The following is a 57,671-nucleotide window of genomic DNA, read 5'->3' as shown; positions in this document are numbered from 1 at the left end:
TTAAACCAAGAAAAACGCCCTTGTAAGACGATAGCTTACAAGGGCGATGAGTATTGTCGGGAAGAACTAGGCTACAGAATGGTGATCATCAAGAAGACTTTGTAAGCCATACAAGGTTATCAATGTCTTAAGACGTTCTCCCACACCAGAAAAACGCAATGTTTTGCCACTTTGTTGTTGCTGTTCTTTCAAATGGACAAACAAGGCGACTCCGGTAGAGTCCACATGAACAAGCTGAGACACATTGATATCATCGACTTCTGCCAATGCACTGCTTTTTTGTTGCCAAAGCGGGAGCAGGCTGTCGCGATCCAGTGTACCTTTCAGAAACAATGTGCTGCCCGATTTTTCCCAGCTTACTGTTTCGTTATCAGCGACTTTGCTATCAACTCGTCCTTTTTCCATATCACTTTTTCTTTTCCAGGGTAATCGGTGCCTTTGCACTGATAGCCAATTGTTCAGTCAAGCCAGTAACACCTTTCTGACGCAGAATATCTGCCCATTCATTTTGCTTGGTTGTGATCATGCTTATGCCTTCAGCAATCATGTCATAAGCCTGCCAATGGCCTGTCTTGGTGTTTTTACGCCATTGGAAATCCAGACGAACCGGTGGCTGCCCATTGGGGTCAGTAATGGTAACGCGGATGACAACCATGGTTTTGTTATCCAGTGGCTGTTCTGGTGCAATTTGGTAGTTTTGACCATGGTACATTGCCAAAGCCTGACCATATGCCTGCTCCAGATAGGTTTCAAACGCCTTGAAATAAGCGTCACGCTGCTCTGGTGTCGCATCTTTGTAATAAGGCCCCAAAACCAACGCGCCTGCATATTTTACCTGCACAAAAGGCAACAACTCTTCGCGCACAATCTGGCGCAGGACTTCTGGATTTGCCTGTATCTGGGGTTGTTCATTCTTCAAGCGGGTAAAGGTTTTTTCCGCTGCATCTTTCATCAATGCATAAGGGTTGGTTTGATCCGCAGCGCTGGCCAATGGTGCAACCACCAGTAATGCAACCATGAGTAATCGTTTAAACATAAGTGTTATTTCTCCTAAATAGTGAATGACCGGCTAATGTGCTTGCCCAGGTGCAGAAGTGGGTTTATCCTGATTTTCACTGCCACCCTTATCCTTATACAAGAACTGACCAATCAAATCTTCAAGTACCAAGGCAGAATTCGTTCTTTCGAAGCTATCGCCATCTTTCATCGTAGAAATACCCAATTCCTCACCGCTAGGTCCAATTTCCAGTGCAAGATATTGCTCACCCAACAGCCCCGAAGTCCGGATGGAGAGTACACTGCTATTTGGAATGTCGTCGTATTGCGTAAAAATATCCAGTTCCACTTTCGGTGTGTAATTTGCTTTTTTATCCAGCCAGATTTTCCCCACCCGGCCAATCACGACTCCACCGACTTTCACGGGTGAGCGCACTTTCAAGCTACCGATATTGCTAAATGAGGCATACAGGCGGTAAGTTGGCTGATTGCCGAAAGAGCGAATATCCGCCACTTTCAGGCATAAGAAAATGATTGCCGCCAACGCAATCAAAACAAAGGCCCCTACCCAAATTTCATTCTTCTTGCTTTGCATCGACTTAGTTCCCAAACATCAGTGCTGTCAGCACAAAATCCAAACCCAATACCGCCAACGACGCATGGACTACCGTGCGCGTCGTCGCCCTGCTTATCCCTTCCGATGTTGGGATAGCATCATAGCCGTTAAACAGTGCAATCCACGTCACTGTGAAGGCAAACACAACGCTCTTCAGAAAACAGTTGAGCAGATCTTTTTGCCAGTCCACCGCAGATTGCATGGATGACCAGAAAAAGCCGCCATCAATGCCTTTCCAATCGACACCCACCATTGCACCGCCAATAATCCCAACAGCGACAAAGATCAGTGACAGCAACGGCATACTAATAAATCCGGCCCAGAAACGAGGAGCAATAACGCGACGCAAGGGATCAACCGCCATCATTTCCAGACTGGAAATTTGCTCTGTCGCTTTCATCAAACCGATTTCTGCCGTCAGGGCTGAGCCCGCACGCCCGGCAAACAACAGCGCCGTTACCACTGGCCCCAGCTCACGCAACAATGATAATGCCACCATCATGCCGAGGCTGCCCTCTGCACTAAATGTGGTCAAAACCAGATAGCCCTGCAACGCAAGGACCATACCAATAAACAGCCCGGAAACCACGATGATCAGAAGTGACTGAACACCGACACTATAAAGCTGCTGACGCAGCAGTCCCCATTGTTTGGCTGGTTCTGGCTTACCAATGATCGCATTGAACAGCATGAAACCAGCACGACCGAATGAAGCCGTGACTTCAATCATTCGCCTGCCCATTGCTGCCAATGCCCGTGTTAACATCAACATTCCATTATCCTAATAACTCTGTTTTGTAATCCCCAGCAGGGAACCGGAAAGGAACAGGCCCATCAGCAATACCATCAAGAAACTGCCGTACCCGTTGGTCCTGATTCATTTTCAATTGCTCTGGTGTCCCTTCAGCGATGACTTTGCGTTCAGCTACAATATAAGCATAATCAGCAATACTCAAAACTTCAGGCACGTCGTGGGAAACCACAACACAGGTAACACCAAGCGCATGATTTAGTTCATCGATCAACTTCACCAGAACGCCCATTGTGATGGGGTCCTGACCAACAAATGGCTCATCAAACATGATTAAGTCCGGATCAAGAGCAATAGCCCTCGCCAAGGCTGCCCGCCTTGCCATCCCCCCAGAGAGTTCCGATGGCATGAGATATGCCGCGCCACGCAATCCCACCGCTTCCAGCTTCATCATGACTGTCGTGTGAATCAACGCTTCTGGCAACTGAGTATGTTCACGCAACGGAAAGGCCACATTGTCAAAAACATTCAAATCGGTAAACAACGCACCAGACTGAAATAACATGCTCATTTTCTTGCGGGCAGCATAAAGATTATGACGGGACAATGCCGGAATATTATCGCCATCAAACCAGATCTCACCGCGCTCAGGACGGATTTGCCCGCCAATCAAACGCAGGAGCGTTGTTTTTCCTATGCCAGAAGGCCCCATAATGGCAGTTATTTTTCCTCTCGGAACAGTCAAATTGATATCAGAAAAAATTGGGCGCTGTCCTCGGGTAAAATGCATTCCGCATATCTCAATGAGATTTGCTGTTTGTTGACTCATTATTGATAGCCCCTAACCGTTAATAGAACTGTCTTCACTAAGATATTTATAAAATTACATAAACAATAGTGCATACTACAAAAAAAACGCCTCATTTTCGCCAGTAAAATTATGACAAATTTTACTTTTTATCTCTCGGCCGTCAGAATGTATAAGTCTAACTGAATAAAACATTTCATGTTTAAAAATCAACCATCATTAGCATTAAGCTCGGAATAAATTTCATTTAAGGCACACGCTATGTTTCTGACTATTGTATTGCTCATTACCGGGTTGATTTTACTGGTGTATGCTTCCGACCGATTAGTTTATGGTGCTGCGGTTTTTGCCCGCTCCCTGAAAATTCCCTCATTTATCATCGGGCTGGTCATTATGGGAATAGGCACTTCCCTGCCGGAATTAATGGTATCTGTCACCGCAACCCTGGATGGATTACCGGATATGGCTGTGGGCAATGCAATTGGCTCCAACATTACCAACCTATTATTAATTACGGGAGCGGCGGCGTTTATCAGGCCACTCACCGTAAGATCAGATATCTTGCGCCGGGAAGTCCCCTTGATGCTGCTTATAACCTCCCTGGCAGGATATTTGCTGTCGGACAACAACCTGAGCCGCCTCGACGGAATTTTGCTATCCTTTTCCGCGCTCTTGTTTATTGTCTTGATCCTAAAAATGGCCACCTTGTCTCAGCGCGATGGCGTTGATATTTATACTCAGGAACAAACCTCAGAACTCCCTGTCGAAGGGAATAGAGGCATCGCACTTCTCTGGGTCGTCCTGGGGTTGATTATTTTGCCCATCTCCACCCGGATGGTCATTGATAACGCCGCCGTCATTGCACGAATTTATGGGATCAGCGAATTAGTCATTGGGCTGACAATCCTGGCTGTGGGAACCAGCCTGCCGGAACTCGCCACCGCCATTGCCGCCGCCATAAAAGGTGAGAATGATATGGCAATGGGTAATATCATTGGCTCAAATGTGTTTAATGCCACTCTCGTACTGGGTGTTCCGGCTATTCTTTCCCCGAGCACCATTTCATCAGATGCTTTTTCCCGTGATTTTTGGGTCATGATGGCGGCAAGTTTGCTCTTCACCGTCTTCTGTCTGGGGAAAAAACACCGATTGAACCGATTGAACGGTATCCTATTGCTAGGCTGTTTTATCGCTTATTTTGTCGTACTTTTTGTTTCTAATTATTACGGTACTGGATTACGGTATTGAATCATTACCGATTGAGAGGGAAAAAAGTGAAAGTAGAAATGCCTAAAATCGATTTTCAGCAAGCAGGCAAGACAGTATTGCATATCGAACTAGAAGGACTGACCAGTCTGGAGCAGTATATCAATGACGATTTCAGCCGGGCCTGTGAACTCATGTTTGGCTGTGAGGGAAGAGTCATTGTAATGGGAATGGGAAAATCCGGTCATATCGGGCGAAAGATTGCCGCGACATTTGCCAGCACCGGCACTCCCTCTTTCTTTGTTCATCCGGGTGAGGCCAGCCATGGCGACCTCGGGATGGTGACATCGAAAGATATCGTGCTGGCAATTTCTAACTCCGGTGAATCGAATGAAATTCTGGCCTTGATTCCCATCCTCAAGCGCCAGAAAGTGCCGTTAATCTGCATGACAAACAATTTCCGCAGTAGTATGGGGCAAGCCGCAGATATCCATTTATGCATTCAAACCCCACAAGAAGCCTGTCCATTGGGACTTGCCCCCACCACCAGCACAACCGCGACTCTCGTGATGGGTGATGCCTTGGCAATTGCACTTTTGCAGGCAAGGGGATTTACTGCCGAAGATTTCGCGCTCTCTCATCCCGGCGGAACACTTGGGCGCAAGCTTCTCTTGTTGGTCAGTGATTTAATGAACACCGGAGATGACATCCCCTGCGTTCCCCTTACGGCAACACTGCGTGAGGCTTTGTTGGAAATCACCCGCAAAAAGCTGGGCATGACGGTGATCTGCGGCGATGACATGCAAATTGATGGGATTTTTACCGATGGTGATTTGCGCCGTGTATTCGACATGGGTATTGATTTAAACAATGCCAAAATCTCTGATGTCATGACCACCGGCGGCATTCGCATCAAAGCCAATACCTTGGCTGTTGAGGCTTTAAATTTAATGCAATCACGGCATATAACCTCGCTGCTGGTGACAGAAGACAACAAATTACTCGGTGTATTGCATATGCACGACCTTTTGCAGGCAGGAGTTGTGTAAGATAAATTTGAGATAAAGGGTATAGGATATACTCACTATTTCGAATGTTTCCGAATTGCGGCGCAACAACCAAGCAGTGAATGCCCCAAAATATGGATTGTTATGTCATCGGGGTAAATTGGCGCCGCTGACAAAACTGCAATTTACACGTTGCAGGCTATAAAGTTTAAGAGAATACCTAATGAATCAAAACGAGCACTTAGATACCTGTTATGGTCCGGTTAATAAAAAAGTCATCGAAAAAGCCAGTAAAATCCGCCTGCTGATTTGTGATGTTGATGGTGTGATGTCTGATGGCCTGATCTATATGGGCAATGAAGGTGAAGAATTGAAAGCATTCAACGTTCGGGATGGTTACGGCATCCGCTGCTTAATCACCTCCGGCATTGAAGTCGCTATCATTACCGGCAGAAAAGCAAAACTGCTGGAAAACCGAGCGGAAACATTAGGCATTACACATCTTTACCAAGGCCAGAGCGATAAGATTTTGGCGTATCAGGAACTGTTGGATAAACTAGCGCTAAAACCAGAGCAAGTCGCCTATATTGGTGATGATCTTATTGACTGGCCTGTGATGGCAAATGTGGGATTATCTGTTGCAGTTGCTGATGCCCACCCACTGCTGTTACCAAAAGCAGACTACATAACTCGGATTGCCGGCGGCCGTGGCGCAGTCAGAGAACTTTGTGATTTGGTGCTCTTCGCTCAAAATAAGCTGGAAGATGCCAAAGGGTTATCCATATAAATTAAAATGAAAAAAGCATGAGCAAACTTCAATCCTGGCTGATAGCAATACTGACATTGATCGTACTCGCGTTAGCCGGCTGGAATTTATCGAATACCAATGACGACGATTCATCCGATATCGTAGAGGATGGGCATCCGACTTACCAAACACAAGAAGCCATCAGCTTTATTTACGATCCGGAGGGTAAACTGGCTTACGAACTGGTGGCGGATGATGTCAAAAATTATGCAGAAACGAAACTCACTTGGTTTACGAACCCTGTATTAACAACGTTTGCTCCTGACAACGTTTCTGAAACTCCACCAGCGACATGGAAAATACGTGCTGATAAAGCCAAACTTACCAATGACAGAATGCTTTATCTCTACGGTAACGTTCGGGTGGACAGCCAAATCAAAACGTCACAATTGCAACGCATCATGACAAATGATGCAACCGTCAACCTTGTGACACAAGATGTCTCAGCCGATGATAAAGTCACAATCAGTGGCATCGGTCTAAAATCTGTTGGCATGAAAATGCGTGGCAATCTGCGAGAAAAAACTGCTGAATTGATTGAAAAGGTGACCACTCAATATGAGATTTCACATGAACAACCTAATCCGTAATACCGTTATTGCCAGTACCTTATTTGCAGCCAGCCTGCCCGTACTGGCCTTGAAAGATGATACCCAAAAACCCATTACCATCGATTCAGCAAGACAGTCTTTGGATTTAACGGGAAACATTGCCACATTTACGGATAATGTTATCGTAAAACAAGGCTCAATCGATATTCGTGCCAATAAAGTTGTGGTAACCCGCCCTGACGGGGATGCCAACAAGACGATTGTTGAAGCCTACGGCAACCCTGCTACGTTTTACCAATTGCAGGATGACGGCAAACCCATCAAAGGGCATGCATCAAAAATGCGCTACGAGATGAATAAAGAGCTGATTACACTGGCCGGCAACGCCTATCTTGAACAACTGGACAGCAACATCAAGGGCGATAAAATCACCTATCTGGTCCCAACACAGCAAATGGAAGCCTTTAGTGATAAAGGTAAGCGAGTGACGACGGTGCTGTTACCTGCCCAGCTACAGGAAAAAAACTCAAACACCAAAAACACTGGGACTCACAAAGCTGATGTTCATAAATAAAAATGTTCATAAATAAAGATGTTCATAAATAAAGAGTAAATAGCGATTTATGGCAATACTAAACGCAAAAAATCTGGCAAAAGCCTATAAAGGCCGTGAAGTCGTTAAAGACGTCAGCCTGAAAGTGGAATCAGGAGAAATTGTTGGCTTGCTTGGCCCTAATGGGGCCGGTAAAACAACGACTTTCTATATGGTAGTCGGTATTGTTCCGCGTGATACAGGCACAATCAGCATTGATAAAGATGACATCAGCCTTCTGCCCCTGCATGAACGGGCCCGCCGTGGAATAGGTTACCTGCCGCAGGAGCCGTCCATTTTCCGTCGCCTGAGCGTATTAGACAACTTGATGGCTGTCCTTGAGATCCGCAAAGATCTCAATAACGAACAACGGAAAATACGTGCAGAAGAATTAATGGAAGAGTTTCACATCTCTCACTTGCGAGACAGCCTTGGGCAGTCACTGTCTGGTGGTGAGCGTCGCCGCGTGGAAATTGCCCGTGCTCTGGCGGCCAATCCCAAGTTCATCCTGTTGGATGAACCTTTTGCTGGTGTGGACCCGATTTCAGTACTGGATATCAAAAAAATCATTCAGCACCTGAGAGACTATGGTCTGGGGGTTTTGATTACAGACCACAATGTCCGCGAAACACTGGATGTCTGTGAACGTGCCTATATCGTCAGTCAAGGCAACCTGATTGCCCACGGAACCCCGGACGAAATACTGAACAACGAGCAGGTTAAACGCGTCTACCTGGGTGAAGGCTTCCGCCTTTAATACTCATCTTGCTGTCAGGCGCAATTCAAGGGATCATTCCGGCCGGAGAATCTCGGCTCGGTTAAGGAAAAAGCGGTAACACTATGAAGCAAAGCTTGCAACTCAGGATCAGTCAGCAACTAACGATGACCCCCCAGCTCCAACAGGCTATCCGTTTGTTGCAACTTTCTACACTTGAGCTTCAGCAGGAAATTCAACAAGCATTGGAAACCAATCCATTGCTTGAGCAAGATGACTTGCACCAAGAAGTGGATAGTCCGGATAACGCTCGTACTGAAACTGAGGCAATGGATACCCGCGAAGCACTTGAACAGGAAAATATGCCTGAAGAGCTGCCATTGGACACCAGCTGGGATGAAATCTATACCGCCGGGGGAGCATCAGGAAGCGGTGGTGACTATACTTCGGACGATTTTCCGGTTTATCAGGGAGAAACAACGCAGACCCTGCAAGATTATTTGATGTGGCAAGCCGAACTGACACCGTTTACCGAAACCGATGCGGCCATTGCCACGTCCATCATTGATGCCATTGATGATACCGGTTACCTGACGGTTTCGGCTGAAGATATCCTTGCCGGCATGGGTGATGATGAGTTAACGCTGGAAGAAATCGAAGCAGTCCTCAAGCGCATACAACATTTTGATCCCATTGGTGTGGCTGCTCGTGATTTACGGGAATGCCTGCTTATTCAGCTTTCAATGTTGCCTCCGGAAACGCCTCACCTGAAAGATGCCCGGCTTGTGGTAAACAAATACCTTGAACTCTTGGGCAACCGAGATTTTCGCAATTTATTGCGCCAGAGCAAATTAAAAGAAAGTGCGCTCAAAGAAGCCATTGATATCATCCAATCACTGGAACCCAAGCCGGGTTTGGTGGTCAATACTGATGAATCCGAGTATGTTATCCCCGATGTATTGGCGCAGAAAATCAATGAAAGCTGGCAAGTTCGGCTAAATACCGATAGCATCCCCCGTCTGCGCATCAACCAGCACTATGCTGAGTTGGGGCAACAGGCTCATAATGAGAGTGACAGCCAGTTCATTCGCAATAACCTGCAAGAGGCCAAATGGCTGATAAAAAGCCTCGAAAGCCGTAATGAAACACTATTGAAAGTCGCCAACTGCATTGTTGAGCAGCAGCAAGACTTTTTTGAGTATGGTGAGGAGTACATGAAACCACTTGTGCTGGCTGATATTGCCTATCAGGTTGATATGCATGAATCCACCATATCTCGTGTAACAACGCAGAAATATCTGTATAGCCCACGAGGAATTTTTGAGCTTAAATATTTTTTCTCCAGTCACGTCAACACCGACAGCGGAGGCGAAGCGTCTTCAACGGCAATACGTGCTTTGGTGAAAAAACTGGTCGCGGCAGAAAACCCGGCCAAGCCTTTGAGTGACAGTAAATTGACCAGCATATTAGCTGAACAAGGCATTCAAGTGGCACGCCGGACTGTCGCAAAATATAGAGAGTCGTTATCCATCCCGCCTTCAAACCAACGTAAAAAATTGGTTTGAACAACACAGAGAAGGAAAACACTATGCAACTCAATGTTACAGGCCACAATATTGAAATCACAGATGCACTGCGCAACATTGTGAATACAAAATGCGGCAAACTGGATCAATATTTCGATAAAATCAATCTCATTCAGGTCATCCTCCGGGTGGAAAAAGTACAACAAATTGCTGAAGCCACAGTGCATGTCAATGGGGGTGAGTTGCATGCAACCGCAGAACATGAAGACATGTACGCTGCAATTGATGCACTTGCAGATAAGTTAGCGCGTCAATTGACCAAACACAAAAGTAAATTGAGACAACATTAACAGTTTTCAGGCAACGGGGCCGTCATAGAATTACTACTGTTCTATCTGGCTGGCAACAGTGCATCAATACCGGATGCCTCGATCAGGCATCTGGTATAACAAGGCCCTAAGTGAATAAAGAAATGAACAACGAAACAGATTTACCACTAAGCTCAGTGCTTTCACCCGAATGTACACGCAACAACGTGCCCTGCTCGAGTAAAAAGCGCGCCTTAGAGATTATCAGTGAGCTGGCATCAAAACAGCTTGGAGTGCCGGAAAATATCGTATTCGAGGCGATTCTTTCCCGCGAAAAAGTGGGCACAACCGGTATTGGCAATGGGATTGCCATCCCTCATGGCAAACTGACCCAAGAATGCTCAAATAATGCCGTTGGTGTATTTTTGCATTTGGAACAACCGATTACTTTTGATGCAATTGATAATCAACCTGTTGACTTAATGTTCGCTTTATTGGTGCCGTCAGACCAGTGTCAAACCCATTTACACTCACTATCATTGATTGCAAAGCGCCTTGCAGATAAGAACCTCTGTCGTCGCCTTCGTTCCGCACAAAGTGACGAAGAGTTATATAGAATTATTACTGAATAATAGCGATTATAAGAAAACATTTAGGGGAGTCGCCTCATGGTGCTGATGATAGTCAGCGGTCGTTCAGGCTCGGGAAAATCCGTTGCCCTTCGTGCGCTGGAAGATATGGGTTTTTATTGTGTGGATAACTTGCCTGTCGTATTGCTGCCAGAACTGGCAAATACCCTGGCTGAGCGCGATATTTCGGCGGCGGTCAGCATTGACGTCAGAAACATGCCCGAGTCGCCAGAAATTTTTGAAGAAGCCTTGACCCAATTACCTGATAATTTTTCACCACAGCTTTTATTTCTTGATGCGGATCGCAATACCCTGATCCGCCGCTACAGTGATACCCGTCGCTTGCACCCGCTCTCCAGCAAAAATCTGTCACTGGAAAGTGCCATTGACCAGGAAAGCGACCTGCTGGAGCCTCTGCGTTCACGTGCTGACTTAATCATTGACACATCAGAAATGTCCGTCCATGAACTGGCAGAAATGCTCAGAACGCGTTTACTGGGCAAACGGGAACGCGAGTTGACAATGGTATTTGAATCTTTTGGCTTTAAACATGGCATCCCGATTGATGCAGACTATGTTTTCGATGTACGTTTCCTGCCAAACCCGCACTGGGACCCAAAACTGCGCCCAATGACAGGCTTGGATCGCCCGGTTGCTGCATTTTTGGATCGCCATACAGAAGTGCATAACTTCATTTACCAGACCCGCAGTTACCTCGAACTTTGGTTGCCCATGCTGGAAACCAATAACCGGAGTTATCTGACAGTGGCTATCGGCTGTACAGGGGGTAAACACCGTTCCGTCTATGTTGCAGAACAATTAGCCGATTATTTCCGTTCCCGTGGCAAAAACGTACAATCACGTCACCGCACACTGGAAAAACGCAAGTAATATCATTAACGCAGGCCATAATCATGACAGTCAGACAGAGACTTGAGATTAAAAACCGGCTCGGAATGCATGCCCGGCCTGCGATGAGACTGTACGACCTTGTACAACAGTTTCAGTCGCAGGTCATTCTGCGCAACAGCAGCAACATTCAAGCAGAAGCCAGCAGCGTGATCGCCATGTTGATGCTGGATTCTGAGCAGGGCAGCTATATTGATGTCGAAGCAACCGGCCCTGATGAACAGCAAGCGCTGGCAGCAATCGTTGCCCTCTTTAATTCGGGTTTTGACGAAGATTAGCCCAGCGCCATTAACAACATAGCCTCAAATAAATCACCAAATTCCCTTGGGTTACGAATAATGATACTAAAAAAATCATTTTTACAACCAATTTGAATATCAAATATATTGAATATCCCTGCCTTTCTTGATATATCTCACTTCATTCAGCCACTTATTTTATTTATACCCATTTCATTTCAAGATACTAATCCATAAAGCTGAGCAATCGATATTACTCAATGTAACATAATGAGATTTCCATATATTTTCATACTTACTAAATAAATAATCAGAACCAAACATTTACCCATATTGGTTTATAATTCCCCCTTCATGTGTTAACCAGAGGGAACTTCGCTCATCAATAAACCATTATCAGTAAACCACAGTAAAAACAGTTCAAAACAATCAATATCCCCACCTCATTCACATGAAAATATTAATATTTAACTATAGACAGCAATAAATATATGAAAGAAAAATTAATACCCATAAAAAAAGAAGAAGAAATAAAAATGGAATGTGATTTCGATAATAATGTAAAAGAACTCATCAATTTCCATCTTAATTGTGCTGAAAAAGACTGGCAACAAGTCCGACATAACTTTAATGAAGAAAACATATTAACAAATCAAATTAATGAACATATCCATCAGACGAAAAATCAGATCAACAAGGATATGGCTTCTGAACCCAGAAACTCTCCACCTTTCCCAGAAGGCAAGAGTGAGGACAACAGCATTGAATCAATATCAAAAAAAGAATTGATAAAAACATTCATCCCCGGTTATCCATTATTAGAAAATGATAAACCTGAATTTGGTGAATTTGTTGTATTTATGATGGACATGAGAGATTCTAGCGCTAGCTTTGAACAATACTCCACTTCCCCAATGATAGAATGCGGATTACAAAAAGTTTTCTATGAAATATCGTCATTAATTCCAGCCGTGACATATACGGCGGCACTGGAAGGCGGCAAAGCCACTGAATTACTGGGTGATGGGGTGTTAATCTTATTTCATATTAAACCTGGCAATCTCATTAATGTCATCAATAAAGCCCATATGGCTGCCGAAAAATGCATTAATAATACTATGAAGCATGTTAATGATATTTTATGGCAACGATATCATTTCCCACCTTTAAAAATAGGCATAGGCCTTTCTTATGGCTCTGCCATTATCAAGGTCATGAACGTGAACGGGCATCACCCTAAAGTCATAGGCCAATGTGTTTGGGAAGCAGCAAAATTAAGTAATGGAGAAAATACAATCGGATTATCAAAGAAAATTCAGGACATATTAAATTCAACGAATACCATTTAATATTTTTTAAAATAGGAAATTATATGTCTAACACAAGAATAATGCATCTGAACTGTCATATAGTCGGAGTCGGTCAGCATCCTGCCGGTTGGCGAACCCAAAAAGATACCAAGGCATTTATCAACCCACTTTTTTATCAAGAAATAGCCAAATTAGCCGAAGCGGGTAAATTTGATGCATTATTCTTTTCCGATTCACTCGCCTTGCATGGTCATGTGCACAGCCCTTCACAAATGCTGGACCCGCTGATTGTATCGTCATCACTTCTGCCAGTAACAAAATATCTTGGGTTTATTTGTACCGCCTCAACCACCTTCAGCGATCCATTTATTTTAGCGAGACAATTTTTAACATTAGATCATCTCAGTCATGGCCGAATGGGCTGGAACGCTGTTACGACATACAATCCGGCCGCATCAAAAAACTTTGGGAAAACACCGTTGCCCAGCGCGTCAGAACGCTACACACGGGCAGAAGAATTCGTTCAGGTTGCCATCAAGTTATGGAAAAGCTGGGAGAAAGATGCGCTGGTTGCAAATGCAAAAAGTGGTGTATTTGCCAATCCGGCCAAGGTAAACAACATTAACCACCATGGGCAATACTATGCCGTAAAAGGGCCATTGACACTTCCCCGCAGCCCTCAGGGAATGCCGCTTTTGGTCCAGTCTGGTTCATCAGAGGCCGGGCAGGAAATGGCAACAAAATATGCTGATGTCGTTTTTACTTCACAAACATCTTTTGAGCGGGCAAAGCATTTTTATCAACAATTGAAAGCAAAAGTGAAAGCCAAAAAGCGCAGCGAAAATTCACTGAAAATCTTGCCGGGTTTATTCCCGATTATCGGCTCAACACTTGCTGAAGCACAAGCACGAAAAGCAAAGATGGATGAACTCAGAGATGTCAATGAAGATATTATCATGTTGTCCCGACAGTTAGGGCTGGAACCTGACGACCTGAAACTACACCAACCGTTGCCTTATCATCTCATTGAAAAATCCTCCAATGATATTGTTTCCAAAGGGTTTTCATCGGAAATAATCAAGTTGGCCCGAGCCAGAAACTTCACCGTTCATCAGCTTATTCTGCAAAATATGGGCATGCATCGAATGGTGCTGGGAACCCCTGAAATGATTGCCGATGATATGGAAAAATGGTTTTCGGAAAATGCTGCTGACGGATTTAACCTGAATTTTGATGCGTTTCCTGATGCGCTTCAAGTGATGGTCGATCACGTTATTCCCTTATTGCAAAAAAGAAACCTCTTTCGGTCTGACTATACAGAACAAACCATCCGAGCGCGCTTCGGCGTCGCTTGTGACTAATTTTTATAGCAAAGACATCAATACCACTCCGTTCTGATTGCGAAGTAAATTTGCGAGATGAATTAATGTACACGTCAACAATTTTGTAACACCTTAAAAGATAGAGGATAAAACTAACAAAAGATAAAAAAACATTTATATATTCCTTTTGTGAATACCTCAAGATCCGTCAAAATAATTAACCTAACTCATTAACATAGCTAATAATATTGACTATTTATAAATAGTGCAAAATAAACAACAAATATTATCATTCAATAAGTTAACTTAATGAAATAAATAATCTAAAAAATTATTATTAAGCTTGGCTTACACAAATAATATTTCACGCACCTATTCTCAACCGGAGATTTACTTCATGCGTTTTAATAAAACTACACTGGCAATTCTTCTTGGGCTTAGCCTGTGCCAAAGCGCTGTTCAAGCTGCACCGATACTTTCTTTAGACAATACCCAAGCAAAACGCGTTGCCGCCCATAACAATGCCTGGGTTGAAATCAACACCACCACTTTCGAAAACAACATTCACACATTGCAGAAAAAACTGAATAAAGACACACAAAATGTGTGCAGTGTTGAAAGGTGACGCTTATGGTCATGGTATCGGCTTGTTGATGCCATCCATCATAAAAACAGGCGTGCCATGTGTAGGGATCACCAGTAATGAAGAAGCGCGTATTGTGCGTGAAAGCGGCTTCAAAGGTCAGCTTATCCGTATCCGTACCGCTGACGTAAGCGAAATTGAAAGCACACTGGGCTATGACATGGAAGAGATAGTCGGTGATCTGGAACAAGCTCAGGCTGTTGATGCACTGGCTAAAAAACACGGCAAGCAACTGCATGTTCATCTGGTGCTGAACTCCGGTCTTATGAGCCGCAATGGTCTGGAAATGAAGACTGAACAAGGTAAGCAAGACGCACTGAAAATCATCCGGTTGCCTAACCTGAAACTGGTTGGCATGATGAGTCACCACGCTCTTACCGATCTGGATGCCATTCGTTCAAGTATCAAAAAATTCGAAGAACAAACTTCTTGGCTTATCAAAACGGCCAAGCTGAACAGAAAAGACATCACATTACATGCCTCAAGTTCTTTTGCATCCATGACCATCCCGGAAGCACAGTTCGATATGGTACGCATCGGCAGTGCGCTTTACGGTGCCCTGAGCGACAGCCACCCGGAATACAAATCATTGATTGAACTGAAAACCCGTGTTGCTTCAGTGAAAACATATCCTCAAGGCAATGGTGTCAGCTACGACAACACTTACTTCCTCAAGCGGGATTCTAAGCTTGCCAACCTGCCAGTAGGCTTCTCTGACGGTTTAACTTCCAGCCTGTCAAACAAGGCTTATGTTCTGATCAACGGCCACCATGCCCCCATCATCGGCCGCATTTCCATGAACACCGCCATGGTCGATGTCACTGATTTGCCTGAAGTCAAAGCCGGCGATGAAGTTGTCCTTTTCGGTAAACAAGGAAATAACGAAATCACTCAATCTGATATTCAGAAATGGAGTGGTATGCACATTGTTGAATTATCTTCCATTTGGGGAGAAACCAACCCCAAAATCACGGTGAGATAATCCCTTATCAACAGTACCATAGCCGATGAATTTCAAGTTGCATTAAGGCGGCAAGAAAGTGAACCTCCGGAGCAGAAACACCGTATGTTTATAAAGACGGTGACCGGAGGAACAGGCACCGCCGACAAAGAGGCAACCTGAGAAGCAACGGCCATAAACGCATACATAAACGCATATAAATGATATCGGCTTATTCTTATATGTGCTTATCAGGCTTTTCACATTAAAAACACAAAACAGTTCGTGATCATGATCTCTTTATTTTCACGCCAGAACAGCCTAATATCATTTTAATGACTTTGAAAATAACACCCCCCCTCCTTGTGATGTGGGGTGTTATTTTGTATTGAGCTTAATTTGGAGCGTGGTATGACGAAACCTAAAATCATTATTAATGAACTGGACGCTGAACGTTTAGATTCACTGTTGGAACAACCTGCATTTGCAAATACCGATATTGCAGATGCGTTAAACGAAGAACTGGATCGTGCAGAAATACTGCCGCCTGTCGAGATACCGGCTGATGTTGTCACAATGAATAGTGAGATTCGATTTATTGATCTTGGCAATAACGAAGAGCGTATTCGCACACTGGTTTATCCCTCATCCCTGAAAGACAGCACCAAACAGCTTTCCGTTATGGCTCCCTTGGGTGCTGCGCTTCTCGGGTTGAGAATCAATGATGAAATTACCTGTGAATTGCCAAATGGTGAAAAAGCCCGGGTGAAAGTATTAGAGATACTTTACCAACCAGAAGCTGCGGGTGAATATCATCGTTAACTCCCAGCCAGCTCAGTGACACCGAACTGGCTGCTGATGAGTATCCCTATTGACCGGCGATACTCATTTCCGGCAACAAGACAGAGCCACACTGAATATTGCTGCGAGTTTCAATATCGTCACCGATAGTGACCATATTCGCCCACATATCTTTCAAATTACCCGCGATGGTGATCTCACTGACCGGATACTGAATCTCGCCATTTTCGACCCAAAAACCAGAAGCACCACGGGAATAATCCCCCGTAATTGCGCTGACACCTTGCCCCATCAATTCAGTGACAATCAGCCCCGTTCCCATTTCACGCAACAAACCGGAGAAATCCAGCCCTTGCCCCTTGATGCGCCAATTATGGATGCCACCGGCATGACCGGTATTCACCAGACCCAATTTACGGGCAGAGTAAGAGGTGAGCAACCAGGTTTGCAAAACGCCATCTTTGACAATATCACGTTGCATTGTCCGAACACCTTCGCTATCAAAAGGTGTTGAAGCCAGCCCACGCAGCAAATGAGGCTGCTCTTCAATCGTCAGCCATGAAGGCAGGATTTGTTTGCCCAGACTATCCAACAAGAAAGAGGACTTACGGTAGATACTGCTACCACTGATCGCACCGACCAAATGCCCAAACAGCCCGGTTGCCACTTCCGCAGAAAAAATAACGGGGGCTTTCATCGTAGGCAATTTACGCGCACCCAAACGAGACAGCGTACGGCGGGCACATTCCTGTCCAACCCATTCAGGGGATTTCAGATCATCAAAATGACGACTTATGGTATAGGCATAATCGCGCTCCATCTTGCCATCTTGCTCGGCAATCACACAGCTCGATATGGAATGGCGACTTGAATTGTAGCCTTGCAGCATACCGTGACTATTGCCGAATACCCGAATACCATAATGGCTACTGAAACTGCCCCCTTCGGTATTGGTGATACGTTCATCTGCCTGCAATGACGCTTGTTCTGCACGGGCAGCCAACTCAATGGCCGTATCCGCATCCAGATCGGCGGGATGGAAAAGATCCAATTCCGGCGCATCAAATGCAAGCAACTCTTTATCAGCAGGGCCAGCGCAGGGGTCCGCAGAGGTATATTGGGCGATATCAATGGCCGCCTGAACCGTACGGGCAATCGCCTCAGGGCTTAAATCCGTAGAAGATGCACTGCCTTTACGTTGCTGGTGATAAACAGTAATACCCAATGCACCATCACTGTTAAACTCGACATTTTCGACTTCGCTGAAACGAGTGCTGACATTGATTCCGGTCGTTTTGTTGACCGCGACTTCTGCGGCATCACAGCCGGATTTTGCCAGTTCCAAAGCATAGGCGACTGCATCTTCCAACTGTTTACGCTGTTCCGCGATTTGTTGATTAGTGACTATCATTAATTAACCATAATCCAATGAATTAGAAAGATAATTTATCAGGGAAAATGCCTCAATGCAGTTCAGGGCATGAATGCCGAGTGGTAATCAGGCAATTTTCCCAGTTACAATACGCAATATTAGGATGTTAACACCCACCGGACGATAGGTCATGTTCCAAAACACACCTTATCCAGCCTTTTTAGAAGGAAAACAATTATGGCAAAGCAGCCTGAAGATTGGCTCGACAATTATCCTGCTGAAGAGGAAGAAGAAGAGATAATCTGGGTCAGTAAAAGTGAAATCAAGCGGGATGCTGAAATACTGAAGAAATTGGGTCAGGAGTTGGTCGAACTCAGCAAAAACCAACTGGAGCGGATACCGCTGGATGAAGATTTGCTGGCGGCCATTGTACTGGCACAAAAAATCAAACGTGAAGGTCGTCGTCGCCAACTGCAATTAATCGGAAAATTACTGCGTGCCCGTGATCCTGAACCTATCACTATTGCACTCGATAAACTGAAGAATCGCCATAACCAGCAAGTCGTTATTTTGCACAAACTGGAAGAGCTGCGCGATAAACTGCTCGAAACGGATGATGCCTTCGAAGAAGTTATTGCACTGTATCCGCATACAGACCGTCAACAACTTCGCACACTGGTTCGCAACGCGAAAAAAGAGAAGGCGGCTAACAAGCCACCGAAATCTTACCGTCAGATTTTTCAATATCTGAAAGAACTGTCTGAGACTGCGTGATAGAAAGCGTAACAAACCGCCCTTTTCAGGGTGGTTTGTTAAATCACCACACGCTCTTATGGATACAGTTTTATCAATCGGGCTTTAGGGGAACCGACATCTCATGCCTGTATTGAACGTATTATTACTAACAAACCCTTCATAGCAGTGACCCCTGCTATGAACAATGATTCTTTTATTATTATCTGCAATACTGATAATGTCTGCATTTATAATATCAGCTTCATTTTTACAAATAAAAACACCAGCAACATCATTATCTTTATCGAGCCAACGAAGATTAAATTCTTTTTTCAATCTATTAAATCTAACCCCACGATTATTTATATAATCAGCTGTCATGTTAACCTCCATTAGATAATGGTTTTTATTTATTCATCATAAAATATATAAACTCTCTTCTTACATCATGAAGTTAATCTAAAACATCACGATTAGACAAAGTTAAAAATTAAGTATGTACACTATCAAAAACAAAATCATTCAAATTTATTATGTGGTATCTGACAACGTTCAGGGTTTGCTGTGTCAGAAAAAGAGCGGATTCTCAAGTTGATAAAGAATTTGTTACATCAGATTGACTAACGTTAACAACCAAGCTTTAATGTTGCCAAATTGTGAAAATCACAATGTAAATCAACTAAGTGAGTACCCTACAGCATGATGTCATTTTCACTTTGCTAATTCGCTCCATTCCAATAAGTACAAAGGATGTCTGAAATGCCATTAGTTATTATTCCGGATGATTATCAAAAAGCAACAAAACAAATTAAAGCGTTATATCAGAACAGTCATTTTGAGGTCGTTAGCCTCGGTGACCTTGGTAGTGATCCCAAAGCAGAAACGCTATTGTCCAAAGCTGATGCCCTGATACTTATCCGCGAAAGAACCCTCATTGACGAAGAATTCTTGTCTAAGACCCCTAACTTGAAACTGATCAGCCAGACAGGAAAAGTAGCTTACAATATCGATCTGGAATTATGTAAACAACGGGGGATCGCCGTCGTTGAAGGAGTGGGATCACCGATTGCGGCTGCCGAATTAGCTTGGCTGTTAATTCAAAGTTCCATACGCAAATTTACCCTTTCTGTCGAGGCCATGAAACAAGGTCAATGGCAAACTGAATTGGGCGATACTGTCGCCGGCAAAACGCTGGGCATTATCGGTTATGGCAAAATAGGCCAGCTCGTTGCCAAATACGCGCGGGCATTTGACATGAACGTACAGGTTTGGGGATCAACACGAGCACAAGAACAGGCGCGACAAGAAGGGTTAATTGTTCCAGACAGTCGCGAAGAATTTTTCCGAACATCGGATGCCATTACCGTACATCAACGGTTAGTCAAAGAAACAGCGGGCAATATTACCTTTTCCGATTTGACTCACATGAAACCGACAGCCGTATTCGTCAACACTGCGCGTTCTGGCCTGGTAGAAACCGGTGCGCTGGAAAAAGCCCTCGATTCAGGCACACCCGGCTTTGCTGCATTGGATGTTTTTGATGCCGAACCCATTTGGGACCCCAATCACCCATTATTAAAACGCAATAACGTACTTTGCAGCCCGCATATTGGTTATGTTACAAAAAGCTGTTATGACATTTATTTTGAAAGTGCATTTAAGAACGTAGAACGATATTTTTCTGGTGATGAGAGCCATGTAGTCAATAAATAACAATCATCATAAAATTATTCCCTATTTTTATTTTGTGAAATGGGGAATAAATTTTGACAAAAATAATACTCACCAAACTAAACGCAATAATATTAAATATTACTTGAGTGATATGGGGTCACCAGTCCAATTTAGTCAGAATTAAATCAGGTTTAGTAAAGTAATAGAGAGATAAACCTCTTCTTAGTTAACTAACCTGAGTTTGGGATAAAAAATGGGTGATGCTTCCAATGTGTTGCCCAACCTTGTTGTTTCTGAAATAAGCATTACAAAACCTGTGCGTGTCATGTCTATTGGGCGTTTGCTTTCTGGATGTGGCCTGTTTTGCATGGCATTTAGAAATAGTATTGAAATAATGATGTTATTTGCTGCCATTGCTTCGATTGGCGCCCCCATAGCCCAGAGCCCTCTGGCAACATTGATGCAGACCCAATTCCAAAAACAAGAGATTGAAAAGGTGTTCATTTGTTTGTTTTATGAGCAGCCGTTTATTCTTCTCGCCCTGTTTATCGTGTCGAAGTTAATTGAAATGTTTGATCTTCATACCATTATGGTAAGCTCATCTTTGTTCTATATTATCCTTGGGCCATTAGGTTTGTTTATCACACGAGAGATACATTCAATCGGTGATATTAAACCGTAATTCCCCTTCCAGCTCTTCTTCCGCTTCTTCGAACAATAATACCAATGCCGCAAAACGGGTTCTTTTTTGCGGTGTAAAGTGGCTGAATTCAATTTCAATGGGCAATGGGATATCCCCCGTTACGACATCCCACAACGCATCCAGATTGAAACCAAATGTATCGCCAAGCCCGAAGCTCTGTTTAAACTTACGGTAAAAAGATGCTAAGTCAGGAAGTTGACTAAAATCGAATTCCACTTTTTTCATATCATTACTCCAACCGGGTAAAATGGTTGTAGTGATCAACGGTCAGATAAATAAGGCCATCATTGGAATAAAGTAACCTGTCACTGCCTCTGTGCCCGCACCGGTAATTAACATCCGCTTCAAACCAATTGCGTCCCTGCTGTGCCGGCAATTTGTTTTCACGGTTAGAAAACCGGTCACCACCAATCGCTTTCCCCGGCAGAACGTCGCATAAGTTACCTTCCCGTGGGTTCCAGCCAAGACGGCGGGCCTGTTTTTTTGTGATGTAGTAATCAGGCAGTTTATGGTACTTGCGGAGATAGTCTGCCACTCGTTGATGTTCGGTCAGAACATCAATTTTCTGAGTAGACAGGCTCTCCGAAACAACGGTATTGGGTGCTGATTTCTCTGTACCAAACGGCAATAAGCCTTTGGTCAAGATGGTATATCCCGCAGCCAGAATCAATAATACCACTGCCAGAATATTTTTTTTCATCATGACCTCCAGCTATTCTTCGTATCTTCGTACTCGCGTTTAAGCGATGATCAGGCCGTTCCGCCGACAGTCAGGTTATCCAGTTTCAGAGTGGGTTGACCCACGCCAACGGGAACACTTTGACCTTCTTTACCACAGACACCAACCCCTTTGTCAAGGGCCAGATCGTTGCCAACCATCGAGATTTGCTGCATGGCTTCAATGCCAGAACCGATCAGTGTCGCGCCTTTGACGGGTTTTGTAATTTTGCCATTTTCAATTAAATAGGCTTCGGAAGTTGAAAAAACAAACTTACCTGAGGTGATATCCACCTGACCACCACCGAAATTCGGTGCATACAACCCGCGATCTACGCTGGCGATAATGTCTTCTGGTGTGGAATTGCCTGCCAACATGTAGGTGTTCGTCATACGTGGCATTGGCAAATGCGCATACGATTCACGGCGGCCGTTACCTGTCGGAGCCACACCCATCAAACGTGCATTGAGTTTATCCTGCATGTAGCCTTTCAGAATGCCATTCTCAATCAGAACATTGTATTGTCCCGGAACGCCTTCATCATCAATCGACAATGATCCACGACGCCCTTCGATTGTGCCATCATCAACCACGGTACACAGTTCAGAAGCGACTTTTTGCCCAATCTGGCCGGAGAAAACAGAAGTGCCACGACGGTTAAAATCACCTTCCAAACCGTGCCCTACCGCTTCATGCAGTAAAACACCCGGCCAGCCAGCGCCCAATACAACCGGCATTGTTCCTGCAGGTGCTGCAACCGCAGAGAGATTAATCAGTGCGACACGAACCGCTTCACGGGCAAATTGTTCTGCCAGAGTCTGACCATCTTCGGTGCGCAGGAAATATTCGTAGCCATAACGGGCACCACCACCGCTGCCGCCACGTTCACGCTTGCCATTTTCTTCCACCAGCACGCTGACAGAAAGGCGCACCAATGGACGAATATCCGCAGCCAATGTACCGTCTGTTGCCGCCACCAGCACCTGTTCATAAACACCTGACAGGCTGGCGTTCACTTCTTGTACACGGGGATCTTCTGCACGGGCAATATGATCAACCCTGTGCAATAACTCTATTTTTTCTTCCCGACTCATACTCTGCAATGGGTCAATCGCCGGATACAATGCGTTATTTGCCACTGCTCCCAACGTATGCGCAATGCCATTGCCAGCTTCCCGAACAATGCTCCGTGCGGCCTGTGCACTTTGTTGCAACGCATTCAGCGTGATTTGATCTGCGTATGCAAAACCTGTTTTTTCTCCGCTGACCGCGCGGACGCCTACACCCTGATCAATATTATAGGAACCATCTTTAATGATGCGGTCTTCCAGTACCCATGCTTCATGGTAGCTGGATTGGAAATAGAGATCGGCATAGTCCAGACGACGTTCCGCCAATTGACCCAAAACAGAAAATAAGTCTTGATGACTTAGGTTGTTAGAAGCCAGTAAATGTTCACTGACATAAGTTAAACTCATAGTAATTACTCTTTACCTTAATTTGTATTCTTTTCTATCAAAGAAGTCAGTTGTGGGCGGAAGCGGTTGTGTTTCACCACTCTGATTTGCTCACGCATGTGAGTCAGACTCTCTCGTCGGATATTGAGTTCCAATGCGCTGACAGTCAGAGGGTTCTTCTTGATAATCTCCCCCCAACCATTCACCGCCATTGAATGCCCCCATGTTCTGCGTGTACCGTGTACACCAACTTGTGCAGGAGCCAGAATAATACATTGATTTTCGATGGCACGGGCTCTTAGCAGAGGTTCCCAATGTGACCGGCCCGTTAAACGAGTAAATGCGGATGGAACAGAGATAAGCTCCGCCCCTTGTTCACGCAATGCCTGAAACAATCCGGGGAAACGCAAATCATAACAGATAGTCATCCCTAAACGGCCAACAGGTGTATCAACAACAGTAATGTGCTCCCCCCGTTGGTAAATAGTGGATTCATTGTAGGCGCCATGCTCATCGTTGATATTGACATCAAACATATGGATTTTATCGTAGCGGGCCCGGATTTTGCCTTGATCATCAAATAGCAGACTGCTACTTGTGATACGGGACGGATCTTCCTGGCTAATCATGGGCATAGAGCCAATCAGCAACCAAACGCCGTAACGCTGTGCTATTTCACTCACTGCCTGTTGCAGTGGGCCACTTCCTTGTTTTTCTGCATGTTCACGATAGGTACCGGCGTCAGCAAACAACAACGCATTTTCCGGAGTCAGTACCAGTTTTACTGAGTTCGGCAGTTGCTTAATCTGCTGTTCGATTTGCGCTAAATTATATTTAACATTCGTACCACTGCATAATTGTAAAAGTGCAACATTGACGTTTCTCATGGCCCTTTTTTCTCCTTCAGCTGACGTAAAACTTCATCAATTCTAGGCTGTTCTAGGCTACCCGTTAATCGATAGCGAATCACCGATATTTTGCTCCATAGCGGCCCCAACACTTTTGTCGCAGCAAAGACAGCTGCGCCCGCCACAGGGTTAACTGCAAAGGCTGTGGCTACCCCCACCGTTGTCGAAATTTCTGGCGTAATGACCAATTCCATATTGATTTGGCGACGAACCAAATCGACTTTGCCTGTGGCATTGATATCTGCCGCCAGCCCATCAATAAAGAAGTTATCGGTATATACAACACCCTCTTTTATGGTCGAATCTCCACGGATGGAATCAAAATTGAAATCATTGCTGAATGTGTCGCTGAAATCCAATTGTAATTTCCGTAACAACGCATCAAAGCTGATGAGCCTCAATAATTGTCCGGCCCTTCCGCCACCCAGCTTGGCTATGGCACCTTTTTTCATGTTGACGGACAACATCCCGTTCAACGTCCTGAGATCAGGCTGCCACGGAACATCCCGCCAGTTTACATTGAAGTCAAATTGAAAAGGCGCATCAATGATAGGAACAATGAATCCCAGATACGCGGCCATCTCATCGAATTTTTTCCCGGACAATTGCCCCTTGGCCTGAGTATAACTGCCTGTGCTATTTTCATACCAGCGGCCAGACAACGCGAGTGTTCCGGCACTGTTTTCTACCTGCCCGTTCAGCAGCACCAGAGAATTGTTTTCCGGCATGACAGATGCTGATACTTTGCCGATTTTTAGCCCGCCAATCCAGCATTCTGTACATTTGACATCCATTTTGGGCCAATTGCTCAGAGAAACGTGCTGGGTTTTGCCTAATGTTAACGTGTTGGCGTCAACCGATGAATCAGCAATAATGCGGGGATCGTAATTAAGGTAGTTAATTGATGCTTGCAGTGATTTATTGTTGTCAATCCATACGCTGCCGTCAATCTCTTCACCTGTGACATTCACGTCCATCCCATCGGCTTGATGCTCAAGGTGCATTTCAAGTTGATGCCAACGTTGTCCACCGAGATCCAGGGAGGGCAATGAGATTTCAAATGCCTTCGGCAACAGCAAATTGGAATCCGTTGATGCGTTTCCCTTCATCAGCCCTGCCAGCATCAATAATTTGTCACCATCAATGGCAGGCAATGTCAGCGCAAGCAATGATTTTTCTGGCAAGGCAGGGATTTCTTCACTATTTTCTTTAAAAACGATTGAGTTAAAGACATTGGTATTGAAAACACCGCGTTGCAGCTGGATGTGTTCTTTATCCAACATCCATTGGGTATTGAACACATATCGTTTCCCTATTACACCTTTCATCAGAAAACGATCCACATCGCCATCGACACGAATATTAGCCTTGTTCCATTCCCGGAAAGCGCCGCTATCCAATGCCGGCAATTGACTCTTGATATGGGATAAATCAGCGTCTACCACAACACGATATTTTACCTTGTCACTTGGGGTGTGGGGATTTTGGGGTATTGTAATATTGACTTTGCCCTGCCAATTTAATGCGCCGGACAGTTTTTGGTGAAGCCGGGCCGGCAGTTTCGGTAATGTTTGCATCGCCCAATGCGCATCTAAATCCACATCCACCAGATAATGTTCAGGTAAATCCCGAGTAGAAAACTGCAAAGACACCGGCTGCCCTTGCCAGCTGGCAGAAAGGCGATCACTTTTTAAGTTGCCATTGTTAAAGTGAAATTGGCCACTGAGATGCGTCAGCTGGCTGTCCAGTGGCTTGATGAACAAGTTTGTCTCTTTCAGTACGACATCCCCGCTTACCTTAACCTCGTCATGATTCAGCGGGATATCCAGATGCAGCTTGCCATCCACTTTGCCATCAATCTGCAAACTATCCAGAGTCCGGCCAATCGAATCTTCCAGAGGGGTGTGAGAAAAATAATCGTGGATCGTTTTCCCATTACCCGATAGCTCAGCATCAATAACCAGCTGATGTTTATTGTAATCAGGAATAACCGCTGAAACCTGCGTGGCTTTCACTTTTCCCAGCTGAGTTTTCTGCGCTTGCATCCGCAACCCGTTATTCTGAAAAATCAGGTCAATATCCAAATTAAGCAGGGCCGGCCAATCTGGTTGGTATTGAAAGGCTGCATTGCGCAGGGGGACGCTGATCTGAAATTGACCATTATTTTGTTTAAACGGAAAGTCATGGGGATTTCCCCTAAAAACAAAGGTTGCATTATCCACTTTTCCTTTAATCAAAGAGGCTGTCAGATAATCTGTCAGCGACTTTCCCATGAGGGGCTTGGGGAAATAGCGCCATGCTTCACCCACATCATCAGCCTTAATTCCTGAGAGGATCTCCAGAACTGGCGGGCCATCTGACGGCTTCTGATAATGAAAATCACCGTTAAGCCACAGAGATTGGGCCTGAACATCCAATCCCTGACTCCACACGTTTGTTCCCTTGCCATTATTTTGCCAGCTAATTTGCCCGTCACTGCTGACAATATTGAGTGGCGCCTGAAAAAAATCACCACTATCAATGACACTGTCTTTCAATGCAAACCTGAAATTTCCCTGTTGCTTGTCTCCCTCCAGCATGCCACTAAAGTGACTGACTGAAGGCTGGTTTTTCCAGCGTTGCCAGCTTACATCCTGCCATTGTATGCGAATGTCTGTATTTTCCGGGCGCTCGGGGGTGATATCAAGGGCAACGCGGTTCAGCATCCCTTTCGGCTGCATTTGCTGCCAGTTTTTGACAATATCCGGCGTCATGAAGGCCAGTACCGGCAATATGCCGTCTAAACGCTCGAGCTGAATATTCTCGGCCCGGACACGCCAGTGATCCTTACCCTGATATTCACTGGCTTGATTCATGTACAGTGCCGCAAGGTATCCCTTCGGCCACTGTTGTTCATTGGTTTTCAGGTTTTCCGGATTGGGGATATCAAACAGCCAGCCTTCTCCCTGACGACGCATTCGCAGAAATAAGTCATTAACGGTAAGCTGGTGTTTTTTATTTCCGATATGCCAGTCGGCTTCCCCTTGTTTCAGTTGCAGACGCCCGCCATCAATGCGGCCCTCCTTCAGGGTAACCCAACTCGCTAAACTGAAGCGGGCATTTTTCAGCCCCGTATTGTCCTTTAACCAATGACTCAGCCACAGCCGCATATCAATATCATCGGCCTGCAAATAAATCACGCCACTCTCTAAAATGCCGTTGAGATCGTTCAGATCCAGTTTCACCTGCACATCCCCTTCCTGACCATTAATCGAGGAGAGATTGACGCTACCTTGTGCCCAATGTCGATGATTCTGATTGACCCATGTGAATTGTGGCAATAACAACGTGGCTTTTTCACCGGAAGGTGTCAGAAATGTCAGGCGACTATCATGCAGATCAAAATGACTGAACTGTTCAAGAAATAAGGAGGAAAAACTATCTGGTTCAGAAAATTTCGTTTCCCCTTTTTCCCCAAAAAATGTTTTGTCATAATTCACCTGTAACTGATAAAAAGACAGGTCACGGAAATTCCAACGCCACTGCAAAAGTGATCGCCAGATATCCAGAGAAAGGCTGATTTTTTGCGCGCGGATATCCACTTTTTCGGCTTTCGCACTGATATCACGGATTTCCAGACTTGGCCCAAATGACTCCCAGCGACCATTGATATAACCAATATTGACGGGTATTCCTGTTAGGTCAGCAATTTTCTCTATTAATGGCTGACGATATTCATTGAGGTGCGGCAGGAAAAAACGTAATCCGCTGACAAGCAAAGCCACTATGATAATGACTATTGCGGCTGTCGCTAATAATACCTTCGGCAGTCGCTTCACATATTTCTCCTTGGTTGCCAGCGCATTTATCTGAAAAGTCGTCGGTCAGAAAAGTCGTTCGTTTACCTGAAAATCAGTTCAGTTGAAAAAAAGCCGCTTGAAAAACAGTTCCCCAGCAAAAGCAATTTTTTTACAAACTGATGTTCGGTTATATCATAACGACATCGAATTGCTCCTGACTGTAGCGTTGTTCTGTTTGTACTGTTACCTGTTTGCCCACAAAAAGCTCCAATTCCGCCAATACGTGGAATTCATCCCCTTTCAGGGCTTCACTCACTGCGGGAGAGGCATAAACCAGAAAGCGATCAGCATCAATGACACGGTGGACCCGCACAATTTCACGCAAAATTTCATAACAGACGGTTTCAACCGATTTGACCGTTCCACGTCCCTGACAGGTCGGACAATTATCACACAAAATATGTTCAATGCTTTCCCGTGTGCGCTTGCGTGTCATCTCCACCAAACCCAATTGGGAAAACCCATTGATGGTCGTTTTAACTTTGTCTTTGCTCAACGCCTGTTCCAGGGAAGCCAGTACACGGCGACGATGCTCTCCATTCACCATGTCAATAAAGTCGATGATGATGATGCCACCTAAATTGCGTAGCCTTAACTGGCGGGCAATGGCTTGTGTGGCTTCAATGTTGGTATTGAAAATGGTTTCTTCCAGATTGCGGTGACCAACGAAAGCACCCGTATTAATATCAATTGTCGTCATGGCTTCCGTTTGATCGATAATCAAATAGCCGCCTGACTTTAATTCAACTTTACGCTCCAATGAGCGCTGAATTTCATTTTCGACATCATACAAGTCAAATATCGGTTGATTTCCCTGATAATGCTCCAGCTTGGCATTCATTTCTGGAATGTATTCATCAATGAATTCTTGTAATTGTACAAATGTCTGACGGGAATCAACCCTGATGCGATCAAGGGATGAGCCGGCAAAATCACGCAAAATACGCTGGGCAAGCGCCAATTCACCGTAGATTTTCGTTTTTGTAATATTGCGTTTTTTGCGCTCAATCACTTTGCTCCACAAGCGCTTCAAAAATGCCGCATCTTGCGCAACCTCTTCTGAGCCTATTCCTTCGGCAGCAGTACGAATAATAAAGCCACCATGCTCATCGCAATAATCCGTGACAATATTTTTCAGGCGCTCGCGCTCTTCCTCTCCCTCTATTCGCTGTGAAACGCCGACATGTGACGCCCCCGGCATAAAAACCAGATAACGCGACGGTAAAGTGATATCTGTCGTCAAGCGTGCGCCCTTTGTACCGAGGGGATCTTTTACAACCTGTACAATTAAATCCTGTCCTTGATGCACAAGCTTGGAAATATCCCTGACATGGAAGTTTTTCCGTTCCTCACCGGCAATACATTCTGTATGGGGCATAATATCTGAAGCGTGCAAAAAAGCGGCCTTATCCAGGCCAATATCCACAAAAGCCGCCTGCATCCCGGGCAAGACCCGACTCACGCGCCCCTTGTAAATATTTCCGACAATACCTCTTTTAGCTTCCCGTTCAATATGGATTTCTTGCAATATACCGCCATCAATATAAGCAACTCGCGTTTCGGATGGTGTTACATTGACTAATAACTCTGCTGTCATGAATACTTTTTCCCATCAGCTAACGCTAAAAATCGTGTGATTAATTCATACGTTTCCACCAGTGGCAAGCCAACAACAGCATGGTAACTGCCATTAATTTTTTTGACAAAACAACCGCCTTTACCTTGAATGCCATAAGCACCGGCTTTATCCATTGGCTCCCCAGTTGCTATATATTCCTGTATTTCCTGTTGAGATAATTGGCGGAATATCACATCTGTAATGACAGTCTCATTCAAAATATATTGACTGTTCGATAAAGCAACAGCCGTAATGACCTGATGACACTGGCCTGATAAGGCACTGAGCATTTCTGCGGCATGATGTTGATCACGCGGTTTTTCCAGAATACGGTTATTCAATACAACAATAGTATCTGCCCCCAAAACAGGGTAATCATGCGGTGCAATTGCCACACCTGCCTGTGATTTCTCTTCAGCCAGCCGGGTAACATATTGTTGTGGAGACTCCCCTTTCTGCCATTTTTCTTCAACCTGAGAGGTCAGGATCTCAAAATTAAAGTCTAATAATCCCACCAATTCACGTCGTCTTGGCGAACCAGAAGCTAAATAAATGGTTTTCATCGTGAGTCATCCTTAAGATCTATTTCAGCAGGCCATTTTGTTTATTACGTTCCTTCACCTTAAGATTGCAGCTTTGCCAGCTACATTTCAAAAGTGAATGGACTCGCCTGCTTTTTTAACGAACTGAAAATTGACGGCGTATTTTACGCATTAGTAAAAATAGCCAGGGCCAGAGAATGCCATTGACCAAACCATTCCAGAACACTTCAGGATGGAATATCGTCTTCGGCAATAACGTATGGGCTAAAAAAACGCAGAGATTCATCAGGGTTGAAAGCCCCACCACAACCAGGGATTGCTGCCAAAGTGACATATTGCGAATAAGCTGGAATTTGAACGCGACCAGAAAACTTATCATGCTGAACGCCAATGCATGCGCCCCCAGAATACCACCATGCAATAAGTCTATGATGACTCCCAGTACAAACCCTGTACCAACGCTGACACGGTGAGGGAGAGCAAGCAACCAGTAAACCAGGCATAACATCAATAAGGTTGGCCGAAACATAAAGAATTGCTCCGGCCACGGCATGATCTGTAACACTATCGCGACCAGGAAAGATAACCAAATGACCCAACGTCTTCGGCTATGATACTGACTCATTAACGATTTCCTGTAGCTGTTGAAGATGATTTTGTCGCTGGTGATGCGTTATTGGCATTTCCTTCATTGGCGTCTCCTTCATCTGCCCCCTGTTCCGGAAATTGCGGCTTGGCTTCCGACGGATTTGGCAGTACCTGCGGCAACATCTGCATCAGGCGCTCATTGGCGGCACGATAGACTTCCGAAGGTGGTGACGGTTCAGAAGGGTTATTATCAACTCCCCATAATAGTAGCAAATATCGCAAGCGTCGCAATTCAGCTAATGGACGGGCATAAATGACGGTATGGGCACGTTGGTTATCAATCTTAACCGATGAAACCACAGCCACAGGATACCCCTCCGGGAAACGTCCGCCCAGGCCTGATGTCACCAAGACATCCCCGACACGGATATCGGTGTCGCTCGGCAACGGCTCTAACAAAAGATCATCCGTACATCCCGAACCACCTGCAATAACTCGCACGTCATTGCGCAGGACCTGAACAGGAATGGCATGAGTAGGATCACATATCAGCAATATCCGGCTGCTCAATTGACTCACCGAAATGACTTGCCCCACAACGCCACGATCACTGATGACAGGCTGGCCTTCATACACGCCATCTTTGGCACCCTTATCAATGACCACTTGGTCACGGTAAGGCTCCATTCCTCCGGAAAGTACCTGCGATACCATCATATGTTCATTGCGGCGCAAAGGTGAACCCAGCAATTCACGCAAGCGGACGTTTTCATGCTTCAATTGCCCCAGCAATAAAAGTTTGCTGTTCTGTAACAGCAATTCATTGCGCAGGGTATGGTTTTCCCGCTCAAGTTTATCGCGGCTGGATAAGGATTCAGAAATACCATCCAAAAATTGGCGCGGCCCATTTGCCAGAAAATAGAAAGGACTTACAGCCGTATCCAAATAGCTACGGACTTTATTGAAAACACCAAGGCGGCTGTCTGCCACAATCAAAATAATGGCAATAATAACAGCAAAAAAGAGTCGTAATTGCAGGGAAGGTCCTCTGCTGAAAATCGGCTTCATAAATTGCGCATTGTTGAACTACTTTGTTTCATAAATGATAAAACTCCTGCACAATCAGCAAGGAGGCTAAAATAAAATTATCCGCCTCCCAGCTCGCAGAGTTAGTTTCAGTCTTCGCTAAACAGATCGCCACCGTGCATATCGATCATTTCCAACGCTTTGCCGCCGCCACGGGCAACACAGGTGAGCGGATCTTCAGCCACAATGACAGGAATGCCAGTTTCTTCCATCAGAAGTCGATCAAGGTTGCGCAATAACGCCCCGCCACCGGTCAGTACCATACCCCGTTCAGAGATATCGGAGGCCAATTCTGGCGGGCACTGTTCCAGAGCCACCATGACTGCACTCACAATGCCGGTCAATGGTTCTTGCAGGGCTTCAAGAATTTCATTGGAATTAAGCGTAAAGCTGCGCGGCACACCTTCTGCCAGATTGCGGCCACGCACTTCAATTTCATTGACTTCATCCGTCGGATAAGCAGAACCGATTCCATGCTTGATGCGTTCTGCGGTGGCTTCCCCGATCAGAGAGCCATAGTTGCGGCGAACATAGTTGATAATGGCTTCATCAAAACGGTCACCACCGATACGGACAGAAGAAGAATAAACAACACCATTGAGAGAGATAACCGCAACTTCTGTTGTTCCCCCACCAATATCCACGACCATTGAGCCGGTTGCCTCAGAAACCGGCAGGCCCGCACCAATAGCCGCCGCCATTGGCTCTTCGATCAAAAAGACTTCGCGGGCGCCTGCGCTTTGCGCTGATTCACGAATGGCGCGGCGTTCAACCTGAGTCGCTCCAACAGGCACACAAACCAGGACCCGTGGGCTTGGGCGCATAAAGCTGTTGTCGTGAACCCGTTTAATAAAATGCTGCAACATTTTTTCCGTGACATAAAAATCAGCAATAACCCCATCCTTCATCGGACGGATGGCTGCGATATTACCCGGAGTACGTCCCAGCATCAGCTTTGCTGCATGCCCTACAGCCGCAACGCTTTTTGAAGAACCCGCCTTATCCTGGCGGATAGCAACGACAGAGGGTTCATTCAATATGATCCCTTCTCCTTTAACATAAATAAGGGTATTGGCAGTACCCAAGTCAATGGACAAATCATTGGAAAACATGCCACGAAATTTCTTTAACATAACGAAAGGATAATCCTGCAAGCTGGGGACGGAGATTGTCCGTCTACTCTACCAACCACATGAAGCAGCGACAAGGCGCATGATTAACTACTTTTACTACTTCAATAAAAGTGGCTACGTTATTCACATCAGAAATACGATATTCTACGTTACTTTTCTCTAACGGAGCAGAAAAAAACTGCATAAAAATGGGCTAATTTCACCAATAACCTCATGACAGAATACCTGAATAACCTAATGTACTAAAAAAACAACATTATAGTGCATCTTGCAATACTGCTATCCCGCTTTTAGCGCTTCTATGATGACATAGGATTATTTCAGTATGTTTAACCAATATTTACATAACCTCAGAAATTATCTTCTTCATTCGGCTACGATAGCTAAACAATACCGTGTCATAGGCTGCAAAATCACGCCATTCTTCCTTTAGCACAGCGTGACAAGAATTCCCTTAGTATAAGGTAAGAGATGCATCGGGTATAAACTGGCGTCATTTTTCGACATGCTCAATGGTCATTGACAAAGCAGGGTCATTCTGGAGAGATTGTCTAACCACTTCTCCTCATTGCTGTTCTGTCTATTGTTATCCCTTACCGTACCGTCCTGAACAAAAATAAGTAATCACCGTTTTTAGCATTCTCTATCACAATATTGTTACTTGCCCGTTTCAGCTCATCAAATTTTATCTATATTGTGTCAATGTCAAAAATAGCTGGAATACAAATTTGTGTGAATGCAAATGTTGTAACACCAAAAAATAATGGTGTCAGATAAATACTCCGGGGAGAATATTCATGAAAGCTTTATTACTTGACCAGAACGAGACATTATCCGCATCCATTCAAGATATTGAGCCATCACAGTTACCCTCTGGTGATGTGATCATTGATATTCACTGGTCAACGCTCAACTATAAAGATGCACTTGCGATTACAGGCAAAGGAAAAATCGTTCGTCAGTTTCCCATGATCCCGGGGATTGATTTTTCAGGCGTTGTTCATCACTCAGAAGACCCACGTTTTCATATCGGCCAGCATGTTTTGCTCACTGGCTGGGGGGTCGGTGAAAAGCACTGGGGCGGGCTGGCAGAACAAGCAAAAGTCTCTGGTGACTGGCTGACGCCGTTGCCACAAGGGTTAACTCTGCGCCAGGCAATGATCATCGGTACAGCCGGTTTTACGGCCATGCTGTGTGTCATGGCGCTGGAACAAGGGGGGATCACACCTGAAAGCGGAGAAATTGTCGTAACAGGTGCCAGCGGTGGTGTGGGCAGTACCGCGATGACTTTGTTATCACAATTAGGTTATTCCGTTGTTGCAATCAGCAGCAAACCCGATAATCACGATTACCTTCTTTCACTGGGCGCAAAAGCGGTTTTGCCTGTCAGCGACTTCAGCCAGACCTCGGCCCCATTAGGTAAACAGCGGTGGGCGGGTGTTATTGATACTGTGGGCGGCATGGTTTTGGCGACATTACTGACACAAGTTAACTATAACGGTGTGGTCGCGGCCTGTGGGCTGGCGAGTGACAGCCGGCTCTCCACCACCGTGATGCCTTTTATATTGCGCAATGTTCGCTTGCAGGGGGTTGACTCTGTTACCGTTGCCTCCTCAAAACGCCCTGCCATTTGGCAACGGCTGCAAAAACTCCTGCCAGATTCGTTTTATCGGCAAACCGCCAATGAAATTACATTAGAACAGGTCATCGAACACGCCAATAAATTGGTAAATAATCAAGCTATGGGCAGGACAATCGTGAAGCTTCGCTGATAAGACCAGTATTTTGCTGCTAAATGCTACGATATGTTTATAATGTCGGACTTTATCGTCAAATTTACAAATCTAGCTATCAGAAAGAGATGACAAACCATCGACATCGAGTTATCTTGAACGATTGTTGACAGATTGCCGGAGATACCCGCACAATGGCAGACAAGTTTCGCATTTTACTCTTGAATGGCCCCAACCTGAATCTGTTGGGGACGAGAGAGCCTGAGACCTACGGCAAGTTAACGCTTAATAACATCGTTGACAAACTGTCAAAAGAAGCTCACCCATTGGGCGTCGAGTTATCCCATCTGCAATCCAATGCAGAATCTGAACTGATTGAAAGAATTCATTCGGCGCGGGGCAATACCGATTTTATTTTGATTAACCCTGCGGCATACACGCATACCAGCGTGGCACTACGCGATGCACTTTTGGCGGTGGATATTCCATTTATTGAAATTCACCTCTCCAACGTGCATGCCCGTGAACCTTTCCGCCACCACTCATATCTTTCCGATATCGCGGTGGGTGTGATCTGCGGGTTAGGTGCAGATGGTTATAGTTTTGCATTACAGGCAGCGGTCAACCGCTTGTCAACATCCAACTAATTTATACAAGAGTACGGAATCACACTCATGGATATTCGTAAGATAAAAAAACTGATCGAGCTGGTTGAAGAATCTGGCATTTCTGAACTGGAAATTTCTGAAGGTGAAGAGTCAGTACGCATCAGTCGCACAACCGCTGCGCCGGCAATGCCAGTTACTCAGCAATATATCTCTGCGCCTGTTCAGCAGCCAGTACCCGCTTCAACGCCAGCAGTAACACTATCTGCGGCTGCTGACAAACCTGCGGAAATCAGCGGCCACATTGTTCGTTCTCCGATGGTCGGTACTTTCTACCGTTCACCAAGCCCGGATGCAAAAGCGTTCATCGAAATCGGCCAGCATGTTAATCAGGGCGAAACCCTGTGCATTGTTGAAGCGATGAAAATGATGAACCAGATTGAAGCTGACAAAACAGGCGTGGTGAAAGCGATTCTGGCTCAGGATGGTCAACCTGTTGAATTCGACGAGCCTTTGGTCGTCATCGAATAACGAGGCGTTTCCATGCTTGAAAAAATTGTCATTGCTAACCGCGGTGAAATAGCACTGCGTATCCTGAGAGCCTGTAAGGAACTCGGGATCAAAACGGTTGCTGTACATTCTGCGGCAGACCGTGACCTGAAACACGTCCTGCTCGCCGATGAGACTGTCTGCATCGGTCCTGCGGCGTCAGCAAAAAGTTACCTGAACATTCCAGCCATTATTTCTGCGGCGGAAATCACTTGCGCACAGGCAATCCACCCGGGTTATGGTTTCTTGTCTGAAAACGCGGATTTTGCCGAGCAGGTTGAGCGCTCCGGTTTTATCTTCATCGGCCCGAAAGCAGATACCATCCGTTTGATGGGTGATAAAGTTTCCGCTATCAGCGCGATGAAAAAAGCGGGTGTTCCTTGTGTTCCCGGCTCTGACGGCCCATTGGGTGACGACACCGAGAAAAACAAAACCATTGCAAACCGCATCGGCTATCCGGTGATCATCAAAGCCTCAGGCGGCGGCGGCGGTCGTGGTATGCGTGTTGTTCGCAGCGATAAAGATCTGGAACAATCCATCGCCTTGACCCGTGCAGAAGCCAAAGCGGCTTTCAACAACGACATGGTGTACATGGAGAAATTCCTTGAAAACCCACGTCACGTTGAAATTCAGGTTTTGGCTGATGGTCAGGGCAACGCCCTTTATCTGGCTGAACGTGACTGCTCCATGCAGCGCCGTCACCAGAAAGTGGTGGAAGAAGCACCTGCGCCGGGCATTTCCTCCGAACTGCGCCGCAATATCGGTGAACGCTGTGCCAACGCTTGTGTCGAAATTGGTTATCGTGGTGCGGGTACTTTTGAATTCCTGTACGAAAACGGTGAATTCTACTTTATTGAAATGAATACCCGTATTCAGGTTGAGCATCCGGTCACAGAGATGATCACCGGTGTTGATTTGATCAAAGAGCAACTTCGCATTGCTGCGGGTATGCCACTGTCCATCAAACAGGAAGATATCAAAATTCAGGGTCATGCGATCGAATGCCGCATTAACGCAGAAGATGCAAAAACCTTCCTGCCGAGTCCGGGCAAAATCACCCACTTCCACTCACCGGGTGGCTTTGGTGTGCGTTGGGAATCTCATATCTATGCAGGGTATACCGTACCCCCTTACTATGATTCCATGATTGGTAAGCTGATCACCTACGGCGAAACCCGTGAAGTGGCGATTGCACGTATGAAGAATGCCCTGGCTGAGTTGATTATTGATGGCATCAAAACCAATATTGACCTGCAACTGGCTATCATGAATGACGAAAACTTCCAGAAAGGCGGAACCAATATCCACTATCTGGAGAAGAAACTGGGCTTGCAGAACTAAGTCAGGTTTCTTTGATTTTTATTCAGGATTTGCTGGGTTAAATAAATCCCATCTTTTAAAGGATGGGATTTTATTCCAGACAAGCCCCCCCAAAAAAAATAAAACAGATCTTCACCGCGCCTTATTTGTTTTTCCTCAACGAATTTAATCCATCACCTTTTTTATGCCGCTCCAACTATCTTTTATCTGTCTTATTTAATTTATTCAGGCTATTTGTCATATTTGGTTAGAAAAAAGAGAAATTAAAAATCACTTTTAAAAAAATTTTTTATTAAACACATAGGGATTATTAATATCAACCACAAACAAATTGTAATATAACCTGAAAAATTATACCGACAAGAAATTTTGGTATATATAAAAACCGAGATAAATAAAATAATGATATCTTTATAATTTGCGATTAAAGTTATTATTCAGGTAATGGAATTTAATTAAAGACGTATGTAAGAAGAAATTGGCAACGATTAACACTAAAAAACACATTTTTGGCATTGTTAATTCAACAGCACTCAGTTAATCAATATAGCCTTAAACTGTCAAAATTTAATAAAGGAGTTTTAGCATGAAACTTAATGCACCTAAAAAACAGCCTGAAGGTCTGTTCAAACATACCACACCTGGCAGCATACTTTCTTCGCTTGACAACCCCCAATCTGCCCCTAAACCTGAGATCCTTGATACCGTATATTCGGTATATATGGGATATAAAGGTATCCAAAATATGAATTATGTCAATATTAATCGTAGCGGATGGATGGTGTTTGAGAGCTCCCCAGAAACGACATATGATATCATTTCCTATGAGGAGAAATATTACATCATTATTGCAAATGGCCCATACAAAAATTACTACCTGGGTTATAGTATTGAGAGTTATATAGGTGCCTATGAACCTTGGAACAATGCCAGTTACTGGACTAGTGCTCCTGTCGATAACTTTCCCTATCCAGGCATTTATGGCTTCAAAGGTAAAATAACTCCGTACAACCTGGGCGACAATAACGTTTACGCCTGTGTCAATGGATACAATGACGGCGTCAGCACCCTTAAGCCTTTCGATATCTACTGAAATAGCGGGTTGAGAATTCAACAAGTTGAAAACTCACTTCTTTCAGGCTGAAAATCTGATATTTTTCTGTTTCGGTCAGTTGTTTATAAGCCATCATGTATATTCCTTTAGCGAGGAGAATGTCTTTTATAGACACTGACCGCCTTTCTTAGGCATTTCACTGATTAATGAAAATTAAAGTATTGTATCAATACCCTGTCAAATATTGCGTTTCATATCCCATATGATTTATCTATATGGTAGTTATTGATCGTTTCAATAAATAATGGAAATACCCCGACGTTAATAAAAATGAATCAATATTATTGGCACCGGGTAAAAAGGAGATTTTAAAATTATGTTAACACACATCAATAATATCATATAAATAAAACCCGAAATGAAATAGTCATAGGAGATGTATCATATGAGATATCACTATATATTATTTAAATTAAAAGATTCATATCACGGAAGTGTTGTGCGATATGATGCTTATGAAGACGTTTGGGAAAAACAAAAAACAGTGACAGAAGTGGAGACAGAAAAGAAAAATAATCCTGCTGGTTTTTTATATAAAACTGACCAGAGCGGGCCAGAAAAGCTCTATATGGTTCTAAGAGAGTATCGATATTTTGGAGCAACTGACATCGTACTGGTTGATGTCAGTAATGGTGAATATGCAAACACCGATTTTACTTCTAGCTCAACGATTGTTCCTTTTAACCACTCGCGTAATGTCAATTTTTTATATCAAGAATCCTCTGGCACCTTGAATGCTGCTTTTCTCAGGTTTGATAATAACAACCCATTAAGATTAAACCTCGGAGGCTTAAGTGAGTTGGATGCTGATTTAAAACAATATGAAATTTCCGGATACCCATCGATGGTGCACTTTGATAATCATCTCGGTGATAATGCAAAAGTCTTCTATGTAAACGCTGATCAAAAGCTTGCAAGCTTTGATATTGATTTTCATCGTCAGAGCACAACAGGGCAGAGAATTTATAGCAAACTAACGGTCATTGGCAGTCCAAGTTCGATCTATAACGCTTGGAGAGGGGAACATATTGTATTCTACAGAAGCCAATACAATGAGCTATGTTACGCAATTTTTTCTGCACATGGCCCTTCTGCCGGACGCCTTCTGGCTGATGGAAGCCTGTATAGTCACAGAACTGAGGTATTCAGTTCTCCTACTGTTATTTATTCGGATAAAAAAGCGACCGTATATTTTGTAGGGGATGATGAAAAAATGTGGATGTATCAAATTGGCATAGCAGGAAAATTGCCCGAAATTGTGCTCTACAGAGGTAATTTTGTTATCGGGGATGTTTCGGGCGCGCCTTTTGCAATAGCCTCGGATACCCAAGTCATGTTTTGATATTAGGTACACTGGTCATTTTCAGAAGATGGCTGCACCCATCGGGAGGGATTAAATTAAACGATTCAAGACAATTGTGTACTCATCGCTATTCGCTGTAATTAATGGGGTTGTTAACGGTGAATTCCGGCATTTCCGGTCCGGTTGACAGTTGACAGCCCCATGGCAATATTACCCAATGCGCCGTAAAACCCCGTCTTTCTGGGGGCATCAATTCGCTGATGGGATACTTGCTAAGTGCTCACTTTAAGCAAATAGGGATAAAATATTCTCCTTTATCAGGGTCGTCACTGCCATTATCCCCAAGGGTATTTGTATCTAAATCAACAACCGCCCTTCTTTCCTTACTTCCCTTGGATGTTGTTTCTGAAGTCCAGATCTTGTATCCGTTATTGCCATTTTTCACAGGCCAACCATAATAAAGATACAGATCTTCAGTGCTTAAATTGTATTCAGCCAGTCCCTTTGCATCCGCAATTGTTGGTAGAACAGAATTAAATTCATTTCCATACTTACAATACTCTTTTACTGTACTCCATTTCATCCTTAACCAAGTTTCGTTATTTTTCTCGTAACCATGCTTATCCTCCAGGTGTTTCTCATCAGCAAGTTGCGGACGATGGAAAGTTTTGCCGCCTGCTGTAACCGTCTTTGGCATATGCCCCCAATAAGTCGCATTATCGTCATCAGGGCTGGTAATGACAGTAAAGATAATGGAGTGCGTATCTGATACAGCGCCCATCAAAGTATCCGCTCTCGCTCTCAAATATGTTTGAATACCTTTTCCATCCGGATCAGAAACTGTCATCACCAACTGGCCTGTGCCGTCTGTATATCCCTCATATTTCGTTGTGGCATAGTTTCCCTTGCTTGGAGCCAAGCGAGTTTTCACATCCGCATCCGGTACTGTTTTGCTTTTTCGATCCTCCCCGCTTAGTGTAATCTCCACATGTACCCAAGGTGCAGGTGTCTTATTCTTATTTAGAGTGCTAACCGTCAGTTGGGCCGTATCTGAGACGGAATTTGCTGCAAGGTTAGATTTAGCCCTGAGTTTAATCACTGACTTGCCACCGATGCCGATAGGTAATGTCTCCCCTTTCCCGTTTGCATCCAACTTGATGACCACAGATCCCGCAATATTGGATACTCGGCCTCCACCAATTTTACTAATTGTTTCATTTCCCTGATCTGCCGGCTCATCCGTTGACCGCGTTAAGATATCGTTTGTACGGGTATTTTCCCCATTTCTCGCCAGAATTGAAAACTCAAGCACTTCACCGGCATGCTCTTCTCTAATCAGATAAAGGGGGACGCCGTTGCCATCTTTCACTGTACCTTTTACCAAAGTACTATCAGCATCACCCTGCAAATCAGGTTTGTTTCCGTTATCCCCCGAATTAGCCAGTTCTTTTACCGCAGCAGCAGTTTCTCCCTTTTTACCCCAAGCGTAAAAAGAGTTGTCCGTTCCATTGCTGCCATTGCTGTCAAATTCATAGTCAACCTTCAGGGATCGCCCAACCATCAGAATTTGCTCGTTATACGGATATGATTCAGTAACGACTTGCAGTTTCAGTTTAGAGATCTTGGGGAGGATTGCCGGAGTAAACTCCACCGTGTCAGAGAGTGAACTCAGAACCTTTTCACCGACTTTGGGTGTCACTGTCAAGCTGCCTGCTTGCCCGCCTGCCATAAGGGTGGCTTTATAGGTTCCGGGAACTCCCTCCTCTTCCTGAACCGCTCCTATTTCAGGTGGATTACCGTGACCGGACAATTTACTCAAATCAAAATGAATGTATTCCTGAGCCCCCGTTATCGGCTGATTATCATTGTCTTTCAGGATCAGGCTAATTTCGGTTTTCATGTGATTGTTAGCTTCCAACTTCTTGGTGGCGACGGCGAATGTCGACTTACTTTCATTTATCCTGTCTGCCAGTGATGGTTCAAAATTTATGCTGGCGGCAATTTGGTCCAGTTTGACATCATCAACCTTCAACGTGACCTTCCATTGACCCGATTTCGAGCCGGCCTGAATCGTGGCAATATAGGTGCCTTGGTTGTTCTCATCTTCCCTGATATCCGCAATCTCGGGATCAGTGCCGCTGCCGGGGAGTTGACTGCCCTCAAAGGCAATGTGACTTGCCTTCCCTGTCATCGGCTGGTCATCCTTGTCTTTCAGCATCAGTTGAATGTGGGCCAGTTTACCTGTGCCGGCTTCCAGCGTCCGGGGGTTGATGGTCAGCGTCGACGTTTTGTCATTGACCAAATCTGCCAGCGATGACGTAAAGGTTATATGGTTGGTGATTTTGCCCAGCGTCTTGCCGTCAACCTTCAGCGTGACCTGCCAGTCACCGGTTTTTGTGCCGGCCTGAATCGTGGCAATATAGGTGCCTTGGTTGTTCTCATCTTCCCTGATATCCACAATCTCGGGATCAGTGCCGCTGCCGGGGAGTTGACTGCCCTCAAAGGCAATGTGACTTGCCTTCCCCGTCATCGGCTGGCCATCCTTATCTTTCAGCATCAGTTGAATGTGGGCCAGTTTACCTGTGCCGGCTTCCAGCGTCCGGGGGTTAATGGTCAGCGTCGACGTTTTGTCATTGACTAAATCTGCCAGCGGTGACGTAAAGGTTATATGGTTGGTGATTTTGCCCAGCGTCTTGCCGTCAACCTTCAGCGTGACCTGCCAGTCACCGGTTTTTGTGCCGGCCTGAATCGTGGCAATATAGGTGCCTTGGTTGTTCTCATCTTCCCTGATATCCACAATCTCGGGATCAGTGCCGCTGCCGGGGAGTTGACTGCCCTCAAAGGCAATGTGACTTGCCTTCCCTGTCATCGGCTGGCCATCCTTGTCTTTCAGCATCAGTTGAATGTGGGCCAGTTTACCTGTGCCGGCTTCCAGCGTCTGGGGGTTGATGGTCAGCGTCGACGTTTTGTCATTGACCGAATCTGCCAGCAGGGATGCAAAGGTTATCCGGCCGACAATTTGATTCAGCGTCTTACCGTCAATATCCAGCATTATCGTCCACTCACCGGTTTGCGTACCCGCAGTGAGAGTAGCGGTATAAGTTCCAGGATGGTTTGGATCTTCCTGTGTCTTCCCTATCGTCGGCTCACTTCCGGGGCCAGACAGGCCAGTGCCACTAAAATGAATATGCTGCTGAACACCTGTAATAGGTTTATTTTGCGCGTCTTTCAACTCCAATCGCAGGGTGGTCTGCTGTTTATGATTCTCATCAACTTCTAACTGCGTCACATCGACACTGATTTTGGAATAGGCATCACTCACTGTATCCGCTAATGTATTGCCAAAAATGACATTAATCGTTTTTATTGCCCGCCCTTCGACAGAGATAGTCACACCTAATTGGCCTTTCGTCCCGTCTCCCTTAACAGACCATTCATACTGACCACTCCCTGATGGCAACTCTTTCACTTGCCCCACCGACGGTTTTTTGCCCTGACTATATAATCCGCTGTCATTCAATTCCAATTTCAGATAATCTTCAGCGCCGGTAATGACATTGCCGTTTTTATCAAATAAAGTCAGTCCGAAAGTCACTGATTCATCTGGGTCCAATGCCCCTTCCTTCGATACCCTGAACTGCGATTTTTCTACATCGGCTATTTCCGCCAATGACGCAGAAAAATCAATCACCGCAGGAGATAACTCATGACCATCCACGGCTGCCTGTATTTCCCATTTACCGTATTTCTCGCCAGACGTCACAAGGACTTTATAAATCCCGCTGTTTTCCGGTGTTTCTTTGGGTTTTGAATCCAGCTCAGGATTTTTGCCTTGACCTTTCAACCCCTTCAGATCAGAGAACAGTTCAATGCTATCGGACGCCCCTCTGACCACATTGCCATCCTTATCGAGGAGTTTAAGCCAGAGTGCCGTTTGGGTTTTACCATCAGCCAGCATGGCGGTATGGGGAACTTCAAAACCTGAATGATCAATTGCGATTTCTGAAGAGAGTACCCGGACTTGCGTCTCTGCCCGTTCAGAGGCATTGCCCTCATTGTCATAAGCGATACCAGACAGGATATAAGTGTTGTTGCCTTTGTCATGGTATGGAGGCAAAGTCAGCCGGTAATGCGTTCCGCCACGGATGGACGGAGCGACTTTCTCCAGTTGACCGCCCCCGGCTTCCAGCGCCGCAGTATCCCAGATAATTTCTTTCAGGCCGTATTTAGAACGGATTGTGACATTCAGCGGCATAATTTCGTTGCCGCGCCCACTAATCCGGTTTTCTATCGTCAGATGTACCAGATCTTTTTTCCGGTGTTCCAGAACAATTTGATTATTACGTTCAACCAAATCATAGCGCCCGCCTTGCAGGCTGCGTTTAAAGGCCACAACTCCCGGATTAACCTGTTCCGACCATGGCGTTCCCAATTCATAGCTCAGGCCAAAATTGAACAGGGTTTCGCCGTGTCCCTGCGCACTCTGTTTACGGTCAATACCAAGTGTCACCAAAGGGATCGGCGTATAACTGGCTCCCAAGGTGAAAACAGCAGGATTTTTCTGCCGGTGCTCTTCACTCAGCAAACCAACCTCATGCCCAAAATATTGCTCATAAACCAACTTGCCCCCCAACTGCGGATACGTGGGCATATAACCTTCGGCACGCAGGTCAAACCCATTGGCCGGACGCTCATCATAATCTTGTAGCTTTTTACCCTCTTTCCAGCCACTGGCCCGGAAATAGCCATTGGCGCCAAACTTCATAAAATCACGGGCATATTCAGCCCCAATGCCAATGCGTGTATGGTCACGGGTAATATCATGGTCAAGAAAAGCGTTATAACCAAGCAGGCTGGTATCGAAGAAGTGGCGCTGCCCCAGACCAAAATTAGCAGTCGTCCGGCTATTAATGTGACGCAGACCAAACTGGGTAAAGGCCATCTGTTTTTCAATGTCATAAAGCGGCAGCAGCATATCAAACTGACTGCCTTCCAAACGCCCGCGATCATCCACATTGGCCTGCAATTTGATAGTTCCATAGCGTTGCAACCAGTTTTGCACCACTTGGTTAGCTTCACTGATCGCCATACTGTGCAGCTGGTTCTTGAAGCTATCCACAACATTGCCATTTTTCAGCAATCCGGCAGCACGGGAAACGCCACTGGCCAACCAGTGTTCAGTCGTATTTTCAGGAGATCCAGCAGACGATACCTGTTCCTGTTTTTCTGCCAACAGTTTTTCAGGAGGCGTTTTTTGGGGGGAACTCACACTATCACCCGACTGCGTGGAGGATTTGCTCAGAGAAGGGCCTTGCTGTGTAGCAGAGGGTGCTGAGGCCACCACTACCGTAGGGGTCAAAGTCGCCGCAGCCAGAATTGCAATTTGGGCAAACATGGCTCGCCCAACTCCCTGCTTAATTCGATAACACTGTTTATCTGCCCACAGTTTAATTCTTTTCCTTTCCATATCGCCCTACCTTTCTGACTGGTTTTACTCACCCAATTAATACGATAAGTAAAAAACGTATATTTATTTTCTGCGCAAAATATATTCCCGGTTACAAACAGGACACCTTGAATTGTCATCCTCCATGATTAAATCATTAGCCATACAGATGGTTAGCTGATAAAAACCGAACCGGTAGAAATAACCACACGCATTAGAAGAACATGAAAAAATAGATTTACTCATGTTATTTATCTAATTTAAAAACGTGAAAGATCAATTTTTAAAGCAGCATGAAATTGACAAAATCAGATCATGAGAGAACAATGAAAACATAAAAACAAATATTTATCAAAAAGTTACACAGAGCAGAAAAGGAAGGGAGAGGTTATTGAATTTATAGTGGGAAGAAATGAAATTAACGATATAGACACTTAATGTAATCTATTTTTATATTCAAAAATCCAATAAAAGCAGAGTAGCCTTTTCATTTAAAGAACACACTGAAATAAAATGATTTTTTTCAAATTAAATATAAATCAATTAATTCCATGTGTAGCTTTCCAATTGTTAACAATTAGAAAAAACGAATGTGAATTTCAATCAAGTATACTTGCATTTAAATTTTAATTACCCCTCTGATTTTATTAAAAATGACACGGCACATTTTCTCCTGAATAAATCTGCGCATTGCCGTACAATTCTCGCCATATTGTTTCCTATAAGTTACCCGGAGAACGGATGGACAGACGATTTGTTCAATCCCACAAAGAAGCACGCTGGGCTGTATTCCTGACGCTGGCTTATCTTGTTGGTTGGCTGCTGTGCGCCTATTTACCCAGTGATGACATTGGCTTCACTGGCCTGCCCCGCTGGTTTGAACTGGCTTGCCTGCTGCTGCCCGCCTTATTTATCATCCTCTGTTGGTTGATGGTGAAGTATATATTCAAAGATGTACCGCTGGAGGATACCGATGCAAAGTGAAGTGATTTTTCCTCTCGTAGGCTATTTGGCACTGGTTTTCCTGCTCTCCATTTATGCTTATCGCCGCCGCCAAACGGGTGAATTTCTGCATGAATATTTTCTCGGCAATCGCTCAATGGGCGGTTTTGTATTGGCAATGACGATTACCGCAACCTATATCAGTGCCAGCTCGTTTATTGGCGGGCCGGGGGCAGCATATAAGTACGGTATTGGCTGGGTTTTGTTATCCATGATCCAACTCCCCGCGATATGGCTTTCCCTTAGCGTACTGGGGAAAAAATTTGCCATCCTTGCCCGTCGCTACAATGCGGTGACACTCAATGACATGCTCTATGCCCGCTATCAGAGCCGCTTTCTGGTCTGGTTTGCCAGCCTGAGCCTGCTGGTCGCCTTTGTCGGCGCAATGACTGTCCAGTTTATTGGCGGAGCGCGTTTGCTGGAAACTGCCGCCGGCATTCCTTACGACACAGGTTTGCTGATTTTTGGTGTATCGATTGCCCTTTACACCGCGTTTGGCGGGTTCAGGGCCAGTGTCCTCAATGATGCCCTGCAAGGGCTGGTGATGCTGCTGGGAACAACGTTATTGCTGGCAGGCATTATTTACAAAGCCGGAGGGCTGTCGGCAGCCATTTCCACTTTAAGCACGATTGACCCGAATCTGGTGTCACCACATGGCGCCGATAACATCCTCACAGGGCCATTCATGGCATCTTTCTGGGTACTCGTCTGTTTTGGTGTCGTCGGGCTGCCACACACAGCGGTGCGCTGCATTTCTTATAAAGACAGCAAAGCCGTTCATCGCGGTATTATTCTTGGCACTATTGTAATGGCGATCCTGATGTTCGGGATGCATCTTGCGGGTGCACTTGGTCGCGCGATCATTCCTGATCTGACCATTCCTGATCAGGTAATCCCAACCCTGATGATCACTGTATTGCCCCCGGTTGCTGCGGGAATATTTCTGGCCGCGCCAATGGCTGCAATTATGTCCACGATTAATGCCCAACTGCTGCAATCCTCTGCGACTATCGTCAAAGATCTCTATTTGAACCTGTTTCCGCAACAGCTCAAACAAGAGAAAAAACTGTCACGCATTTCCAGCTATTCCACTTTAATTTTAGGTGCCTTACTGCTGTTGGCGGCATGGCGTCCGCCAGAAATGATTATCTGGCTGAATCTGCTGGCATTTGGCGGCCTGCAAGCCGTTTTCCTCTGGCCCCTTGTTCTGGGACTATACTGGGAAAATGCCAATGCACACGGCGCAATCAGCTCAATGCTGACAGGTGCAACAAGCTACACCCTGCTGGCAACGTTCAATCTCCATCTGCTGGGTTTTCATCCCATCGTGCCATCACTGCTGTTAAGTTTACTGGCATTCGGGTTAGGGAATATGATGGGACACAGACAACAGAGCGCTGCATCCCAGTAATCGCAGCGTGACTTTACCTTTTCAACGATTTTACCTTGACAAAAAGTGTTACCAAAAAGAGAGTTTTTATGCCTTGGATACAATTAAGATTAAACACCACGGGACAACAAGCGGAAGCATTGGGTGATGAGCTGGTAGAAAGCGGAGCGGTATCAGTTACCTTCCAGGATAGCCACGACACCCCGATCTTTGAACCGCTGCCGGGTGAAACCCGTTTATGGGGCGATACCGATGTTATCGGATTATACGACGCTGAAATGGACATGAAAGCCGTCGTCAGCCAACTGGAACAAGTTCCGCAATTGGGCAAGGGCTTTATCCACAAAATTGAACAACTGGAAGATAAAGACTGGGAGCGTGAATGGATGGATAACTTCCACCCAATGCGCTTCGGCAACCGCCTGTGGATTTGTCCCAGCTGGCGCGAAGTACCAGAACCAGACGCAGTTAACGTCATGCTTGATCCCGGCCTGGCGTTCGGAACCGGTACTCACCCAACCACATCCCTTTGCCTGCAATGGCTCGATGGCCTTGATTTAGCAGGCAAAACCATCATCGATTTTGGTTGCGGCTCAGGGATCTTGGCCATCGCGGCATTAAAATTGGGTGCGAAGCGCGCCATCGGTATTGATATCGACCCACAAGCGATTCAGGCAAGCCGGGATAACGCTGAACGTAACGGTGTATCTGACCAGCTGACACTTTACTTATCCAAAGATCAACCTAACGATCTTGAATGTGATGTCGTGATTGCCAACATACTGGCAGGCCCACTTCGTGAACTGGCCCCGATTATCGGCTCGTTACCTAAATCTGGTGGATTATTAGGCTTGTCGGGTGTTCTGGCAAGTCAGGCTGAAGGAGTCGCTCAAGCCTATGACAATGAATTCATTATTGATCCAATAGCAGAACAAGAAGAGTGGTGTCGCATCACAGGGATTAAAAAATAATCACCCCAGCTCTATTGAAAAGCGAGATTATCCACTAAAATGATGATCCAGGAGGTCAATTGGTGGTAATCCGCTCTCTTTATGATTAGAAATATTGGTAATAATAAATTTCATCAATAACGCATAACTATATGTTATTTAAAGATAATTTGTCATTTTTGAAAAAATCAACTGGAAAAAATCCGTTATAAATATCGATTCGCTCAAAGTTTGGCCTTTCATATCTTGTGAAAAATGCGTAATATACGCGCCCTTAGTCACAGTTGACCACTCTTTCTTCGCCTATGCGTATCGGACAATACCAGTTGAAAAACTGTCTTATTGCAGCCCCTATGGCTGGCATAACAGATCGCCCGTTTAGATCTTTGTGCTACCACATGGGAGCCGGAATGGCAGTTTCAGAAATGCTTTCTTCCAACCCACAAGTTTGGAGGACAGATAAATCTCGGTTGCGTATGGTTCATAGCGATGAACCCGGAGTGCGTTCTGTACAAATAGCCGGTAGTGATCCCGATGAAATGGCGGCAGCGGCGAAAATTAACGTCGACAGTGGCGCTCAGATCATCGATATCAATATGGGGTGTCCGGCCAAAAAGGTGAATCGTAAACTGGCAGGCTCTGCATTGCTGCGTTACCCGGAATTGGTTGAAAAAATCCTTTCTGCGGTAGTCAATGCAGTTGATGTGCCTGTCACTCTGAAGATCCGCACTGGATGGTCACCGGAAGAACGAAACTGTGTAGAAATTGCCCAATTGGCCGAGCGTTGTGGTATTCAGGCTCTTACCATACACGGCAGGACACGCGCCTGTCTGTTTAATGGGGAAGCCGAATACGACAATATCCGGACAGTTAAGCAGACTGTTGCCATTCCAATTATTGCCAATGGCGACATCACTGACCCGCTAAAAGCCAGAGCAGTGCTTGAATACACCGGGGCTGATGCCCTGATGATAGGCCGCGCTGCTCAGGGAAGACCCTGGATCTTTCGGGAAATCCAGCACTATCTGGAAACAGGAGAACTGCTGCCACCGATGCCCATAGGCGAAGTGCAGCGTTTAATGAGCGAGCATATACGAGAGCTGCAAGATTTTTACGGTCAAGGCAAAGGAGTTCGTATTGCACGCAAGCATGTATCTTGGTATCTCAAGGAACATGCTCCTGATGACCAGTTTCGGCGCTCATTCAACGCCATTGAGGATGCCAGCGAACAGCTGGAGGCGTTGGAAGCATACTTCGAAAATTTTTGCGTAAATAAAGAAAAGAGCTGACAGAACTATGTTCGAACAACGCGTAAATTCTGATGTACTAACCGTTGCTACTGTTAATTCACAAGATCAGGTGACTCAAAAGCCTCTGCGTGATTCAGTTAAACAAGCACTGAAGAACTATTTTGCACAACTGAATGGTCAAGACGTCAATGACCTGTATGAGCTGGTACTGGCTGAAGTAGAACAACCACTGTTGGACATGGTGATGCAGTACACCCGTGGTAACCAAACCCGCGCAGCACTGATGATGGGAATCAACCGTGGTACCCTGCGTAAAAAACTGAAAAAATACGGCATGAACTGATCCTAGTCCAGTAACATGTTGTTGAAGAAGCACTTTCTCTTTTTGAGTGAGTGCTTTTTTGTTTAGGATTACCCCACCAAAAATTCCTCAACATAAAGACACGTTGCAAAGCGTAAGTACCAGAAAGAAAAATAAAGATGTTTAAAATCGAGGCGTATTCAGAGCAATAGAGGGTTGCGAAGGATTTCGTCGAAAGTTATTGAGAAACTGAAGTGATGGCTAAATTTCTACCCATCAGAAGATTTCTTTGTAACGGTTATCATCTGACCTTTTCGTAATAACATCACCGATAGTGCCAGCCAATCACATACTGTGAACAATGAAATGAGGTGACTATTTCCCTGATGTTTTTCTGACATTAGAATGATTATTCTGATGAATTATCGCGAACTTTCCTTTCTAATAATTCTCCGGTCTAAGAATCAAAATAACAGCTAGGCCAAATTTCAGAGGGATATATTTCGAGATAGTTAGCGATAATCCATTCGCCTTTAGGCCACGGTCTGCTGAGAGTATTTGCCAGTGTAGATGAACTGAGTCCCGCTTCACGGGAGACTGCCGCTAAAGTTGTACCGCGCTTACGCAATGCAGCAATAATATCGGCTTGATGCCAGTCATTTCTAACGTTATTCATTCCTGCTACCCCTTCCATTAATTAAGCATTGATGGTGGCGATTCAGACAGGGTTTGCAATACCGGGAGCTATCGTCCGGCGAGGCCGAAGCCTCCCCCGCCTGAACCACCATAGAAAAAGCGAACGCAGGCACACTGGTAGAAACATCCTACCAGTGGATAGCTCTACAGGGTTGCAAATCCCTGACCACCGGATTTTGCCGATGGCGGGGCTACTTTAACTGATTGGTTTATCTGACTAAATAATCGAACTCGTATAAACGCTTAACTTTTTGCGTTATATCTATTAAGCATATTGGAGTGCTTAAAAACAGGGGCAGCTTAGATTGCCCCTGATATTAAAATAATCTGTGAAATTGAGATGAACTCACAGGAAGCTGTGAGTTAAAAATTATCTATATTGATTCAGTCTTAAGCTGCTCTAACTATATAGTTGAATGCTACGTTACGTGGACGTGCCGAAGTATAAGCCCACCAATCATACAAATCTGAATTCCCCTTATTCCAATATATCCATTTCTTACCTTTAATATTTGCCCATTGAGTATCTGTCATAGGATCACCAAACGCATATTTTGGTTCACCAATAGAGCTTATGTCCCCTGTATCATTGTCATCGAAACCTGAAATAATAGTTCCTTCCTGATGTGTTAATATTTCCCTACTTGGATCTGCGCCACGTCCATTATCTAGCCCACGAATAAATTCCCCTCTCAAATCAGGTAATATTCCTGATGGATAGGCAATAGCAAGTTTCGGGTATTTGAATTTATCAAACGGCTCACCATTACATATAAGCCATCCTTCTGGCGCCGTTTCTGTCGGCCAAGGAACGGGAACACCAACAGGTAATACCGATCCTTCTGCCAGTCCAAGGTTCTTAACAAATTCCTCTTTGTTAGGTATATCTGCTCCATTCTGGTCTTTTGCCAAACGAGTATCAGCATTATCATTAGCTTTGTTTGCTAAATCATTTGCCGATTTAACTGCTTTAGATGTTGCTGCATGAGTTTCACTATCACTACAAACATCATTACTGAGAGTGACAAAACCTCTATCGTCCAATGTTGCATAGGGATGATTACGACTTGCAGCGTGCTGATCAATAGCTTCTTTGATTGAATCTTTGACATATTCCGGCGTAGTAACAATAACCAAATTGCTATCTTCTGAAACAGGTGCATCAGGCTTCTTATCTTGCATAGTAATTCCCTCATTTAATCAACAATACACATTGCTAAGTAACATGAAGGCGGTGGGATACTACTCCGCCTGTGAACATCAATAAATGGTTCATCAATATTGGAGAGTACGGATTGACTAATATTTGATAGGTTGCATGTTTTGGTGGCAGGATGACATAAAATGACAAGTGAATAATTAATAAAATCTATCTAATGATTGATAAAACTTGGTGAAGTAAAGGTGAGATTCCTCACTCTTTTACACTTTGATTGCCATTCAATAAAAATCAATAAATTAGCTAAATTCCGTCAAAATTATTTAATCGTTGTTGCTGTTCCTCGTTTAAGCTAAACACAAACTCCTCATGCTCAATCTGCCATGTGCCAAAACTCATCAGGAGAGCGATTGCAGAGTCAATCTTGTTTGCTAATTTCTTCTTGTTCGGTTTGATATTGGCGTTTGCATCGGTTTCCATCACCACATTGGACATTGCCCACGCGAGCACCGGATCGCCGTTGTGACGAATGACTTTACGATTCACGAACACCTCTGCTGATTTTGCCACCGGACTAAAACGTAGATAGGTTTGTGGGAACGGTTCAACATCCAGCCCCGCGCCCTGTAATTGGGCTCTAAGATGCGTGGCGTTCCACGTATCAAAGCCGACGAGCTTGATATCAAACTGCTGGCTGTCGTTGAGGATGTCATCGCGGATACGGTCATAATCAATGCAGTCGCCTGCGGTGATGCGTATCCGGCCTGCTTGTACCCACTGGCGATAAACCGCACGATTTTTATTGGCGGGGTTCTGCAATTGTGCTTCGGGCAGGTAATGGCGGGTCAGTACTAACAGTTCATTATCCACGGGGAACGTGTAACAGAGGCTGGTGATATCGTCTGTTGAAGACAAATCCAGTCCGGCGTAACATTCCAACCCTTTAAGATCGTTTTCATCATAATCACTCTGGCAGGCTTTCCATGCGCCTTCGCCCATCCACGGCGTTTCGCCCTGACACCAGATATTAAAGCGTTTGGTTAGCATCTCTGTCCATTGCGAGGGAATGCCACGGGCTTTCTGGATGGTGTCATGTAGTGAGGCACTATCTACCGATATATCTAAATTGGGATTAGCTTTAATCCAAAGGGATTCATCATCAATCTCTTTCTCGTCGTCCAGTTCGTAAATCAGGGCGAACAGGGATTCATTTTGTTCTTCGCCGTCCAGTATCTGACAACAATAATCATAGTGCTGCTTACAGGCCGAAATAACGTTACTGCCCGCTGTGGTAATGGCAAACAGGATACCTTCGGGACGTGCCCTCATTCCCAACTCAAGGGCAGAGTAAACCGCGTTATCAGACGGAACGCCCGTAGATAAAGAACGAGTTTCGCCAGTCGGAACATAGTGGCGCAATTCATCATTACTGAGTTTTTTGTTGGTCGGCTGGTTCTTTGCCTAACTACGTTCTTCATTAGCCAATGACGCATAACGGGCAATTTCAGTATTCAGCGTATCGGACTGGCTGCGCAGTTCGTCGAATTGTTTGGCTTCATCGGCATTGAGTGAGCGCTTTTCAGTTTCAGCCTTAGTGAGAAGCGAACGTATTTGATGGGTTAAATCGGATTTTTGCTGGCGTAATTCGAGTAATTTTTTCATGGTGTCTCTACGCACAAATTTTAATTTTTTAATGGCTTAGATTTTTAACATCATGAAAATAATAAGAAAGATATTCAATTGTGCTGAGTAAGCATACAAAATATAAGTAGAGAATATTTTTTATTAAAAATATAAAGAGTGGCGATATAAATCGCCATTCTGCTAATTTTATTATTCTTTTACCTTTATGGTGTAGATCTTGTTAAATTTTCCTCCCCCTGTAAACATTGTCCCGCTAACTCCTCCTCCTACGGTTATATATATTTCACCTACTTTCGATGGCTTGCCACTTATTATCAAATGATTATAATCTTCTGATATTTCCTCTTTACCATGAAGCATAAATTTACTTTTATGAGGACTCCATTTTATTCCTGAATCAGGTGGTTCTATAATAATTGGTGTTTTGGAATATACACTACCGCCTTCTATAAGAATAGAAACATGATATTCCTTACCTACAGTGGCATCCGGCAGATAGTTTTCTTCGGGATAAACAGATACAGAAAGTGAGCTGCATGATGAAGTAAAGAGAATAAAAAGCAAGAGTATTATTTTCCTCATTTTTATTTCATTGGCTTAAAAACCAACCCTCCAAAAGTATGCTCCATAAAATAATCGTATGATGTATTACTTTTTACCCACGGTTTAACCCTCCCCCATGAAAATAATATGAGGTTAACACTATTATCGTATTCTCTTAATTTATCTTCCCAAACAACCCAATGATTTTTACCAGATGTTTCCCTCAAGGTCCCTAACATACCAGCAGAAATTAAAGAAACCACATGATAACCTTGTTCAATATAATTATTCAGTTCTTCGATATCCTTTTTATTACTATGCATTAAACTAATATTACTAAATACTTTTTCATAACCAGCTTTTTCAAACCATTCTGACAGTGGCCACCACGCAGTAATCCCTGCTACCGGAGATGCAACCTCATCGTAACTCAGTATCATATTTTCTGAGTCTCTCAAACTTGCTAATGTTATCCAATCCAACCCTGAAATTTCTTCGTCTTTTCCATCATAAAAAGAGCCCTTAGGATGTCGGCAACCCTCACCCGGTTTAATTTCCAGTTGACCAATTTTAGTTTTGCCATATTTCCATAATTCGCGGGCAGCCTGCTCATAAATATCCGGTCTGTCTATTTGCAGGCAATAAAAAAAAGCAGCAGGGCCACATAAACTTGCTCCATTTTGATCCGGATAAGTTCTTTTAGACAACCTATCCTGAATTTGTGATTCAATTTTACTTTTTTCAAACGGATCGTGTGGATGACCAATTGGATATTCTTTCGCAATAAAAGGCCGTTCAGGAATGGTGATTCTTAATTCAACGGTATTATCCCCCTTGCTGACCGGTTTTGTTTCAATTGTACTTTCAAAATAACAGGCATTTTCCCGTTTTTTCTCCGAGCAGGCTTTACCCGAAACAAATTCACCGAGGGTATACATTTTCTTAAAAGGGGTTTGCAGTACCGGAAATACATTTGAGACATGTTTGCGGTATAGCATCATTTGCATGATATAAATGACGGAAAGTGAGTCGTCTGTTTCCTGCGTGACATGCTGTTGTGTTTCATAATTACTCTGTAGTGTTTCCTGAAAAACATCAAGCAAGATATGTAAATTCCCTTTTGCATCCCGACGATAAATGGCTAAATCGTAAAGCAGGTTTTCAACCGGCACGTTGGATTCTATTTTTGTCTGAACAGTATAGGTTGGCATGGTATTAATCCTTTAAAATATGAAAATTCAGGTTATTTTTGTCATCCGTGAGATGCCATTGGGTAAAGCCCTGCTTATCAGTCGTCCCTGTTTTTATCTGACCATCCGGCAGGCAAACCCGATACTTGCATTCGGTTAAAAGATTGCCGTTATCATCCACACAACGATAACGGGCATGATGTTTAGCGGGTTTTATCGGATTTTCTTCAACCAGCGGCTTCTTAAGTGGCTTAACATTCGAGAACCCAGATAAAAGCGGTTTGCCTTCTTCACGTCCGGCTAATTGTGTAATGCTGTAGCCCGAAGTCCCTGCGGCGATGTGGTTACATGAAATGGATTTGTAATCAAGCTGTACCGTTTCATACGGTATCTGGTCATTACTGTTTATTGAGTGGGGGTAATGACAGGTAAAATCAACAAGGGTTGCACCTGTTAACTTAATTTCATAAAAGGCTTCTAACTGCCCCATCGGGTTAGTTCGGTAACATAAAAAAACAGCCTCTAACAATTCGTTACCGTCAATTGCCATCACTAACAGCGGTGAGGATTTATCAATAGGCTTAGTAAAACTGACAGGATGATGATGTGCGTTCTGGTCACGGCTCACCGAGTGATTCACACTCAGTACCTGTATTGCATTTTCCCGCCCTGCCTGATAGCGGTTTCCGATAGATTCCGGCGTGGAACATCCCGCTGAAATAAGCCCTTGCTTCTTGCCTTTTAACGACAAGTAAATGAGGTGTGACATTCTTGTCTCCTGTAACAGCACTTCCGATAAATACTCAGTGAAACAGGATATAACAGAATTATTTATCTATTCCAGTGTGAATAAAAACCCATCAATGAAATTGTGATTAATTTCTACGCTTAAATAAAATCAGATAATGACCTAATGTGAATTTCAGATAGTGCCAAAAAATAAAAACCGGACTGCGCACAGTATTTGCTTCTGATTTTATTTACCTGCCAGAAGCCCCCTTTGAAAATCTTTTTCACCCTCTAAGTTATGCACCCTCTGCACAATTCCCTGAAAGCCTTGCTACATCTGGGTTTGATGCAATTAATATGATATTCACTGACTGTATCATCTGTTCACCCATTTTTTAGATTAATGAAGAGAATGTAGAGTTGATGTATAATTAAAAAATAACTATACATCTATTATTTTCTTTTAAATACAGTTCGATATTTGAAGTGGTGTATGGAATGCAGACCTAAAGCCAAAAGTTTTATATAGGTGATTCAAAGTCTCGACATTCAGGCACTGACGGTAGCCATTCTTCGGCCTCTTCCGATAATTCAACGTTATAAGAGTAACCTTTCTTGGTTCGCACTTTCCGATACTCTTTTCGGTACTCCAGCATAATCTTGGGGATGGATTCACCAAACTTAGTCAGTGTCAGCGGACGTTCAAAGCCGTGCGCTTCCATAAAAGAAAGATAGGCATGATACAAGTACAATCTCGGTGCGCGTGGGCTAATATTTTTATTGCCCATCTTCATCCCAGTTGCATCATTGACAGACACCAGATAACCACAAAAGCGATACAACGGGCCGGAATGACTCTTTACCGTTAACGTTTCGTTAGAGTCACGTTGCGCCTGTAGCAGTTTTTTAGCCTTATTCTGGTCGGCAAATTCGTTTAATAAACGTCAGGGTTTGAACGATTTCAGCAAAATGGCTTACTGCCCTGTGAAAAAGTGGGGCCATTGATTGGCGTTAATTACCTTTGGATGGTTACCTGACAAAAAAGTCGTCTGCCAGAGCAAAAAGTTTGGAATAATATCCTGTTAGGATAGGCTATTATTCATTCTTCAACTGATGTCCTGCCTCTTTTTTAGGGCGTTGAGTCAACATCATTTTAACTTCGCTGTTTTCTTTCACTTCTGCAAGCACATCTAAAACTCATCCGGCGAGTTATCTTTTTTTATTTGCACCTCCACCTTCCCATCAAAATACCTTAAATTCCAACAGCAAAATCGTTTTTATCAACGCTAAATTATCCGCCTATATCTCACATTCTGACGTAATAGTGCTAAAAATGATCTCAAAGCGGTAATTTTCCATTAATTGATTATCAAAGAAAAAATGAATTTTGTATGATTAAAACCATCCTATTCTAGGATAATTTATATCTAGTTGTTTTAAAAAGGAAAAAACAGCACCCTATCTCCTTTGTCAAGCAATGGAAGGTGCCAATTTTCAAATTATGCGGAAATGCGAGTGAAACCAGATTTGAAGCAGATTAAAAATTTATTCAGTCGAAAAAGTGATAATAAATGATATTTTTTATTAAAAGTTATCAAATCAACGATAATAATCACTAAAAACATTTAAATCTATTTATATAAGTCAAATAAGTAAAATTTTATTAAAAAACAAAACATTTTATACCAAACTGTAAA

Annotated in this window: 52 protein-coding genes and 4 pseudogenes; 30 read left to right on the top strand and 26 right to left on the bottom strand. The window is 44.5% G+C overall.

Annotated elements, in window-relative coordinates:
• Positions 1-66: 66 nt before the first annotated feature.
• From mlaB to mlaF, 5 genes are read right to left on the bottom strand one after another with little or no spacing between them, the layout of a single operon-like run.
• Positions 67-405 (bottom strand): lipid asymmetry maintenance protein MlaB, encoded by a 339-nt coding sequence (mlaB, locus tag Xsze_RS06635; protein ID WP_038236712.1) that lies wholly within the window; start codon positions 403-405, stop codon positions 67-69.
• A 1-nt stretch (position 406) separates the two neighbouring features.
• Positions 407-1,036: a phospholipid-binding protein MlaC gene (gene mlaC / locus Xsze_RS06630; protein ID WP_038236714.1), complete on the bottom strand. Its 630-nt coding sequence runs from the start codon at positions 1,034-1,036 to the stop codon at positions 407-409.
• A gap of 33 nt (positions 1,037-1,069) precedes the next feature.
• The gene (mlaD, locus tag Xsze_RS06625; protein ID WP_038236716.1) at positions 1,070-1,591 is read right to left on the bottom strand and encodes an outer membrane lipid asymmetry maintenance protein MlaD; all 522 of its coding nucleotides are present in this window, start codon (positions 1,589-1,591) and stop codon (positions 1,070-1,072) included.
• 4 nt (positions 1,592-1,595) lie between these two features.
• On the bottom strand, positions 1,596-2,378 hold the full coding sequence (gene mlaE, locus Xsze_RS06620; protein WP_038236882.1) for a lipid asymmetry maintenance ABC transporter permease subunit MlaE: 783 nt from the start codon (positions 2,376-2,378) through the stop codon (positions 1,596-1,598).
• 10 nt (positions 2,379-2,388) lie between these two features.
• Positions 2,389-3,192: a phospholipid ABC transporter ATP-binding protein MlaF gene (mlaF, locus tag Xsze_RS06615; RefSeq protein WP_038236718.1), complete on the bottom strand. Its 804-nt coding sequence runs from the start codon at positions 3,190-3,192 to the stop codon at positions 2,389-2,391.
• A gap of 240 nt (positions 3,193-3,432) precedes the next feature.
• On the opposite strand from mlaF, the gene Xsze_RS06610 reads away from it, so the two are divergent.
• From Xsze_RS06610 to rnk, 16 genes are all read left to right on the top strand, one after another.
• Positions 3,433-4,419 carry a calcium/sodium antiporter gene (locus Xsze_RS06610; RefSeq protein WP_038236720.1) on the top strand — a complete coding sequence of 329 codons (987 nt, stop codon included), beginning with the start codon at positions 3,433-3,435 and terminating at the stop codon, positions 4,417-4,419.
• A gap of 38 nt (positions 4,420-4,457) precedes the next feature.
• Positions 4,458-5,426 carry an arabinose-5-phosphate isomerase KdsD gene (gene kdsD, locus Xsze_RS06605; protein ID WP_038236885.1) on the top strand — a complete coding sequence of 323 codons (969 nt, stop codon included), beginning with the start codon at positions 4,458-4,460 and terminating at the stop codon, positions 5,424-5,426.
• Positions 5,427-5,607: 181 nt separating this feature from the next.
• Positions 5,608-6,171, top strand: a complete 564-nt coding sequence (kdsC, locus tag Xsze_RS06600; RefSeq protein ID WP_038236723.1) for a 3-deoxy-manno-octulosonate-8-phosphatase KdsC — start codon at positions 5,608-5,610, stop codon at positions 6,169-6,171.
• A 17-nt stretch (positions 6,172-6,188) separates the two neighbouring features.
• Positions 6,189-6,782, top strand: coding sequence for an LPS export ABC transporter periplasmic protein LptC (gene lptC, locus Xsze_RS06595; protein ID WP_038236726.1), 594 nt, complete (start codon positions 6,189-6,191; stop codon positions 6,780-6,782).
• On the top strand, positions 6,763-7,317 hold the full coding sequence (gene lptA / locus Xsze_RS06590) for a lipopolysaccharide ABC transporter substrate-binding protein LptA (protein ID WP_038236731.1): 555 nt from the start codon (positions 6,763-6,765) through the stop codon (positions 7,315-7,317). Before lptC ends, lptA begins: the two co-directional genes overlap by 20 nt.
• Before the next feature lie 49 nt (positions 7,318-7,366).
• Positions 7,367-8,092 (top strand): LPS export ABC transporter ATP-binding protein, encoded by a 726-nt coding sequence (gene lptB / locus Xsze_RS06585; RefSeq protein ID WP_038236734.1) that lies wholly within the window; start codon positions 7,367-7,369, stop codon positions 8,090-8,092.
• An 83-nt stretch (positions 8,093-8,175) separates the two neighbouring features.
• Positions 8,176-9,615: an RNA polymerase factor sigma-54 gene (gene rpoN / locus Xsze_RS06580; protein WP_038236737.1), complete on the top strand. Its 1,440-nt coding sequence runs from the start codon at positions 8,176-8,178 to the stop codon at positions 9,613-9,615.
• A 23-nt stretch (positions 9,616-9,638) separates the two neighbouring features.
• Positions 9,639-9,926 (top strand): ribosome hibernation promoting factor, encoded by a 288-nt coding sequence (gene hpf / locus Xsze_RS06575; RefSeq protein WP_038236740.1) that lies wholly within the window; start codon positions 9,639-9,641, stop codon positions 9,924-9,926.
• Between the two features lie 122 nt (positions 9,927-10,048).
• Positions 10,049-10,516, top strand: coding sequence for a PTS IIA-like nitrogen regulatory protein PtsN (ptsN, locus tag Xsze_RS06570; protein WP_038236744.1), 468 nt, complete (start codon positions 10,049-10,051; stop codon positions 10,514-10,516).
• 36 nt (positions 10,517-10,552) lie between these two features.
• Positions 10,553-11,404 carry an RNase adapter RapZ gene (rapZ, locus tag Xsze_RS06565; RefSeq protein WP_038236748.1) on the top strand — a complete coding sequence of 284 codons (852 nt, stop codon included), beginning with the start codon at positions 10,553-10,555 and terminating at the stop codon, positions 11,402-11,404.
• Between the two features lie 23 nt (positions 11,405-11,427).
• Positions 11,428-11,700, top strand: a complete 273-nt coding sequence (gene npr, locus Xsze_RS06560) for a PTS phosphocarrier protein NPr (RefSeq protein WP_038236751.1) — start codon at positions 11,428-11,430, stop codon at positions 11,698-11,700.
• A gap of 452 nt (positions 11,701-12,152) precedes the next feature.
• Positions 12,153-13,010, top strand: a complete 858-nt coding sequence (locus Xsze_RS06555) for a hypothetical protein (RefSeq protein WP_051462355.1) — start codon at positions 12,153-12,155, stop codon at positions 13,008-13,010.
• A 23-nt stretch (positions 13,011-13,033) separates the two neighbouring features.
• Positions 13,034-14,332 carry an LLM class flavin-dependent oxidoreductase gene (locus tag Xsze_RS06550; protein ID WP_038236754.1) on the top strand — a complete coding sequence of 433 codons (1,299 nt, stop codon included), beginning with the start codon at positions 13,034-13,036 and terminating at the stop codon, positions 14,330-14,332.
• A 358-nt stretch (positions 14,333-14,690) separates the two neighbouring features.
• Positions 14,691-14,918, top strand: a complete 228-nt coding sequence (locus Xsze_RS22620) for a hypothetical protein (protein WP_244431774.1) — start codon at positions 14,691-14,693, stop codon at positions 14,916-14,918.
• The gene (gene alr, locus Xsze_RS06545; RefSeq protein WP_244431775.1) at positions 14,896-15,918 is read left to right on the top strand and encodes an alanine racemase; all 1,023 of its coding nucleotides are present in this window, start codon (positions 14,896-14,898) and stop codon (positions 15,916-15,918) included. Before Xsze_RS22620 ends, alr begins: the two co-directional genes overlap by 23 nt.
• A gap of 369 nt (positions 15,919-16,287) precedes the next feature.
• Positions 16,288-16,698 (top strand): nucleoside diphosphate kinase regulator, encoded by a 411-nt coding sequence (rnk, locus tag Xsze_RS06540; RefSeq protein ID WP_038236758.1) that lies wholly within the window; start codon positions 16,288-16,290, stop codon positions 16,696-16,698.
• 46 nt (positions 16,699-16,744) lie between these two features.
• On the opposite strand, the gene pmbA is transcribed toward rnk, so the two are convergent.
• Entirely contained in the window at positions 16,745-18,088 is a 1,344-nt protein-coding gene (gene pmbA / locus Xsze_RS06535; RefSeq protein ID WP_038236761.1) for a metalloprotease PmbA, read from the bottom strand.
• 198 nt (positions 18,089-18,286) lie between these two features.
• Between pmbA and yjgA the strand changes: the two genes are divergently transcribed.
• Positions 18,287-18,823, top strand: coding sequence for a ribosome biogenesis factor YjgA (gene yjgA / locus Xsze_RS06530; protein ID WP_038236764.1), 537 nt, complete (start codon positions 18,287-18,289; stop codon positions 18,821-18,823).
• Positions 18,824-18,907: 84 nt separating this feature from the next.
• Here the strand turns inward: yjgA and Xsze_RS06525 are convergent, their stop codons facing one another.
• Positions 18,908-19,165, bottom strand: a complete 258-nt coding sequence (locus tag Xsze_RS06525) for a hypothetical protein (protein ID WP_038236768.1) — start codon at positions 19,163-19,165, stop codon at positions 18,908-18,910.
• Between the two features lie 378 nt (positions 19,166-19,543).
• Between Xsze_RS06525 and Xsze_RS06520 the strand changes: the two genes are divergently transcribed.
• Together Xsze_RS06520 and Xsze_RS06515 are read left to right on the top strand one after the other, a co-directional pair.
• Entirely contained in the window at positions 19,544-20,497 is a 954-nt protein-coding gene (locus Xsze_RS06520; RefSeq protein ID WP_038236771.1) for a D-2-hydroxyacid dehydrogenase family protein, read from the top strand.
• A gap of 214 nt (positions 20,498-20,711) precedes the next feature.
• Positions 20,712-21,140, top strand: coding sequence for an MFS transporter (locus Xsze_RS06515; protein ID WP_038236774.1), 429 nt, complete (start codon positions 20,712-20,714; stop codon positions 21,138-21,140).
• On the opposite strand, the gene Xsze_RS06510 is transcribed toward Xsze_RS06515, so the two are convergent.
• The 10 genes from Xsze_RS06510 to mreB form a co-directional block, all read right to left on the bottom strand.
• Complete coding sequence (locus tag Xsze_RS06510) at positions 21,117-21,386, bottom strand: barstar family protein (protein ID WP_038236777.1); 270 nt, start codon at positions 21,384-21,386, stop codon at positions 21,117-21,119. The genes Xsze_RS06515 and Xsze_RS06510 overlap by 24 nt on opposite strands.
• A 4-nt stretch (positions 21,387-21,390) precedes the next feature.
• Entirely contained in the window at positions 21,391-21,861 is a 471-nt protein-coding gene (locus Xsze_RS06505; RefSeq protein WP_038236779.1) for a ribonuclease, read from the bottom strand.
• Positions 21,862-21,911: 50 nt separating this feature from the next.
• A complete protein-coding gene (gene tldD, locus Xsze_RS06500) occupies positions 21,912-23,357 on the bottom strand; it encodes a metalloprotease TldD (protein ID WP_038236781.1) in 1,446 nt (481 codons plus the stop codon).
• 17 nt (positions 23,358-23,374) lie between these two features.
• Positions 23,375-24,223: a deaminated glutathione amidase gene (nit1, locus tag Xsze_RS06495; protein WP_038236783.1), complete on the bottom strand. Its 849-nt coding sequence runs from the start codon at positions 24,221-24,223 to the stop codon at positions 23,375-23,377.
• Positions 24,220-28,062 (bottom strand): AsmA2 domain-containing protein YhdP, encoded by a 3,843-nt coding sequence (yhdP, locus tag Xsze_RS06490; protein WP_038236785.1) that lies wholly within the window; start codon positions 28,060-28,062, stop codon positions 24,220-24,222. The genes nit1 and yhdP overlap by 4 nt, the downstream gene beginning before the upstream one ends.
• A gap of 148 nt (positions 28,063-28,210) precedes the next feature.
• Positions 28,211-29,680 carry a ribonuclease G gene (rng, locus tag Xsze_RS06485; protein WP_038236787.1) on the bottom strand — a complete coding sequence of 490 codons (1,470 nt, stop codon included), beginning with the start codon at positions 29,678-29,680 and terminating at the stop codon, positions 28,211-28,213.
• Positions 29,677-30,264, bottom strand: a complete 588-nt coding sequence (locus tag Xsze_RS06480) for a Maf family protein (RefSeq protein ID WP_038236789.1) — start codon at positions 30,262-30,264, stop codon at positions 29,677-29,679. The genes rng and Xsze_RS06480 overlap by 4 nt, the downstream gene beginning before the upstream one ends.
• A gap of 115 nt (positions 30,265-30,379) precedes the next feature.
• On the bottom strand, positions 30,380-30,868 hold the full coding sequence (gene mreD, locus Xsze_RS06475) for a rod shape-determining protein MreD (RefSeq protein WP_038236792.1): 489 nt from the start codon (positions 30,866-30,868) through the stop codon (positions 30,380-30,382).
• Positions 30,868-31,899, bottom strand: a complete 1,032-nt coding sequence (mreC, locus tag Xsze_RS06470) for a rod shape-determining protein MreC (RefSeq protein ID WP_038236794.1) — start codon at positions 31,897-31,899, stop codon at positions 30,868-30,870. The genes mreD and mreC overlap by 1 nt, the downstream gene beginning before the upstream one ends.
• Positions 31,900-32,006: 107 nt before the next feature.
• Complete coding sequence (mreB, locus tag Xsze_RS06465; RefSeq protein WP_038236797.1) at positions 32,007-33,050, bottom strand: rod shape-determining protein MreB; 1,044 nt, start codon at positions 33,048-33,050, stop codon at positions 32,007-32,009.
• A gap of 797 nt (positions 33,051-33,847) precedes the next feature.
• Here mreB and acuI point away from each other — a divergent pair.
• From acuI to Xsze_RS06435, 6 genes are all read left to right on the top strand, one after another.
• The gene (acuI, locus tag Xsze_RS06460) at positions 33,848-34,822 is read left to right on the top strand and encodes an acrylyl-CoA reductase (NADPH) (protein WP_038236800.1); all 975 of its coding nucleotides are present in this window, start codon (positions 33,848-33,850) and stop codon (positions 34,820-34,822) included.
• A 155-nt stretch (positions 34,823-34,977) separates the two neighbouring features.
• Positions 34,978-35,430: a type II 3-dehydroquinate dehydratase gene (aroQ, locus tag Xsze_RS06455; protein WP_038236802.1), complete on the top strand. Its 453-nt coding sequence runs from the start codon at positions 34,978-34,980 to the stop codon at positions 35,428-35,430.
• A gap of 27 nt (positions 35,431-35,457) precedes the next feature.
• Positions 35,458-35,919, top strand: coding sequence for an acetyl-CoA carboxylase biotin carboxyl carrier protein (gene accB, locus Xsze_RS06450; protein ID WP_038236806.1), 462 nt, complete (start codon positions 35,458-35,460; stop codon positions 35,917-35,919).
• A gap of 12 nt (positions 35,920-35,931) precedes the next feature.
• Positions 35,932-37,278: an acetyl-CoA carboxylase biotin carboxylase subunit gene (gene accC / locus Xsze_RS06445; RefSeq protein WP_038236809.1), complete on the top strand. Its 1,347-nt coding sequence runs from the start codon at positions 35,932-35,934 to the stop codon at positions 37,276-37,278.
• Between the two features lie 565 nt (positions 37,279-37,843).
• Positions 37,844-38,350, top strand: a complete 507-nt coding sequence (locus Xsze_RS06440) for a hypothetical protein (protein WP_038236812.1) — start codon at positions 37,844-37,846, stop codon at positions 38,348-38,350.
• Between the two features lie 406 nt (positions 38,351-38,756).
• Positions 38,757-39,713, top strand: coding sequence for a hypothetical protein (locus tag Xsze_RS06435; RefSeq protein ID WP_038236816.1), 957 nt, complete (start codon positions 38,757-38,759; stop codon positions 39,711-39,713).
• A 241-nt stretch (positions 39,714-39,954) separates the two neighbouring features.
• Here the strand turns inward: Xsze_RS06435 and Xsze_RS06430 are convergent, their stop codons facing one another.
• Positions 39,955-45,141, bottom strand: coding sequence for an inverse autotransporter beta domain-containing protein (locus tag Xsze_RS06430; protein WP_099139109.1), 5,187 nt, complete (start codon positions 45,139-45,141; stop codon positions 39,955-39,957).
• A gap of 720 nt (positions 45,142-45,861) precedes the next feature.
• Between Xsze_RS06430 and Xsze_RS06425 the strand changes: the two genes are divergently transcribed.
• The 5 genes from Xsze_RS06425 to fis all read left to right on the top strand — a co-directional run bounded on the left by Xsze_RS06425 (position 45,862) and on the right by fis (position 50,055).
• Entirely contained in the window at positions 45,862-46,104 is a 243-nt protein-coding gene (locus Xsze_RS06425) for a YhdT family protein (protein ID WP_038240688.1), read from the top strand.
• Positions 46,094-47,533: a sodium/pantothenate symporter gene (panF, locus tag Xsze_RS06420; protein WP_038240687.1), complete on the top strand. Its 1,440-nt coding sequence runs from the start codon at positions 46,094-46,096 to the stop codon at positions 47,531-47,533. The genes Xsze_RS06425 and panF overlap by 11 nt, the downstream gene beginning before the upstream one ends.
• A gap of 68 nt (positions 47,534-47,601) precedes the next feature.
• Positions 47,602-48,483: a 50S ribosomal protein L11 methyltransferase gene (gene prmA, locus Xsze_RS06415; RefSeq protein ID WP_038240686.1), complete on the top strand. Its 882-nt coding sequence runs from the start codon at positions 47,602-47,604 to the stop codon at positions 48,481-48,483.
• A 284-nt stretch (positions 48,484-48,767) separates the two neighbouring features.
• Positions 48,768-49,751 carry a tRNA dihydrouridine synthase DusB gene (dusB, locus tag Xsze_RS06410; protein ID WP_038240685.1) on the top strand — a complete coding sequence of 328 codons (984 nt, stop codon included), beginning with the start codon at positions 48,768-48,770 and terminating at the stop codon, positions 49,749-49,751.
• Between the two features lie 7 nt (positions 49,752-49,758).
• A complete protein-coding gene (gene fis, locus Xsze_RS06405) occupies positions 49,759-50,055 on the top strand; it encodes a DNA-binding transcriptional regulator Fis (protein ID WP_010847912.1) in 297 nt (98 codons plus the stop codon).
• Between the two features lie 415 nt (positions 50,056-50,470).
• Here fis and Xsze_RS06400 read toward each other — a convergent pair whose 3' ends face one another.
• The 8 genes and pseudogenes from Xsze_RS06400 to Xsze_RS06370 form a co-directional block, all read right to left on the bottom strand.
• On the bottom strand, positions 50,471-50,689 hold the full coding sequence (locus tag Xsze_RS06400; protein WP_051462514.1) for a helix-turn-helix domain-containing protein: 219 nt from the start codon (positions 50,687-50,689) through the stop codon (positions 50,471-50,473).
• 410 nt (positions 50,690-51,099) lie between these two features.
• Positions 51,100-51,891 (bottom strand): phage tail protein, encoded by a 792-nt coding sequence (locus tag Xsze_RS06395; protein WP_244431845.1) that lies wholly within the window; start codon positions 51,889-51,891, stop codon positions 51,100-51,102.
• Between the two features lie 280 nt (positions 51,892-52,171).
• Positions 52,172-53,230: pseudogene (locus Xsze_RS06390) on the bottom strand (terminase large subunit); the annotation flags it as partial.
• A pseudogene (locus tag Xsze_RS22090) lies at positions 53,228-53,530 on the bottom strand (phage major capsid protein); the annotation flags it as partial. The pseudogenes Xsze_RS06390 and Xsze_RS22090, both read right to left, overlap by 3 nt.
• A 171-nt stretch (positions 53,531-53,701) precedes the next feature.
• Positions 53,702-54,094 carry a hypothetical protein gene (locus Xsze_RS06385; protein WP_038240683.1) on the bottom strand — a complete coding sequence of 131 codons (393 nt, stop codon included), beginning with the start codon at positions 54,092-54,094 and terminating at the stop codon, positions 53,702-53,704.
• A 2-nt stretch (positions 54,095-54,096) separates the two neighbouring features.
• The gene (locus Xsze_RS06380) at positions 54,097-55,266 is read right to left on the bottom strand and encodes a hypothetical protein (RefSeq protein WP_038240682.1); all 1,170 of its coding nucleotides are present in this window, start codon (positions 55,264-55,266) and stop codon (positions 54,097-54,099) included.
• Positions 55,267-55,555: 289 nt separating this feature from the next.
• Positions 55,556-56,014 (bottom strand): annotated as a pseudogene (locus tag Xsze_RS23190) (Hcp family type VI secretion system effector); the annotation flags it as partial.
• 481 nt (positions 56,015-56,495) lie between these two features.
• A pseudogene (locus Xsze_RS06370) lies at positions 56,496-56,915 on the bottom strand (winged helix-turn-helix domain-containing protein); the annotation flags it as partial.
• Positions 56,916-57,671: the final 756 nt, after the last annotated feature.

Origin of the sequence: Xenorhabdus szentirmaii DSM 16338 (assembly GCF_002632585.1) — a bacterium.
Taxonomy (GTDB): domain Bacteria; phylum Pseudomonadota; class Gammaproteobacteria; order Enterobacterales; family Enterobacteriaceae; genus Xenorhabdus; species Xenorhabdus szentirmaii.
This window is presented reverse-complemented; position numbering and strand designations above follow the sequence as displayed.

Bases quoted from the DNA above. Each gene is read 5' to 3' on its own strand.
- mlaB (WP_038236712.1), bottom strand. From the start codon at position 405: ATGGAAAAAGGACGAGTTGATAGCAAAGTCGCTGATAACGAAACAGTA.
- mlaC (WP_038236714.1), bottom strand. From the start codon at position 1,036: ATGTTTAAACGATTACTCATGGTTGCATTACTGGTGGTTGCACCATTG.
- mlaD (WP_038236716.1), bottom strand. From the start codon at position 1,591: ATGCAAAGCAAGAAGAATGAAATTTGGGTAGGGGCCTTTGTTTTGATT.
- mlaE (WP_038236882.1), bottom strand. From the start codon at position 2,378: ATGTTAACACGGGCATTGGCAGCAATGGGCAGGCGAATGATTGAAGTC.
- mlaF (WP_038236718.1), bottom strand. From the start codon at position 3,192: ATGAGTCAACAAACAGCAAATCTCATTGAGATATGCGGAATGCATTTT.
- Xsze_RS06610 (WP_038236720.1), top strand. From the start codon at position 3,433: ATGTTTCTGACTATTGTATTGCTCATTACCGGGTTGATTTTACTGGTG.
- kdsD (WP_038236885.1), top strand. From the start codon at position 4,458: ATGCCTAAAATCGATTTTCAGCAAGCAGGCAAGACAGTATTGCATATC.
- kdsC (WP_038236723.1), top strand. From the start codon at position 5,608: ATGAATCAAAACGAGCACTTAGATACCTGTTATGGTCCGGTTAATAAA.
- lptC (WP_038236726.1), top strand. From the start codon at position 6,189: ATGAGCAAACTTCAATCCTGGCTGATAGCAATACTGACATTGATCGTA.
- lptA (WP_038236731.1), top strand. From the start codon at position 6,763: ATGAACAACCTAATCCGTAATACCGTTATTGCCAGTACCTTATTTGCA.
- lptB (WP_038236734.1), top strand. From the start codon at position 7,367: ATGGCAATACTAAACGCAAAAAATCTGGCAAAAGCCTATAAAGGCCGT.
- rpoN (WP_038236737.1), top strand. From the start codon at position 8,176: ATGAAGCAAAGCTTGCAACTCAGGATCAGTCAGCAACTAACGATGACC.
- hpf (WP_038236740.1), top strand. From the start codon at position 9,639: ATGCAACTCAATGTTACAGGCCACAATATTGAAATCACAGATGCACTG.
- ptsN (WP_038236744.1), top strand. From the start codon at position 10,049: ATGAACAACGAAACAGATTTACCACTAAGCTCAGTGCTTTCACCCGAA.
- rapZ (WP_038236748.1), top strand. From the start codon at position 10,553: ATGGTGCTGATGATAGTCAGCGGTCGTTCAGGCTCGGGAAAATCCGTT.
- npr (WP_038236751.1), top strand. From the start codon at position 11,428: ATGACAGTCAGACAGAGACTTGAGATTAAAAACCGGCTCGGAATGCAT.
- Xsze_RS06555 (WP_051462355.1), top strand. From the start codon at position 12,153: ATGAAAGAAAAATTAATACCCATAAAAAAAGAAGAAGAAATAAAAATG.
- Xsze_RS06550 (WP_038236754.1), top strand. From the start codon at position 13,034: ATGTCTAACACAAGAATAATGCATCTGAACTGTCATATAGTCGGAGTC.
- Xsze_RS22620 (WP_244431774.1), top strand. From the start codon at position 14,691: ATGCGTTTTAATAAAACTACACTGGCAATTCTTCTTGGGCTTAGCCTG.
- alr (WP_244431775.1), top strand. From the start codon at position 14,896: ATGTGTGCAGTGTTGAAAGGTGACGCTTATGGTCATGGTATCGGCTTG.
- rnk (WP_038236758.1), top strand. From the start codon at position 16,288: ATGACGAAACCTAAAATCATTATTAATGAACTGGACGCTGAACGTTTA.
- pmbA (WP_038236761.1), bottom strand. From the start codon at position 18,088: ATGATAGTCACTAATCAACAAATCGCGGAACAGCGTAAACAGTTGGAA.
- yjgA (WP_038236764.1), top strand. From the start codon at position 18,287: ATGGCAAAGCAGCCTGAAGATTGGCTCGACAATTATCCTGCTGAAGAG.
- Xsze_RS06525 (WP_038236768.1), bottom strand. From the start codon at position 19,165: ATGACAGCTGATTATATAAATAATCGTGGGGTTAGATTTAATAGATTG.
- Xsze_RS06520 (WP_038236771.1), top strand. From the start codon at position 19,544: ATGCCATTAGTTATTATTCCGGATGATTATCAAAAAGCAACAAAACAA.
- Xsze_RS06515 (WP_038236774.1), top strand. From the start codon at position 20,712: ATGGGTGATGCTTCCAATGTGTTGCCCAACCTTGTTGTTTCTGAAATA.
- Xsze_RS06510 (WP_038236777.1), bottom strand. From the start codon at position 21,386: ATGAAAAAAGTGGAATTCGATTTTAGTCAACTTCCTGACTTAGCATCT.
- Xsze_RS06505 (WP_038236779.1), bottom strand. From the start codon at position 21,861: ATGAAAAAAAATATTCTGGCAGTGGTATTATTGATTCTGGCTGCGGGA.
- tldD (WP_038236781.1), bottom strand. From the start codon at position 23,357: ATGAGTTTAACTTATGTCAGTGAACATTTACTGGCTTCTAACAACCTA.
- nit1 (WP_038236783.1), bottom strand. From the start codon at position 24,223: ATGAGAAACGTCAATGTTGCACTTTTACAATTATGCAGTGGTACGAAT.
- rng (WP_038236787.1), bottom strand. From the start codon at position 29,680: ATGACAGCAGAGTTATTAGTCAATGTAACACCATCCGAAACGCGAGTT.
- Xsze_RS06480 (WP_038236789.1), bottom strand. From the start codon at position 30,264: ATGAAAACCATTTATTTAGCTTCTGGTTCGCCAAGACGACGTGAATTG.
- mreD (WP_038236792.1), bottom strand. From the start codon at position 30,868: ATGAGTCAGTATCATAGCCGAAGACGTTGGGTCATTTGGTTATCTTTC.
- mreC (WP_038236794.1), bottom strand. From the start codon at position 31,899: ATGAAGCCGATTTTCAGCAGAGGACCTTCCCTGCAATTACGACTCTTT.
- mreB (WP_038236797.1), bottom strand. From the start codon at position 33,050: ATGTTAAAGAAATTTCGTGGCATGTTTTCCAATGATTTGTCCATTGAC.
- acuI (WP_038236800.1), top strand. From the start codon at position 33,848: ATGAAAGCTTTATTACTTGACCAGAACGAGACATTATCCGCATCCATT.
- aroQ (WP_038236802.1), top strand. From the start codon at position 34,978: ATGGCAGACAAGTTTCGCATTTTACTCTTGAATGGCCCCAACCTGAAT.
- accB (WP_038236806.1), top strand. From the start codon at position 35,458: ATGGATATTCGTAAGATAAAAAAACTGATCGAGCTGGTTGAAGAATCT.
- accC (WP_038236809.1), top strand. From the start codon at position 35,932: ATGCTTGAAAAAATTGTCATTGCTAACCGCGGTGAAATAGCACTGCGT.
- Xsze_RS06440 (WP_038236812.1), top strand. From the start codon at position 37,844: ATGAAACTTAATGCACCTAAAAAACAGCCTGAAGGTCTGTTCAAACAT.
- Xsze_RS06435 (WP_038236816.1), top strand. From the start codon at position 38,757: ATGAGATATCACTATATATTATTTAAATTAAAAGATTCATATCACGGA.
- Xsze_RS06430 (WP_099139109.1), bottom strand. From the start codon at position 45,141: ATGGAAAGGAAAAGAATTAAACTGTGGGCAGATAAACAGTGTTATCGA.
- Xsze_RS06425 (WP_038240688.1), top strand. From the start codon at position 45,862: ATGGACAGACGATTTGTTCAATCCCACAAAGAAGCACGCTGGGCTGTA.
- panF (WP_038240687.1), top strand. From the start codon at position 46,094: ATGCAAAGTGAAGTGATTTTTCCTCTCGTAGGCTATTTGGCACTGGTT.
- prmA (WP_038240686.1), top strand. From the start codon at position 47,602: ATGCCTTGGATACAATTAAGATTAAACACCACGGGACAACAAGCGGAA.
- dusB (WP_038240685.1), top strand. From the start codon at position 48,768: ATGCGTATCGGACAATACCAGTTGAAAAACTGTCTTATTGCAGCCCCT.
- fis (WP_010847912.1), top strand. From the start codon at position 49,759: ATGTTCGAACAACGCGTAAATTCTGATGTACTAACCGTTGCTACTGTT.
- Xsze_RS06400 (WP_051462514.1), bottom strand. From the start codon at position 50,689: ATGAATAACGTTAGAAATGACTGGCATCAAGCCGATATTATTGCTGCA.
- Xsze_RS06395 (WP_244431845.1), bottom strand. From the start codon at position 51,891: ATGCAAGATAAGAAGCCTGATGCACCTGTTTCAGAAGATAGCAATTTG.
- Xsze_RS06385 (WP_038240683.1), bottom strand. From the start codon at position 54,094: ATGAGGAAAATAATACTCTTGCTTTTTATTCTCTTTACTTCATCATGC.
- Xsze_RS06380 (WP_038240682.1), bottom strand. From the start codon at position 55,266: ATGCCAACCTATACTGTTCAGACAAAAATAGAATCCAACGTGCCGGTT.